General features: G+C 32.6%; 49 protein-coding genes, 3 tRNA genes and 1 pseudogene (2 of these 53 only partly in view). 30 read left to right on the forward strand and 23 right to left on the reverse strand.

Annotated features, from left to right (window positions below):
* The 11 genes from J0383_RS06100 to J0383_RS06150 form a co-directional block, all read left to right on the forward strand.
* Positions 1–478, forward strand: the 3' portion of a protein-coding gene (locus J0383_RS06100; RefSeq protein WP_207297540.1) for a LemA family protein. Its footprint begins 107 nt before the window's first position; the window shows 478 of its 585 coding nt (coding positions 108–585); the start codon falls outside the window, past its left edge; the stop codon is at positions 476–478.
* Between the two features lie 59 nt (positions 479–537).
* Complete coding sequence (locus tag J0383_RS06105; RefSeq protein WP_207297541.1) at positions 538–975, forward strand: TPM domain-containing protein; 438 nt, start codon at positions 538–540, stop codon at positions 973–975.
* A 3-nt stretch (positions 976–978) separates the two neighbouring features.
* Positions 979–1794 (forward strand): TPM domain-containing protein, encoded by an 816-nt coding sequence (locus J0383_RS06110; RefSeq protein WP_207297542.1) that lies wholly within the window; start codon positions 979–981, stop codon positions 1792–1794.
* Positions 1795–1911: 117 nt separating this feature from the next.
* Positions 1912–2325: an RrF2 family transcriptional regulator gene (locus J0383_RS06115; RefSeq protein ID WP_207297543.1), complete on the forward strand. Its 414-nt coding sequence runs from the start codon at positions 1912–1914 to the stop codon at positions 2323–2325.
* Between the two features lie 246 nt (positions 2326–2571).
* A complete protein-coding gene (locus tag J0383_RS06120) occupies positions 2572–5118 on the forward strand; it encodes a TonB-dependent receptor (protein ID WP_207297544.1) in 2547 nt (848 codons plus the stop codon).
* A 291-nt stretch (positions 5119–5409) separates the two neighbouring features.
* On the forward strand, positions 5410–6168 hold the full coding sequence (locus J0383_RS06125) for a DUF1266 domain-containing protein (protein WP_207297545.1): 759 nt from the start codon (positions 5410–5412) through the stop codon (positions 6166–6168).
* Between the two features lie 42 nt (positions 6169–6210).
* Positions 6211–6831, forward strand: a complete 621-nt coding sequence (locus J0383_RS06130; RefSeq protein ID WP_207297546.1) for a phospholipid scramblase-related protein — start codon at positions 6211–6213, stop codon at positions 6829–6831.
* Between the two features lie 14 nt (positions 6832–6845).
* The gene (locus tag J0383_RS06135) at positions 6846–7763 is read left to right on the forward strand and encodes a DUF1266 domain-containing protein (protein WP_207297547.1); all 918 of its coding nucleotides are present in this window, start codon (positions 6846–6848) and stop codon (positions 7761–7763) included.
* 144 nt (positions 7764–7907) lie between these two features.
* On the forward strand, positions 7908–9461 hold the full coding sequence (locus J0383_RS06140) for a DUF3137 domain-containing protein (RefSeq protein WP_207297548.1): 1554 nt from the start codon (positions 7908–7910) through the stop codon (positions 9459–9461).
* Positions 9462–9480: 19 nt separating this feature from the next.
* Positions 9481–10038: a LemA family protein gene (locus J0383_RS06145; protein ID WP_207297549.1), complete on the forward strand. Its 558-nt coding sequence runs from the start codon at positions 9481–9483 to the stop codon at positions 10036–10038.
* A gap of 161 nt (positions 10039–10199) precedes the next feature.
* Positions 10200–10937, forward strand: coding sequence for a DUF2490 domain-containing protein (locus J0383_RS06150; RefSeq protein WP_207297550.1), 738 nt, complete (start codon positions 10200–10202; stop codon positions 10935–10937).
* A 203-nt stretch (positions 10938–11140) separates the two neighbouring features.
* On the opposite strand, the gene J0383_RS06155 is transcribed toward J0383_RS06150, so the two are convergent.
* Positions 11141–13903, reverse strand: a complete 2763-nt coding sequence (locus J0383_RS06155) for an outer membrane beta-barrel protein (RefSeq protein WP_207297551.1) — start codon at positions 13901–13903, stop codon at positions 11141–11143.
* 343 nt (positions 13904–14246) lie between these two features.
* Here J0383_RS06155 and J0383_RS06160 point away from each other — a divergent pair, with 343 nt between their 5' ends.
* Positions 14247–16115 (forward strand): transthyretin-like family protein, encoded by a 1869-nt coding sequence (locus J0383_RS06160; RefSeq protein ID WP_207297552.1) that lies wholly within the window; start codon positions 14247–14249, stop codon positions 16113–16115.
* A 78-nt stretch (positions 16116–16193) separates the two neighbouring features.
* Here the strand turns inward: J0383_RS06160 and der are convergent, their stop codons facing one another.
* Positions 16194–17507, reverse strand: a complete 1314-nt coding sequence (gene der / locus J0383_RS06165; RefSeq protein ID WP_207297553.1) for a ribosome biogenesis GTPase Der — start codon at positions 17505–17507, stop codon at positions 16194–16196.
* A gap of 321 nt (positions 17508–17828) precedes the next feature.
* Complete coding sequence (gene era, locus J0383_RS06170) at positions 17829–18710, reverse strand: GTPase Era (protein ID WP_207297554.1); 882 nt, start codon at positions 18708–18710, stop codon at positions 17829–17831.
* A 116-nt stretch (positions 18711–18826) separates the two neighbouring features.
* Here era and J0383_RS06175 point away from each other — a divergent pair.
* The 6 genes from J0383_RS06175 (at position 18827) to J0383_RS06200 (ending at position 24078) form a co-directional block, all read left to right on the forward strand.
* Positions 18827–18899: transfer RNA gene (locus J0383_RS06175), tRNA-Met, on the forward strand.
* Positions 18900–19087: 188 nt separating this feature from the next.
* Positions 19088–19993 carry an AraC family transcriptional regulator gene (locus tag J0383_RS06180; protein ID WP_207297555.1) on the forward strand — a complete coding sequence of 302 codons (906 nt, stop codon included), beginning with the start codon at positions 19088–19090 and terminating at the stop codon, positions 19991–19993.
* Between the two features lie 68 nt (positions 19994–20061).
* The gene (locus J0383_RS06185) at positions 20062–21069 is read left to right on the forward strand and encodes a zinc-dependent alcohol dehydrogenase family protein (RefSeq protein ID WP_207297556.1); all 1008 of its coding nucleotides are present in this window, start codon (positions 20062–20064) and stop codon (positions 21067–21069) included.
* A gap of 4 nt (positions 21070–21073) precedes the next feature.
* A complete protein-coding gene (locus tag J0383_RS06190; protein ID WP_207297557.1) occupies positions 21074–21841 on the forward strand; it encodes an NHL repeat-containing protein in 768 nt (255 codons plus the stop codon).
* Entirely contained in the window at positions 21768–22658 is an 891-nt protein-coding gene (budA, locus tag J0383_RS06195) for an acetolactate decarboxylase (protein ID WP_239023252.1), read from the forward strand. Before J0383_RS06190 ends, budA begins: the two co-directional genes overlap by 74 nt.
* A gap of 325 nt (positions 22659–22983) precedes the next feature.
* Positions 22984–24078: a Ppx/GppA phosphatase family protein gene (locus J0383_RS06200; RefSeq protein WP_207297558.1), complete on the forward strand. Its 1095-nt coding sequence runs from the start codon at positions 22984–22986 to the stop codon at positions 24076–24078.
* A gap of 89 nt (positions 24079–24167) precedes the next feature.
* On the opposite strand, the gene J0383_RS06205 is transcribed toward J0383_RS06200, so the two are convergent.
* Positions 24168–24416: a hypothetical protein gene (locus J0383_RS06205; RefSeq protein WP_207297559.1), complete on the reverse strand. Its 249-nt coding sequence runs from the start codon at positions 24414–24416 to the stop codon at positions 24168–24170.
* A 185-nt stretch (positions 24417–24601) separates the two neighbouring features.
* Between J0383_RS06205 and J0383_RS06210 the strand changes: the two genes are divergently transcribed.
* Positions 24602–24928, forward strand: a complete 327-nt coding sequence (locus J0383_RS06210) for a hypothetical protein (RefSeq protein ID WP_207297560.1) — start codon at positions 24602–24604, stop codon at positions 24926–24928.
* A gap of 55 nt (positions 24929–24983) precedes the next feature.
* Here the strand turns inward: J0383_RS06210 and J0383_RS06215 are convergent, their stop codons facing one another.
* The 3 genes from J0383_RS06215 to J0383_RS06225 form a co-directional block, all read right to left on the reverse strand.
* Positions 24984–25694: a leucine-rich repeat domain-containing protein gene (locus J0383_RS06215; protein ID WP_207297561.1), complete on the reverse strand. Its 711-nt coding sequence runs from the start codon at positions 25692–25694 to the stop codon at positions 24984–24986.
* A gap of 199 nt (positions 25695–25893) precedes the next feature.
* Positions 25894–30021: a DUF6443 domain-containing protein gene (locus tag J0383_RS06220; protein WP_239023254.1), complete on the reverse strand. Its 4128-nt coding sequence runs from the start codon at positions 30019–30021 to the stop codon at positions 25894–25896.
* A gap of 7 nt (positions 30022–30028) precedes the next feature.
* Complete coding sequence (locus J0383_RS06225) at positions 30029–33451, reverse strand: hypothetical protein (protein ID WP_207297562.1); 3423 nt, start codon at positions 33449–33451, stop codon at positions 30029–30031.
* A gap of 478 nt (positions 33452–33929) precedes the next feature.
* Between J0383_RS06225 and J0383_RS06230 the strand changes: the two genes are divergently transcribed.
* From J0383_RS06230 to J0383_RS06245, 4 genes are all read left to right on the forward strand, one after another.
* Positions 33930–34478: a DUF4494 domain-containing protein gene (locus J0383_RS06230; protein ID WP_207297563.1), complete on the forward strand. Its 549-nt coding sequence runs from the start codon at positions 33930–33932 to the stop codon at positions 34476–34478.
* Positions 34479–34590: 112 nt separating this feature from the next.
* The gene (locus tag J0383_RS06235; protein WP_207297564.1) at positions 34591–36102 is read left to right on the forward strand and encodes an ArnT family glycosyltransferase; all 1512 of its coding nucleotides are present in this window, start codon (positions 34591–34593) and stop codon (positions 36100–36102) included.
* 1 nt (position 36103) lies between these two features.
* Positions 36104–36628: a DUF4269 domain-containing protein gene (locus J0383_RS06240; protein ID WP_207297565.1), complete on the forward strand. Its 525-nt coding sequence runs from the start codon at positions 36104–36106 to the stop codon at positions 36626–36628.
* A gap of 127 nt (positions 36629–36755) precedes the next feature.
* Positions 36756–36828 (forward strand) — tRNA-Met (locus J0383_RS06245).
* 148 nt (positions 36829–36976) lie between these two features.
* On the opposite strand, the gene J0383_RS06250 is transcribed toward J0383_RS06245, so the two are convergent.
* From J0383_RS06250 to J0383_RS06260, 3 genes and pseudogenes are all read right to left on the reverse strand, one after another.
* Complete coding sequence (locus J0383_RS06250) at positions 36977–37435, reverse strand: RNA methyltransferase (protein WP_207297566.1); 459 nt, start codon at positions 37433–37435, stop codon at positions 36977–36979.
* A 159-nt stretch (positions 37436–37594) separates the two neighbouring features.
* Entirely contained in the window at positions 37595–37969 is a 375-nt protein-coding gene (locus J0383_RS06255; RefSeq protein WP_207297567.1) for a topoisomerase DNA-binding C4 zinc finger domain-containing protein, read from the reverse strand.
* A 12-nt stretch (positions 37970–37981) separates the two neighbouring features.
* Positions 37982–38329, reverse strand: a pseudogene (locus tag J0383_RS06260) (nuclease-related domain-containing protein); the annotation flags it as partial.
* 232 nt (positions 38330–38561) lie between these two features.
* Here J0383_RS06260 and J0383_RS06265 point away from each other — a divergent pair.
* Complete coding sequence (locus J0383_RS06265) at positions 38562–38969, forward strand: helix-turn-helix domain-containing protein (protein WP_207297569.1); 408 nt, start codon at positions 38562–38564, stop codon at positions 38967–38969.
* 360 nt (positions 38970–39329) lie between these two features.
* Positions 39330–39401 (forward strand) — tRNA-Glu (locus tag J0383_RS06270).
* Between the two features lie 144 nt (positions 39402–39545).
* Here the strand turns inward: J0383_RS06270 and yiaA are convergent.
* On the reverse strand, positions 39546–40019 hold the full coding sequence (gene yiaA / locus J0383_RS06275; RefSeq protein ID WP_207297570.1) for an inner membrane protein YiaA: 474 nt from the start codon (positions 40017–40019) through the stop codon (positions 39546–39548).
* A gap of 126 nt (positions 40020–40145) precedes the next feature.
* On the opposite strand from yiaA, the gene J0383_RS06280 reads away from it, so the two are divergent.
* Positions 40146–41687 (forward strand): tetratricopeptide repeat protein, encoded by a 1542-nt coding sequence (locus J0383_RS06280; RefSeq protein ID WP_207297571.1) that lies wholly within the window; start codon positions 40146–40148, stop codon positions 41685–41687.
* Between the two features lie 57 nt (positions 41688–41744).
* On the opposite strand, the gene J0383_RS06285 is transcribed toward J0383_RS06280, so the two are convergent.
* From J0383_RS06285 to J0383_RS06295, 3 genes are all read right to left on the reverse strand, one after another.
* On the reverse strand, positions 41745–42173 hold the full coding sequence (locus J0383_RS06285; protein ID WP_207297572.1) for a hypothetical protein: 429 nt from the start codon (positions 42171–42173) through the stop codon (positions 41745–41747).
* A 131-nt stretch (positions 42174–42304) separates the two neighbouring features.
* Positions 42305–42610: a hypothetical protein gene (locus J0383_RS06290; protein WP_207297573.1), complete on the reverse strand. Its 306-nt coding sequence runs from the start codon at positions 42608–42610 to the stop codon at positions 42305–42307.
* A gap of 139 nt (positions 42611–42749) precedes the next feature.
* A complete protein-coding gene (locus J0383_RS06295; protein WP_207297574.1) occupies positions 42750–43001 on the reverse strand; it encodes a leucine-rich repeat domain-containing protein in 252 nt (83 codons plus the stop codon).
* Positions 43002–43111: 110 nt separating this feature from the next.
* Between J0383_RS06295 and J0383_RS06300 the strand changes: the two genes are divergently transcribed.
* Positions 43112–43600, forward strand: coding sequence for a DUF1761 domain-containing protein (locus J0383_RS06300; RefSeq protein ID WP_207297575.1), 489 nt, complete (start codon positions 43112–43114; stop codon positions 43598–43600).
* 115 nt (positions 43601–43715) lie between these two features.
* Complete coding sequence (locus tag J0383_RS06305) at positions 43716–44861, forward strand: GNAT family protein (protein WP_207297576.1); 1146 nt, start codon at positions 43716–43718, stop codon at positions 44859–44861.
* A gap of 225 nt (positions 44862–45086) precedes the next feature.
* On the opposite strand, the gene J0383_RS06310 is transcribed toward J0383_RS06305, so the two are convergent.
* Positions 45087–45956: a diacylglycerol/lipid kinase family protein gene (locus J0383_RS06310; RefSeq protein WP_207297577.1), complete on the reverse strand. Its 870-nt coding sequence runs from the start codon at positions 45954–45956 to the stop codon at positions 45087–45089.
* Between the two features lie 61 nt (positions 45957–46017).
* Between J0383_RS06310 and J0383_RS06315 the strand changes: the two genes are divergently transcribed.
* Complete coding sequence (locus tag J0383_RS06315) at positions 46018–46977, forward strand: App1 family protein (protein ID WP_207297578.1); 960 nt, start codon at positions 46018–46020, stop codon at positions 46975–46977.
* Between the two features lie 252 nt (positions 46978–47229).
* Here J0383_RS06315 and J0383_RS06320 read toward each other — a convergent pair whose 3' ends face one another.
* Positions 47230–49149, reverse strand: coding sequence for an ABC-F family ATP-binding cassette domain-containing protein (locus J0383_RS06320; protein ID WP_207297579.1), 1920 nt, complete (start codon positions 49147–49149; stop codon positions 47230–47232).
* Between the two features lie 65 nt (positions 49150–49214).
* Here J0383_RS06320 and J0383_RS06325 point away from each other — a divergent pair, with 65 nt between their 5' ends.
* A complete protein-coding gene (locus tag J0383_RS06325; protein ID WP_207297580.1) occupies positions 49215–49598 on the forward strand; it encodes a DUF983 domain-containing protein in 384 nt (127 codons plus the stop codon).
* On the opposite strand, the gene J0383_RS06330 is transcribed toward J0383_RS06325, so the two are convergent.
* The 7 genes from J0383_RS06330 to J0383_RS06360 form a co-directional block, all read right to left on the reverse strand.
* Positions 49579–50652 carry an NAD(P)/FAD-dependent oxidoreductase gene (locus J0383_RS06330; protein ID WP_207297581.1) on the reverse strand — a complete coding sequence of 358 codons (1074 nt, stop codon included), beginning with the start codon at positions 50650–50652 and terminating at the stop codon, positions 49579–49581. The genes J0383_RS06325 and J0383_RS06330 overlap by 20 nt on opposite strands.
* A 75-nt stretch (positions 50653–50727) precedes the next feature.
* Entirely contained in the window at positions 50728–51717 is a 990-nt protein-coding gene (porN, locus tag J0383_RS06335; RefSeq protein ID WP_207297582.1) for a type IX secretion system ring subunit PorN/GldN, read from the reverse strand.
* A 189-nt stretch (positions 51718–51906) separates the two neighbouring features.
* Positions 51907–52896, reverse strand: a complete 990-nt coding sequence (gene porN, locus J0383_RS06340; RefSeq protein WP_207297583.1) for a type IX secretion system ring subunit PorN/GldN — start codon at positions 52894–52896, stop codon at positions 51907–51909.
* Between the two features lie 45 nt (positions 52897–52941).
* On the reverse strand, positions 52942–54483 hold the full coding sequence (gene porM / locus J0383_RS06345; protein WP_207297584.1) for a type IX secretion system motor protein PorM/GldM: 1542 nt from the start codon (positions 54481–54483) through the stop codon (positions 52942–52944).
* Between the two features lie 52 nt (positions 54484–54535).
* Positions 54536–55183: a type IX secretion system motor protein PorL/GldL gene (porL, locus tag J0383_RS06350; protein ID WP_207297585.1), complete on the reverse strand. Its 648-nt coding sequence runs from the start codon at positions 55181–55183 to the stop codon at positions 54536–54538.
* A gap of 70 nt (positions 55184–55253) precedes the next feature.
* Positions 55254–56657, reverse strand: coding sequence for a T9SS ring complex lipoprotein PorK/GldK (gene porK / locus J0383_RS06355; RefSeq protein ID WP_207297586.1), 1404 nt, complete (start codon positions 56655–56657; stop codon positions 55254–55256).
* Between the two features lie 263 nt (positions 56658–56920).
* Positions 56921–57671, reverse strand: the 3' portion of a protein-coding gene (locus J0383_RS06360) for a formimidoylglutamase (protein WP_207297587.1). 401 nt of this gene lie beyond the right edge of the window; the window shows 751 of its 1152 coding nt (coding positions 402–1152); the start codon falls outside the window, past its right edge — the gene reads right to left on this strand; it ends in the stop codon at positions 56921–56923.

Genomic DNA, 57671 nt, shown 5'->3' on the forward strand with positions numbered 1-57671 from the left:
AAATAAAGAATGGGGAAATGTACAAACAGCTTACCAAAGACGTAATGATCTTATTGGGAACTTAGTAAACACTGTAAAAGGTGCTGCTGACTTTGAAAAATCAACTTTAACAGCTGTAATTGAAGCCCGTGCGAAAGCGACATCTGTAACTATTGATCCAAGTAATGTTACTCCAGAGCAATTAGCTCAATTTAATCAGGCTCAAAGCGGGGTTAGTTCTTCATTATCAAAATTATTAGTTTCAGTTGAGCAATATCCGACGCTTAAAGCAAATGAAAATTTCTTAAAGCTACAAGATGAGCTTGCAAGTACTGAAAATCAAATTTTAACAGCAAGAACTCGTTTCAATGAATCGGTACAAGTTTACAATGGTTATGTTTTAAAAATTCCTAACAACTGGTTCTTAAGCGAATACAAGGAAAAACCATACTTTGAAGCTTCTACTGGAGCAGATAAACCTGTTGAAGTAAAATTCTAAAAGAATTAATATTTTAGACAAAATCTAAAATCAACAATCTAAACTCTAAAATCATTTTTATGTCGAAAGTAGAAGATTTTTTAACCAAAGAAGAAGAGCACGAAATTGTTGAAGCTATTCGTATGGCTGAAAAAAACACTTCCGGCGAAATTAGAGTACACATAGAAAAAACATCTTCTAAAGCTCATTACGAAAGAGCTTTAGAAGTTTTTCATGAATTACGAATGGATGAAACCAAATTGCAGAATGGAGTATTGCTTTATTTTGCCGTAGAAGATAAAAACTTCGTGATTTGTGGCGATAAAGGAATTAACGATTTGGTATCTGATGATTTTTGGGATTGCACCAAAGATGTCATGACCAATCATTTTAAATCTGGCAATTTTAAACAAGGTATTGTAGACGGTATCCTCAATGCCGGCGAGCAGTTAAAAAAACACTTTCCTTCATTAGAAGACGATATTGACGAATTATCTAACGAAATCTCAAAAGGATAAATGATGAAAAATTCCAAAAATAAAATTCTAAATTTCAATAGAATTTTTCAAGTTACCCTTTTGTTGATTGCATTTTTTACTGGCAACAGTATTTTTGCTCAATTTGACATTCCTAAAAAGCCTGATTTTCAAACTTCTGTTTACGACTATGCCAATGTTTTAAGTGCATCTGAAAAAGCGCAGTTAGAAGAAAAATTAATTCGTTACTCAGATTCCACCTCAACTCAAATTGTGGTTATTACTATCGAAAGCTTAAAAGGCGAAGATATTGGTATTCTTACTCCAAAATGGGCACATGCATGGGGAATTGGACAGACCAAAGAAGATAATGGCGTATTAATTCTTTTAGCTAAAACTGAAAGAAAAATATGGATTTCACCAGGTTATGGACTCGAGGATCGTTTAACCGCTGGAATTGGAGGAGAAATAGTTAGAAATATTATTATTCCTGAATTTAAAGCAGGTAGTTACTATAACGGACTTGACAAAGGTGCTGACGCCTTATTTGATGTTTTTAAAGGAAAATATAAAGGTGAGCGTAAGCAAAACAAATCAAAAGATTTTCCAATACTTCCGTTTATTGTGATCGTTGTAATTGTCTTAATTTTACTATCTCGCGGTAAAAAAGGAGGAGGAAATTCGGGAAGCAGCGGTGGAGGCCCAAGCCTTTTAGACGTTATCATTCTAAGTAATCTTGGAAGAAGCGGAGGCGGCGGATTTGGAGGTTTCGGCGGTGGATCATCAGGCGGAGGTGGAGGCTTCGGTGGTGGATTTGGCGGCGGCGGATTCTCAGGAGGAGGTTCTGGCGGAAGCTGGTAAATTAAATTTTGTTTCATGTTTTAAGTTTTGTTTAAAGTTTCAAGTTATCTTTGATGATATTTTAGTTTCAAAATTTAATTCATAATTTACAATTCATAATTCATAATTAAAAAATAGATGTTATCACATAAAGCAAAATACGCCCTTAAGGCCTTACTTTATTTAGCAGAACAAGACGAAAATCACATTTCCAGAACAGTGGAAATTGCTGAAGGAGCTAATATTCCTAAAAAGTTTTTAGAACAGATTTTACTGGATCTAAAAAGAGGACGTTTTGTGAGCAGTAAACAGGGAAAATTTGGTGGATATTATCTGATAAAATCAAAAAATGACATCACTTTGGCAGAAATTCACCGATTATTTGACGGTGCAATTGCACTTTTGCCATGCGCTTCTTTAAACTTTTACGAACCTTGTTCGGATTGCAAAACCGAGTCAGAATGCAACCTACGCCATGGTTTAATGCTTATTCGCGACAAAACTTTGAAGGCAATGGAAGGCATCACAATCGCTTCATTAGTAAATAAATAAAAAAATATTTTTTAATTCCTAGTAAATCGATAGAATTTATGTATATATTTGCCAAAAATATTTAACAAACCATTTACAAAATTTTAACCCATGAAAGAACAATTTAGTCCCTCAGGTGTCACAAATCTTTTGCAAAAACAAAATAGGCAGTTCACAGCTGTAAAGAATACTTCATCTATGATGTGTATGTGTTGGTAAAAAAAATTTAATATTAAATTCTACTAATCATATATACTTAATATAAAAATGAAAACATCAATACAAAATATTTTTACAATTCTATTCTTTTTAACCTTCTCTATTTCATTCGCTCAAAACGTAGAAGGTGTTGTTACAACAAATGAAAATATCCCTTTAGAGGCTGCTAACGTGGTAATAAAAGGAACTACTTCTAGTGCTACTACAGATAACAGCGGAAAATTTATTATCGATACAAAAGGAAGACTTCCTTTAACTTTACTGGTTCAATATGTTGGTTATGTAACCGCAGAAATTGAAGTTTCGGCTATACCAGTAAATCCTATTCAAATTGCATTGAAAGAAGAAAATGAACTTATTGAAGTAGTCGTATCTTCAAGACGTCGTATCGAAAAAGTACAGGATGTGCCAATTGCGATATCTGTTATTACAGGAAAACAAGCTGAACAAACTGGAGCTTTCAACGTAAATCGTATTAAAGAATTAGTACCTTCTGTACAATTATATTCTTCAAACCCTAGAAATACTGGAATTAACATCCGTAGTTTAGGTTCTCCATTCGGATTGACAAATGACGGAATTGATCCTGGAGTTGGTTTTTATGTAGACGGAGTTTATTATGCACGTCCAGCTGCTACAACTCTTGACTTTATCGACGTAGAACAAATTGAGGTTTTGCGTGGTCCTCAAGGTTCTCTGTTTGGAAAAAACACTACATCAGGAGCGTTTAACATTACAACACGTAAACCAAGTTTTACTTCGGGCGCTGATTTTGAAGTAAGTTATGGAAATTATTCTTTCTTACAAGCTAAAGCTTCTCTTACTGGTGCATTGGGTAAAAAAGTAGCCGGAAGATTATCTTTCTCAGGAACTCAACGTGATGGTCTAATTGATAATGTGGTAACAGGAAGACCAACTAATACTTTGAACAATCAAGGAATCAGAGGTCAGTTACTTTGGACACCAACTGTAAATACGAATGTTATCTTTGCTGCTGACATTACAACACAGCGTCCGGATGGATATGCACAAGTTGTTGCAGGAGTAGCTCCAACTCAAAGAGCAGCTTATCGTCAGTTCAATGCTATTATCGCTGATTTAAATTACCAATTACCAAGTCAAAATGCTTTTGATCGTAAAATTGATCAAGACACACCTTGGCGTTCTAACCAAGACATGGGAGGTTTCTCTTTAAATATTGATACTAAAATTGGTGGTGGAACCCTTACTTCAACAACAGCTTGGCGTTTTTGGAACTGGGATCCATCAAACGACAGAGATTTTACAGGATTACAAGTATTGGCAAAATCTCAAAATCCAACAAGACAAACTCAAATTACTCAAGAAGTTCGTTATGCAGGTCAGTTAACTTCTAGATTAAGTGGTGTTGCAGGTGTATTCTTTATTGATCAAACTTCTCAAACAGACGGAACTGAAGAATCAGGAAATGCGCAATGGAGATTCTCTCAAAGTACTACAAGTAACTTATGGAAAACACCCGGATTATTTGAAGGTTACGGAATTAAAACTGATGCTAGAATTAGAGCTTCGAGTGCTGCGGTATTTGGTCAGCTTGACTGGGCAATTACAGATCGTTTACACGTTTTACCAGGTTTACGATATAATTTCGACAAAAAAGATGCACACTACGCGCGTACAACATACGGAGGATTACAAACAAATGATCCACAATTATTGGCTTTGAAAAAATTGGTTTATTCAGATCAGGCTTTTGATTCGAGTACAGACAACACCGATTTTTCAGGAAACATTACTGTAAATTTTAAAGCAACAGATAAAATCAATGCTTACGGAACTTTCGCTAAAAGTTACAAACCAGTTGGGGTAAACGTAGCAGGACTTCCAACAAATTCAGCTGGTCAGCCATTATTAGATCTTGCTGTTATCAAACCTGAAAAAGTATACCATTATGAAGTAGGAGTAAAAACTTCTCCATTCAAAAATTCAATTTTTAATTTGGCTTTCTTCAATACTGATATTAAAGATTTCCAAACCAACGTTCAAGCAGCCGAATTGGGTGTAAACCGTGGTTATCTTGCTAATGCTGATAAAGTTCGCGTAAGAGGTGTTGAATTGGATGCAAGTTTTTTCATAAGTGACCATTTAACGATAAATGGTGCTGCAACGTATACAGATGGTAAATATGTTAAATTTACAAACGCACCACTTCCGTTAGAAGAAACTGGAGCTCCTGTATCTTTTAAAGATGTTTCGGGAACTGACTTACCAGGAGCTTCAAGATGGGCAGGATCTTTAGGAGGAGAACTTTCTGATCGTGCAAGATTCTTTGGAAATGCAGGAAAAATATTCCTTGCTGTTGATTCGTATGCACGTTCTGAATTTTCATCAAGCCCTTCCGCTTCAAAATATTTAGTAGTTCAGGGGTATGCGATTTTTAATGCGCGTTTAGGTTTCCGTGCATCGCAAGGTTTATCAGTTCACTTTTGGGGACGTAACTTACTGAATAAAGATTATTATGAACAACTATTACCGGCAGGAGGTAATGCAGGACAATATGCTGGTGTTCTTGGCGATCAAAGAACATACGGAATTACATTAAAATATTCTTTATAAAGAAGATTCATCATAATTAAAATAGTAACCGGGACAAGTATTTAACTTGTCCCGGTTTTTTTTTGCCGTGTTTTTAAAATTCAGAAAAACTATGTTCAGTTGTCTTCACATATAATTTTTGTCTTATTCTGTTATTTTAAAACCTTCTACGGTAACATTTTATGTTGGTAATAAAGTTCTTTTGCAGACTTAATTATACCTCTGTTCATAAAACAGGAAGTCAACAAATCCATCTTGGCATTTAATAACTATTTATTTGTCAAACATTTAAAAAACTAAATTTTATTAAACATGAAAAAAATGAAACCTTTCTTTTATTTAAGTACAACACTTTTATTAGCAATTAGCTTTTTAGTATCTAGTTGCGGAAAAGGTAATGCCTCATCCGAAACAATTCAGTTTATAAATGGTACATATGCTATAATGACTCTACAAAATCAGGGAGATTACAATTTAGTTGGAGGACAACCAAAAGATGCTTCAACACAGGAAGGTATAAAAGAAATGCTTCAAAATTGGTGGAAAATATCTGATTTAAAATCAGGAATGGCACAAGTAGCCGAACTAACATCAGAAAAAGGTATGGACAGTAAAGATTTTATCAGCGAAGTTAAAGAACTAGGTATTGATAAAATGTCTAAAGAAGAATTCAATAGCCAGCTTTCAAAACTGACAGATCCTGAACACAAAATTCATTTCCAATTATTATATGATGCATACAAAGATCTTGGATATAATGCTGTTGTGGGTTGGGATTTAGGAAGAGCAAATTTCTTGTTGACAAGCTTCTATGTAGCTGATTTTACAGATGAAAGTACAGCTTTAAACAATTCACTTGAAGTTACAAAACGTATTCAAAAAACCTTTAAATCATGGGATGAATACAATAGAAGCTATTTATACGGTTACTTGTATTGGAGTAACGAAGATCCAAAAGATCAATCATCAAAATATGTTCAGCGCCAAGGTTTTGTAACAGAATTAAACAAAGACTCAAAAAGCCCTTTCCAGTTAAAATGGGATACAAAACTAGAGAAAGATTGGAAATAAGCCTGTTGACCTAACAAAGCAACTTATCTAAAAAATTAAAAAATGGAAAAAACAGAATCAAGAATTCCGGACCTATTAAAAAGAGACGTTTACGTTATTGCAGAAAAAGCCAAATTCGTAAAATTTGGAAACACCTATAATATACTGGACGAAAACGGAAATAATATTGGTGTAATAGATCAAAAAGTGCCTGGCTGGCAAAAATTATTATCGCTTGCCTTAAGCAAAGAATCGTTCCCTTATACGTATACTATTGCAGATAATAGCGGAAATGTAGCGGCAACGATTAAAAGAGGATGGACATTCTTTATGTCAAAAATTGAAATCTATGATGCCAATAACAACAAAATTGGGGTAATGAAGGAGAAGATGAAGCTAATGCATAATTCATTCGAAATTGAAAATCCTGAAGGAAAAGTAATTGCTTCTATAAAATCAACCTCAGCAGGTTTAACAGACTTTAGCATTACTGGAGTTTCTGATGAAAAAATTGGTACTATAGAACGACAATGGAAAAATGGTGTAAAAGAAATAGCTGCACAGGCACTATTTCCAGGAACTGATAAATATTGTGTAACTATTGATCCAAAGTACACGAACGATCCTTTAAAAACAATTGCAATTGCAGGTTCAATTGTAGTTGATATGTCATTTAGAAATTAACAACAAACAGTATTATGAGTAATACAATACACGGTGTAAACCTTGCAGATTATGCTGCCGCAACAGGAGCATTAGCAAATCAATCATTAAGCTTTGATGCCATATTAAACGCTTTGAATATTAATTCTGATCAATGGACAGAAGTATGTGCAGAATATCAATTTGCCGCAATGACTGACATGGGAACCTATATGCAATATTATGGTAACCCTGGATTAAGTCCTAAATTCAGCAATCTGCTAACAAGCACAGAAAATAATGCCAATGCGGGAGCAAATTCAATTTACTCTCAATTAATGGGTAATATGTCAAATCTTTTTGGAGGTGCAGACGACGACGATGACGATGATGACTTTGAGATTGAACCAGTACCTAGTGATAAGAAAGGATTACTTGCTTTTGGTTCTATAATTTTATGCCAGCATCCTACAGATACTTTTGAGATCTATGGTTACAAAAGCGATTTAAAAGACATGCTTGAAAATTCATGGGAAATTATAAATCAAGAAGGAGCAATTGAAACTCTTGAATGGTTAAAAGAAGAGGGACATAGAAACCAACAAGCAGAAATTGATGAAGATACAATAGAAGAAATCAAAGAATATCAAGAAGCTTTATCACCAAAAGTTAAACTTAATATTGATGAAAACGGTAATCCTACAGATATTGACGCTTGGGATATTGAGCGTATAGGTTCTGTTGCACGTTATTGCTATGCTGCTGGTTATATAGATCAGCAAACTTGTCTGCAATATTTAGAAATCGCCAGTAAAATGGCCAAAGGAAACTACCAAAATTGGTCTGAATATGCAGCATCATTCATGACAGGACGCTTATTTATGTATGGAGGCAGTCCAGCTAATTTTGCAGCTGCAATATTAGAAATGTTAAACAATCCTAGCAGTTTGTGGAATACATATCCATTGAAATAATATAATTTTTAAAAAGATATTTTTCAAAGGGGCCTATTACTGGCCCCTATTTTCAATATACAAATGCTTTTAAACAACGAGAAATAAAAAGTTACAACCATATTTAATATAGCAGTTGTATAATCAACAATAAAAAAATATAAAATGAACAATAATAACATACAAGAAATTCTTTTACAAGAACATAATCGTGATAAAAAACTAACCTTTTACGCTTTTGCTTTTTATGCTGTAATTGGCGTTTTGGTTATAATTGCTTTGTTCAGGATGCTTTTATCTAATTTTACTGGAACCACTCCTACTTATTACAAATTGATTGGACCTGTTATCATTATTGGTTTTGGAATTGTAGTATTCAAAAAAATTAAAGCACTTAACACTCGTCATTTATTAATAGAACAGCTATTTAATAATTTAAATAATGGGAAAAAGGCTTCTTCGATAACACAATACATTGATTATAAAGTAATATTGCCATTAGGAAGAATGAAAATCAAATTGCTTCCTGTAAACTTCCTTACTTTTTCTTTAGCCAATCAACAATATATTTTACCTGTACCGGTGGGTATCGAATCAGATTTTAAAGTTTTACTTAGTGGTGTAAACATCAATCATGTTAATACGCTAAAAGAGAATCTTTATAATGATTCAAAAATTGAAAGCTCACAGCCTGTTGCTTTGAAATCCATTGCAGAATTTAAAGATTATGCCAATCAGGAACTGACTCCAATATTGGAAAAAATGGAAAAAAGTCGAAAAAAAGGATTGAGTTTTTCAATCATAGCAATTCTTTTTTCTCTTTTAGTTGTTGTTGGATTTTTGGTACTTAATTACACAGCCGTATCCAATGCAGCAAATACTACAACTGAAACATATGGGAATTCTATATTCATGTATTATATTATAGGTTTTGGGATATTATTTGCGCTTATTTACTTGGTGTACATGCCAATGATGAAGAAAAAATACCAACAAGTGGGAGATTCTGGAGAAAATTATACCTCGTTTAAAGAGCGTATCTTAAAGCAGATGATTTCCTTCATCAATCCTTCTTTTCAATACGTAGAGCATGGTTACATTGGAAAAAAAGAACTACAGGAAATAGCTATACTTAAAGATAAAAATTATGACATTACAGGAAATGACCAGATTCTTGGCAGTCATAATGGTGTACCTTTTCAGTATTGCGATTTGCATATCACTTACATGCCTAGTATACGTTTAGAACACCAATCAGCTGAAGAAATTTTTTCTGGGCAATTCTTTATGGCAAAATTCAACAAAACATTTAATACGCAAATTGTAGTTTCTCCAAAAACTGGAGTCTCAGGATTTATCACCAGCAATTCTTTTTCTGCGAATATTATCCAGCCTTCAAACAAAATAATGCTTGAAGATCCTGAATTTACAAAAATGTTCGATGTGTATGCTGATGATCAAATAGAAGCACGTTATGTTTTAACACCAAGCACTATGCAGAATATTAAAGACATAGCTGTAAAAGCAAAAGGAAATCTTTTCTTGTTTTTTACCAATAACAAAATAATAGTTGCCAATAATAATCGTGAAAATAAATTTGAAACTGGTGTTACAACCAAATTGAAACCTGAATTATTGACCTCTTTTTACCAAGACTTATACAAACAATTTTCAATTATTGATGATCTTAAACTGAATATCAATATTTGGAAACAGTAGTTAATTAAACATTCAAATTATGACAGGACTAATTTCTTTAATTATAGCTATAATAGTCATAGCCATAATAGTATCCATCATCTCGGTTTATAATTCATTGAATATGCGACGCAATCAAATTCAAAATGCGTTCTCATCTTTAGATGCTTTATTTATCAAACGTAGTGATCTTATTCCAAACCTTGTAACCGTTGTAAAACAATACACCAATTACGAAAAAGAAGTATTGGAAAAAATAACACAATTACGTCAATCAAAATCAGATACAACTGAGTATACTGCAGACAGTGAAGTCAGCCAGATGATGAAACAAATCATGATCCAAGTAGAAAATTATCCTGATTTAAAAGCCAGCAGTCAATTTAATAATTTACAATACAGCTGGAATGAATCAGAGGAACAAATAGCCGCCAGTCGTCGTTATTTAAGTGCTTCTATTACTGATTACAATAATGGACTTAGCACTTTTCCTGGAAATGTAATTGGTGCTAATTTTGGATTTAAAAAACAGGAATGGCAAATGGCTACAGAGACACAGCGCCAAAATGTAAATGCTGAAGATTTGTTTAATAAATAATAAATTTAAACTGTAAATTTTCAATCAAAAGCGAGATATACCTAAAAATATATCTCGCTTTTTTGAATTCCGAAATCACAAAATAGCATTTAAAACAAATTTTAATCCTGCTTTTAATTAATTCTGGTTGTCTATATTCGCAGCTTGAATGTATCGACTAGATGAAGATTTTCAGGTTAGTACTTATTTTAGGCATTATAAGTACTTTTGCATCGGCGCAAAACATAAAGAAAACAGATCAGCAGACACTGATCTGGATTCGCTATTATAATATTTTTCCGCTGTCTGAAAAATGGGCAATTCATTCTGAAATTGACAATCGAAGTTTTGTAAATCCCATTCATCAAAATTTATTTGTAATCAGAGCTCAAGGACGATATCGTGCTTCAAAACTAATTGATTTAGGAAGTGGTTTTGCTTTTTTTAATGTCAATACACAAAACCCAAACGTTGATCCAGATTATTCTGTTCCAGAATATCGTGCACAACAAGATATTACCTTAATCAACGATATTGCCAAGATTAGTTTTCATAATCGATTTCAGCTAGAAGAGCGTTTTATTCAAAAAGCAGACAAAACAGCATTACTGAATGATTTCTCATTTTCATTTCGCTTTCGTTATAGAGTACAATCAACATTTGATCTTTGGAAAAAAGAAAGCAGAAGCATAAAAGGAACTATTTCTGATGAAGTGATGTTCAATTTTGGAAAAGACAACAAAAGAAATACTTTTGATCAAAACCGTTTGTACGCTGCGTTACGATATCATTTTACTCCCAATATTGGATTGGAATTAGGATATATAAAAAACTTTCAGAGAAGATTAAGCGGAGTTGATTTCTATGATCGGGATATTATTCGATTTACTTTATATCATCGCATTGATCGTAAGTTTTAATTTTAGATTTTAGATTTTAGATTTTAGATTTTAGATTTTAGATTTTAGATTTTAGATTTTAGATTTTAGATTTTAGATTTTAGATTTTAGATTTTAGATTTTAGATTTTACAAAAAACCCGTTCAAATTTTCAATTTGAACGGGTTTTTTGTAAGCTTTGTCCCTTTGAGCCTCTGCCCTTTGAACCTTTATTGGAAAAAAACCTAATCTCTAGATCTTCTCTTTCCTCCTTTTTCAGAACCTGTAAAGTTTCCTATTTTATAAGCTAAAGAAAACATTACATATCGTCTTAAAACCGTATTTTCTTCATCGCGGATTGAGGTTGCTGAGATTGTTCTTGTGGCACTTAAATTCTGATTTAAAACATCATACACTTTTACTTTTGCGTACAGTTTTTTATCTAAAAATCCATAAGACAAACTGGTATTCCATAGATAGAAATCTTTTTTGAATCCATCAGAAATATTCGAATTGTAGGTATAACCAAAATCATTTCCGAAAATTAAATTTTCTGGCCAGTACATTGTCGTTTGTAAATTGATTCTGTGCACCACGTTAGACGTTGCATCTCTTGAATAATTTTCATACTTCGACTGATTGTATGATAAGTTGTACGACGGCGCAATAGTCAATATTTCTCCGTAATCATACGACATGTATATTTTTGGAGTGATTCCAGTTGATTTTGCATTGTATAAAACAGCATTTGTAAATCCTTTATCAAAAGTATAATTTCCGCTGATTCCTAAACCATAACGAAGTGTATGGGCACCACTTTTAACTGACTGATTCCAGTTTGCTCCCAACGAGATATTATAAACTCCAGAAATATTTAAGTACGTTGTGGTTCTTTTTCCACTATCATCATACACCGAAGTCGACACAATATCATTGTCATAATAATCTCCTTTTAAATTTACACTGTAACCTGAACGAGATCTGAAATCGTAATTTCTAAAATTAAAATTGACACTGCTCTTTTCTATTGGATTCAAATCAGGATTTCCCACAATGGTATTCAACGGGTTACTTAAATTAACCACTGGCATTAACTGAGCTGCAGATGGCAATGTATTCGAATAGTCGTATTTAAATGATAAATTTTTAGAACGGCTGAATTTATATCGAAGTAACGCAGTCGCAAAAGGTAATGCATATTTTTTATTTAAATCTGAAGCATTATTAAGGTATAAAGAATGATTATCGAAATTCACAATCGAAGTACGGCTGTCTAAATTAACTGTAAATTTATTTTTCTGCAAAGTAACGCCAACTTTTGGTGTAACTGAGTTTTGAGTTGAACTAGTATAATTACTTAGAGCCTGATTGTAATCGGTATAGGCTTGCGTATCAGCATCAAAATTAAAAGTACGTTCGTCGTTGCTGGTACTTTTCCAATCGAAATCTGATCCAATTCTAATTCGTAATGAGTCCGTAATTGGCTCTGTATATTCGATATCTGCCGAATAAGAATCACTTGTACTTTTCTTTCTTGTTTTCTGATTTCTTTCATCATTTGGTTTGTTATCCTGATAAAAGATAGTTTCGGAAATATTCAAGGCATCAGAATCACTGTTGGTATTATTATTCGTGAAAACAACACTCAGATTACGCGATTTTCTTTCAAAAGCTTTATTGAAATTGATTGTATTCGCAAAATTGGTATTATTACTTTCAGAATAAGAACTTCCAGTACTTTCATTTAAAGGATTTCCGTTTTCATCTTCAGAAGAGCTTGAAGAAATAGCATTACTATTTGTTCGCGATTGGCTCACTTTGGGTGCTACCACAATTCGAGTTTTCGGGTCAATTTTGTATTCCAGCTCAAAGTTGGCGTTGTTTCCTGTACTTTCGTTTCTTGTTTTTGATTCGGATTCAGTGATAATATTTCCTGTTGGCAGAAAACTTAACTGATTCGCTTTACTGTCATTTTTATTCACTGTATTGGAGAAATTATAACTTCCCATTGCCAGCAAATCTTTTGTCCAATCATCAGAGTAATTAATTCCCACTAGATTTGACTGTGTGATTCCTTTTCCGCTTGAGCCAGAATTTGAGTTCCCTCCTCTTCCACTGCTATTTCGTCCGCCGCTCATATTGTCAAACACATCGTCCATAGAAAATCCTGTAGAATTAATGTTGTTTGAAGAAGCAAGCAGACTTATTTTTTGTTTATTATTGAAAAAGTTCAAATTGACATTGGCTTCATAACGATCATCTGTACCATAGCCACCCATTACTTTTCCAAAATACCCTTTGTTTTTCTTTTCATCAATAGTAATATTAATACTTGAAAAATCAGAAGTAGATTCTTGTTTTGATAATTCTTCTTTTTTGGTTTTAAAGTCCGAAACTTGAACTTTTTTGATAATATCGGCTGGAAGGTTTTTAATGGCAATAGCGCCATCTTTGTCAAAAAACGTTTTTCCATTTACTAAAACCTGATTGACTTCCCTTCCGTTTACAGTAATTTTCCCGTCGTTATCAACATCAAATCCAGGCAGTTGTTTCAGTAAAGTTTCAACATTAGAATCTGGGCGGACTTTATAAGATGCCGCATTAAACTCTAAAGTATCTTTTTTGATGGTAATTGGCGCTGCTTCCGTCTTAATTACAACATCATTAAGCGCATTTACATTTTCTATAAGGTATACTTTTCCAAAATCTTTACTTTCTGTAAGTCCTTTGTATTCTTCATAATACGTTTGATATCCCATGTAATTTACTTTTAAGAATACAGGTTTATCAAATTTTTTAATATTCATTCGAAAAGCACCGTTTTTGTCGGTTGTGGCATATTCGATTACAGTAGAATCTTTTACGGTGGTAAAATAAACAGTGGCAAGTTCTAATGGCAGTTGTGTGTTTACATCTAGAACTGTTCCTTTAACAGTGATATCGTTTTGTGCATTTGCAGCAAAAACAAAAAAGAAAAAAAGCGATAAAAATGAAATTAATTTGGTCATAAAAATAGGTTGGTGAGTTTAGTTAGACTATAAAAAAACCAAAAGGTTTAATTGTAGATTTTACATTTATTCAAATAACGTGCCATTAAAATTCATATTAGACAATGCATATAAGATCACTTCCTAATTAAATTTATTGCAAAATATTGGATTTCAAAAATTTACACCAATAAAAAAGGGTGATTTTCCCCTTATAAAAACCGTTTTTAACCTTGCTCCTGCTTCTAAAAAAATCAAAAACTTTGCGACAACAAATTAAAGGAGCAATCAGAAAATCCTAAAAAAGAGTATGACAGAAAAGTCGAAAACTGATTAGAGTAGGCATTTTTAAAACCAAATTATCATGAGAAATATTTTTAAAGGTTCCTTAAAAGGATATGTGTGTGAGGATTGTCGTGAAGAAATATCTGAAGTTGAAATTTTAATTTATCATCCATACAAAAGAACGAACACTGCCGCTCAAGCAGCTACCAATGAAAAAGACGATTTTCGTTTTGTTTCAAAAGATGAAATAAAGCAAAGAGCAGAATTACTCGTTTACAAAGCAAAAACGGATGCAAAAGGTAATTTTGCGATCGAAATTGATGAAAGATATCTTGATGCTAGTTTTGATGTTGATTTTGTATGCGGTTCTGTTCCCCCTAAACATCCAAAACCAAAAAAAAATGAAATTGTACAGCTTCATATAGCTACGATATCAATACGTGAAGAATTGGCAAAGCAGGCAAAAGACCAAAATTATCGTTGGGAATATGCTATTGCGTATAAATGGTGGTGTTACATTCGCGGACATTTTTTTGACGCTTGGACAATCTGTGGTCATTTAATGAACTGCAGAACCAATACTCCAATTGCCAATGCAAAAGTGACAGCAATGGATGCCGATTTTTTAACCGATGATAATCTAGGAACTGCTACAACTGATTCTAACGGACATTTTAGAATTGATTATACTTCTGCCGACTTCAAAAAAACTTTTCTTTCCCCATGGATTAATGTAGAAACTGATCCTAATTTTCTTTCTTTTCAAAGCGGACCTGATGTCTATTTTAAAGCCGAATTAGCAGGAACACAATTAATTGACGAAACCAAAGCCAATGCACGCAAAAATGTGGGGTATTGTTTATGTGTGAATTTATGCTCTGATGTAAATGTCGTAAATCCTGACGATCCTAATTTCCCAAGTGCATGGACAGGAATTGGAAATGCTTTCAGTTCATCTTATGGATCAAGCAGTTACGATTTTGATGCCGATGGTTATGCTGGATCTGGCAAACATGTTATCTATTCGATTATTAGATTAACGGGACAGGCGGCGTTAAAATCAGCTTCGGGGAATCCAATTGAATATCGTTTTAGAATCAGTGATACTACAGCACCAAATAATACAGCTAGTTTAGCCGAATCTAATTTCACCAAAATTGTGGGTGTTACGCCAGGATTATTTTATCCAAGCATAGTTTCAAAATTAACCCGAAAAGTATATTCGTTCATTCTTAATGACATTTTTGTATACAGCGATCAGAGTGATTTTGATGCCGAAGGCTGGTTTGACGTAAATCATGCTATTGAAAGAACTTTAACTGCAGTAGGATTGACACCTGCCGATTTAGCTCTTTATAATATTATTGAAGAAGATACGCTGATTTCATTAAATACAACAGCACTGACAACAGCACCAAATGTTCCTGGCGGTATTAAAGCAGGGCAGAATATTCCAGCAGCTAATAAAATTGGATTAGAAAAATTTGCCATCCGATTTGAGATTAGAGAAGTAATCAACAAAGCAGCCAACATTTTTGGCGTTATTGGCGGAAACGGAAAAACACTTAATTCTGTTATCATGAATAACAATCCAATATACAGACAATTATCTTTTAAAGAATTGGACGAAACCAGTCTTTGCAGTCCAATAAGCGGCACTATACATGCGAGATATACCGTTTATCATCCGTATTTATCAGGTTGCAGCCTGCATTTAAATAATAACAGTCATTCGGTAGAAAGAGATATTTCAGATGGGGTAATAAATACTCTTCCGGCAGTTGACGAAAGAACCAATAACAGTTCACAGCTCAACAATCCGCCGGCCGATATGACTCGTTGTACGTATACTTTAAAATTGTATTCGTCTACCAGAAAACACAATGGTGATTATGGGGATTCTGATGGCGGCACACCATTGGAACAAATTTTCTTCTACGAAGCGTAGATTAAAGTTTTAAACCAAAAAAGCAGTATTTCGACATTGAAATACTGCTTTTTATTTATCATAAAGATTTTTAAAATCTTATTTTTCTCTAATGTAAATATCGATTGGCACTCCTGCAAAATCCCAATTATCACGAATTTTATTTTCTAAATAACGTTTGTATGGTTCTTTTACGTATTGTGGTAAGTTTGCAAAAAACACAAACTGCGGCGTTGCAGTTGGTAACTGCATACAATACTTGATTTTCACATATTTCCCTTTCATAGCCGGCGGCGGATAAGCTTCAATTACTTTCAACATATATTCGTTGAATTTAGAAGTTGGAATTCTTTGTTTTCTATTTTCGAAAACCTGAACTGTAGCTTCAAGCGCTTTCAATAAACGCTGCTTGGTTAAAGCAGAAACGAATAAAATGGGCACATCTGTAAAAGGCATTAATTCTTTCTTGATTTTCTCTTCGTAATCACGAGTAGACATGGTATCTTTTTCTACCAAATCCCATTTGTTTACTAAGATTACAACACCTTTACGGTTTTTTTCAGCCAACCAGAAAATACTCTGATCCTGACCTTCAAATCCACGTGTTGCGTCGATAACCAATATACAAATATCTGCATGCTCAATTGCTCTTACAGAACGCATTACAGAATAAAATTCTAAATCTTCTTTAACTTTTGCTTTACGGCGAATTCCAGCAGTATCAACCAAATTAAATTCAAAACCAAAACGATCAAATTTTGTATCAATAGCGTCGCGAGTTGTTCCAGCAATATCGGTAACAATATAACGATCTTTACCAATCAAAGCGTTGATGAAACTAGATTTTCCAGCGTTTGGACGACCTACAACTGCAAAGCGAGGCAATTCAACTTCTGGTGTAACTGGCTCTGGTTTTTCTGGGAAAGCTTCAATTAAAGCATCTAATAAATCTCCTGTGCCACTTCCAGAAATACTGGCGAAAGTATAATATTCGCCTAAACCAAGATTATAAAATTCAACAGCGTCTTTTTCGCGCATTGCGTTATCAACCTTATTTACAGCCAATAAAACTGGTTTTGTTACTTTACGCAGCAATTTTGCAACCGTTTCATCCATTGGTGTGATTCCTTCTTCAACATCCACCACAAAAATAATAACATCGGCTTCGTCGATAGCAAGCTCAACTTGTTTGCGGATTTCACCTTCGAAAACGTCATCAGACCCTCGAACATATCCACCTGTATCAATGACAGAAAACTCTTTTCCGTTCCACTCGCTTTTACCATAGTTTCTATCACGGGTAACCCCAGATACTGAATCTACAATAGCTTCTCTTCTTTGTATCAGCCTATTAAACAGGGTCGATTTCCCCACATTAGGTCTTCCTACTATCGCAACAATGTTATTACTCATTTTTGTAAATTTTAGATTTTAGATTTCAGATCCTAGACTTTTAATTCCTTTAAAAACCTAATCACTTGTAATCCAAAATACTTTGTTTAAATTTTTTGCAAAGGTACATAAAAAAGTTGCTAAGATGCTAAGTTTCTAAGTACCTAAGTTTTTATTGTTTTTTTGTATAATTTTTAGGAGCTAATCCAGCTATCCGCTATATCTTTTCCTGGCTAAAGAAGCCAGAAAAAGGATATCGCTCCTATCTGGGCTAGGACATTTTCCAAAAGAACTTTCATTTTTACGATTAAACAAATCAATGATTAACCGATTAAATAAACACTATTGATTATATCCGAATCTCTTCAGCATATTCGCATTGCTTCTCCAGTTTTTATTCACTTTTACATAAAGTTCAAGATGAATTTGTTTTCCGAAGAATTTCTCTAAGTCAGTACGGGCATCTGTTCCTACTTTTTTCAAAGCGGCACCTTTATGTCCAATGATGATTCCTTTTTGTGTATCGCGTTCCACCATAATTACAGAACGAATTCTGATAATAGCATCTGTTTCATGAAACTCTTCTGTTACAATTTCAACTGCATATGGAATTTCTTTACTGTAATTCAATAAGATTTTTTCACGAATGGTTTCATTCACAAAGAAACGTTCCGGTTTATCGGTTAATTGATCTTTTGGGTAATAAGGAGGTGATTCTGGTAATAATTCGATAATTCTACCGAAAACTTCCGGTACATTAAAATTCTGAAGCGCTGAGATTGGGAAAATTTCAGCATTTGGCACTTTTTCTTTCCAAAAAGCAACTTGTTCTTCTAATTGTTCTTGATTTGAATTATCAATTTTGTTTAAAAGTAGTAAAACAGGGATTTTAGCATGATAGATTTTCTTGAAGAAATCTTCATCTTTTAAGTTCTGCTCCCCTATTTCAACCATATATATTAAAATGTCAGCATCTTCAAAAGCCGATTTGACGAAGTTCATCATCGACTCCTGCATTTCGTAAGCTGGTTTTATAATTCCGGGAGTGTCTGATAATACCAATTGAAAATCTTCTCCGTTCACAATTCCGAGAATTCTATGACGTGTTGTTTGTGCTTTTGAGGTAATGATTGATAATCTTTCTCCAACGAAGGCATTCATTAGAGTTGATTTTCCAACATTTGGATTTCCGATGATATTTACGAAACCTGCTTTATGTGACATTTGCATAATATTTAATTTGCAAAGGTAGGAATATCAACTCAATACAGAAAATAAAAGATTTTTTAAAATTTTCGTTGGAATTCTCAAAAATGGGCGTATCTTTGCACCCGAAACATCGCGGGATAGAGCAGTAGGCAGCTCGTCGGGCTCATAACCCGAAGGTCACAGGTTCGAGTCCTGTTCCCGCTACTACCAAAAACACCACTTCTAACAAGTGGTGTTTTTTTTTTATTAATTTTATATCTATGAAAGAATTTGTTGTTTACATTCTTTATTCTCGAAAATTCGATAAAAGCCAAAAGCCTTATTATTTACTTCTAATCTAATTGAGATTCAAACTACACCAACTTCTTTGTTTGATTTTCATAACTTAAAAGATGAAACAAAAAGAAACAATTAGAGAATTTTACACCAATCACGGGCAAGAATATCCCAAAACAGGACAATTCAATGTATACCGTAGAGAGGAATTTGCTTGCGATAATACGTCTTTACCACCTAACCGTAGAGATTTTTATAAAATCTCACTTGTTACAAAAGGTACAGGAATTATGAGTTATGCAGATAAATCAATAAATATTGACAAACCCGCGATTACGTTTCTTAATCCGCTTATTCCCTATTCATGGCAGCCAACTTCTGAAAATCAAACAGGTTTTTTCTGTCTTTTCACTGAAGATTTTGTAAACTCCTCATTAAAAAACGAAAACCTTTCGCAGTCAGCATTATTCAAAGTAGGCGGCAATCATATATTCTTTCTCAATGAAGAAAGTTTAAAACTTTTGGAAGGCATTTTTGAAAATATGACTCAGGAAATCTGTTCCGTATATACCAATAAATATGATTTATTGAGAAGTTATGTGCAAATTATCATGCACGAAGCTATGAAAATGCAATCACCAGAAACTTTTTACCAACCTACCAATGCTGCAGAACGTATTAGCATGATGTTTTTGGAATTATTAGAAAGACAATTTCCTATTGATTCCCCAAGTCAAACATTGAAACTTAAAACAGCTAATGAATTTGCTGCACAACTCAATTTACATACCAATACTCTAAACAGAGCATTAAAAGAAAGTACAGGCAAAACCACTTCTGAATGGATTGCAGAAACACTGCTTAAAGAAGCAAAAGCATTATTAAAATTCAGCAGTTGGGATATAGCAGAAATAGCATATAGTTTAGGCTTTGAACACTCATCTAATTTTATTATTTTCTTCAAAAAACAAACCAACGAAACTCCTAATCAATTTAGAAAAACAAGCGTTTCTATTTCATAACAACTTGTTTGATTAGCATAATTTAAAGCAAACATCAGACTATAATTTTGCTTCATAAAATTTACATTATGAAAGCAATACAATTAAACAGTTATGGCATCGAACATTTAAAAACAGTAGAAGTTCCAACGCCAGAAATAAACGAAAATGAAGTATTAGTAAGAACTACAGCAGTTTCATTGCAATACTTGGACTTACTTACAGTTGAAAACAGTTTCGGCTTTAACATTCCTCTACCATTTATTCCTGTTTCGGAAGGTGTGGGTGTTGTAGAAACCGTAGGAAAGAATGTTACACGCTGGAAGAAAGGCGACCGTGTTCTTATTCCATTTATTACACGTTGGGAAGCAGGGAAAATCACTTCCTATCATAATGCTTTAAGAACAGGTATGCAGACTTCTGGAACTTTAGCAGAATTTACTGTACAACCCGAAAACACATTAGTTCGTACTCCTCAAAATCTTACGGATGAAGAAGCCACTTCCCTATCTATTGCAGGATTGACTGCTTGGGCAATGCTAGTAACTCAAGCCAATATAAAAGCCGGACAAACGATCCTAATACAAGGAAGTGGCGGTGTTTCTTTGTTTGCTTTACAAATTGCAAAAATGTCGGGATTGAAAGTTATTGCTACCACAGGAAGCAAGGAAAAAGAGCATAAACTAAAAGCATTAGGAGCTGATGAAGTTATTAATTATAACGACTTTCTCGAATGGAGCAATGAAGTAAAACGTTTAAACAACAATACTGGTGTGGATATTACTCTTGATGTAGCTGGAAACAAAACAATCGAGCAAAGTATTCTTTCTGTTAAAGAGCATGGTTTTGTAGGCTTAGTGGGATTTATGTCTGGCAGCAAACTTACTTTTGACGTCTTCCCCTTAATTATAAACTATATCCGTTTGCAGGGCTATTCTGTAGGGAATGCACAGGAATTAGAAGAGTTGGTCAATGCTATTGAAAAAAACAACATTAAACCTGTCATAGATAGCATTTATTCCATAGAACAAACACAAGAAGCATTTTTAAAATTGAAATCAGGGAATGCTTTCGGAAAAATAGTCATCAAATTTTAAAGAAATGAAAATAAGAAATATAGTCTTGATAATCTTTGTATGCATCAAATTTAACGGTTACCCGCAACAGATTATCAACGGTTTTGCAATGCCTGAAAGCGTAACATCAGATGGCAAACGCTATTTTGTTTCCAATCAAGGACAAGATGTTTTCAGCAAAGATGGAGATGGTTTTATAAGTGAAATATCGGAAGACGGAAAACTAATCAAACTGAAGTTTTTACCACAAAAAGGGGTTTTAAATGCCCCTAAAGGGTTAACAATAGCAAACAACATATTATACGTTGCAGATATGGAGCGCATTGTTGGCTTTGATATCAATACAAGAAAAACAGTATTTGAACTCACTATACCAGATGCAATAGTTTTAAATGATATTTGTAGGTTAGAAAATGATTTTATTGGTGTTACAGAAACGATTTCAGGCAATATCTACAAGATAAACACTAAAGACAAATCAGTTGAAATAATTGGTAATTTATCTGCTGCAAACGGAATAAACTACAACAAAAAAACGAAACAATTAGTGGTTTGCACCAATGGTAAAAACTATGGAGAAGGTTCGGTTTACATTAAAACAGGAAATGGAATATTTAAAGAGTTACCTAATATTGCTAATGGATTTTTTGACGGTATAGAATGGATAGATGACAACCATTTGTTAATTTCAGATTGGGTAACATTTCCCGTAAAAGACTTTGGAAAATTATGGATTTACGATTTATTTAGACCAGACAAGCCAAACATACTTTACAGGCGAAAGTATTGCTGATATTTATTACAATTCTGCTACTAAAAAAATCTATATGCCTCAAATGTTTCACAATAGGGTGATAATCGAGGAAAAAGACAAGATAACATCAACTGAACAATCAAAAAACAATATATTATATAATTATGGTATTATCGACGCTTTTATCGGAGGACTTTACAAAGGCTCATTACCTATCAAAGAATTAAAACTGAAAGGAGATTTTGGTATTGCAGCTCCAGATATGCTAGATGGCGAATTAACTATGCTTAATGGAAAAGTTTACCAGACAAAAGCCACAGGCGAAGTAAATGTAGTAGACAACGAATACAAAACACCTTTATCAACAGTTACTTTTTTCGAGGCAAATATGACATTCTATGTAAACAATGCTACAGAACAAAAGGATTTATTGGAAACTATTGAAAACCGATTAACAAATAAAAATGTAATGTATGCTGTAAAGATTACAGGCGATTTTAGCAATATGAGAACTAGGGCGTTTCCACCAGTAAAGGAAGAACCTTTTCCTGCGCTTTCCACAATTTTAGATAGGCAGCAATTTTTCAACATCCAAAATACCAAAGGAACATTGGTTGGCTATCATCTACCAGAATATTTGAATGGAATACAAATGAGCGGTTTCCATTTTCATTTTCTTTCAGCAGACACCAAAAAAGGAGGACACGTTTTAGATTTTAAGGGCATGAATTTAAAAATCGAAATTGCCGAACTAAAAAGTTTTGAATTTGAAACACCAACAACCAATGATTTTCAAAATTTCCAATTCAGAAAAAAACATAATGAAGACTTGGAACGTATTGAGCAGGGGAAGTAAAGTTATTGGACATAATACGTAATATTCTTAAACACTTCTTACTTTATACTTTAAAAAAATAAGAATTAAAATTTGACGTTTTCCTTGAATTATCATCTTTTGGCAATTCTTTATAAAAAGAAAAAATCACAAATTACCAAGCATTAAAACAAAGCTTAATAATTAAATAATATCTTTTCTCAATAACTGAGTTTATTTTCTTGAATGTTTTTATAAATTTGCAATTTTTTATTGAAACCCATTTTTTTCAATACAAAATTGCGATTTTCATATAAATACCACACAAAACCTGCATTCAAAAACAAATCATATTTAATTAAATACAATGCTTAAAAAAAACAAACCCCACGTTCTATTTTTCATTCTTTTAAATTTATTTTTTAGTATCACATTATTCTCTCAAAAAAGCATTTATGCGGGAATTGAAATTGGTCGCCGAGCTATAAAAGTTTCAGTTATAGACGTAAACAATATTAGAAAGGCCGATTACAAAATTCTTTCTTTCTCAACTGAAAGAATCCCTTTTGCCGATCATATTGCTGCTACGGGAGCACTTCCTCAGGAAGACATCAACAGAGCCAGTGTTGTAGTATCTGACCAATTGAAAAAAATCAGAGCTGATTATAAAATTCTTGAAGAAAATATCTTTATCGTTGCAGCTCCTGTTTTTCAATCTGCACGAAATGCTGAGGCTTTAAAAACTAAAATCGCCACTCTAACCAACAAAGAACTTGAAATCCTTGAGGCTAATGAAGAAGCAAAAACATTAGTTAAAGGTGCCATGCCTCCCGTTGATTATGCTAGTGCTTTTCTTCTTGATATTGGAGCTCAAACTACTAAAGGCGGTTACATTGATGAACTTAAAGATAACAAACTAGAATTTGTTCCGCTAGAATTGGATTTTGGAACAATGACTTTAACTGATGCTGTTCAGAAAACCGTTTTAAATCAAAGTCAGGCAAATGATATGTTGACTTATCAAGAAAAGTCATTTGACTACAATACTATTCTACGTAAGAAAACAAAAGAGCTTTTTGATGCAAATCCTCCTTTGACAAAAAAGAATAAAATTTATTTATCTGGTGGTGCTGTATGGGCATTTTCAACACTATTTTACAATGAAAACGTTAAAGAACATTATATTACTTTAACCCTGCAAGATGTAATTGATTATGATGCGATTTTGAAAAACAATTTCACCAAATTTACGACCCTAGCCAAAACCAATTCAGAAGCGGCAAGAGTTTTAAGCACTTACGATCAAAAATATCTTATTTCTGCGAACAACATTTTGCTGACTTGTTTAGAAAGTATTCCAGAATTGGAGTCTAAAAAAGTGTATTTTGTAAAAGAAGGACAAGTAACATGGCTTATCTCATTTATTGCAGATCGTTCTAAAAAAGTAAATACTAATTTTTAAGATTCTTAAAAATTACCTCAACAAAAAAAGCTTCAGAAAAATCTGAAGCTTTTTTTGTTGGATTTTTACTCGTCTTTCTATCGATAGAATTATCTATCAAAACCTATTGCACCTCTTTTTGGCGCATACAACTGCTTTAAATCAAGATAATATTGATCATATTCTTTTCTCGAAATTGCTTCAACATTTAAAAGCCATTTCAAATCATTCAATTGAGTTTCATAATTCAAATTCGGATCTAAATTGGCATATTTTTCACGTAAAAAATTATCTCGCTCTTGAAACAATGTTTCAATAAATTTATCGACTTCTCTTTCATTTGGTCTTTTTTTAAACAAATAAAGATATCCATTTCTATGAGTTCTAAAGCTTCAAAACCTGCAAAATCCGACGAAGAAATCGTTGACCACATGGAATTTTAAACCGCAAACGAGGAATAAAATCAAAAGCTTCAGATTTCTTTCGTGAAAGCATATTTTCTCTCGAAAAATTATCCAAAGTACTGGAAGGAGAAAGCATTCACATGATACTAAGAAAAAGTGGAGAAGGACAGCTTTATGGAATAACCTACGTTAACCATAAAACTAGATCCGTTTTCAACGGAAGCAGTCTGGGAAAAGAATACAGTGCAAAAGGAATTCAGGAGAGCTGTGCAATGAATATTCTTAAAATTGAAAAAAAGTACAATCTTTTGGTTTCAACTGACGGTGCTAATTTTCAAAATGCTGAATTAAAAGAGTATGTGAAAGAAAATATGGTGAATATACTGCTACGTGTAGAAAAAGTAAATGACTATGTCTCAAAGGAGTTTAATAAAAGGAATAAAAGAAAATTGAGAAAAGGAATTTAATAAAAAGGGTGCAATAATGCACCCTTAAATTTGTTCGGTTTTTCTTAGCAAGCCACTAATTTGATACTTTAATACTCTGCATAGGTTTAATCATGCTCTGTTTTTCTGATTTTAATAAATTAACTCCATTATCAATGTAGAGTGTTTTCAATAGAGGATTGTTAGAAATATCTAGTTTTTCAATTTTAGTAGAATTAAGATAGAGCTGAACAAGTTCAACATTTTTTTCAACATTTATCATCTTTAAATTACCATTTTCAGATAACTGCAAAGTTTTTAGCTTAGGAAGTTTATCCAAGATAATTTTTTCAAATATATTTCCTTGTAGATACAACGACTCGATATTAGAAGTATTAATTAAAACCAGTTCACTTAAGCCATTTCTAAAAGCATAAAGCCCCCGTAATTTTGGCATATTTTTTAATATGAGTTTTTTTCCCAGATTGTTCTCACCGATATATATTTCTTCGATATTGGAATTGTTAAAAAAGACATCGATATTTCTTATTTGATTATTCATTGCATTAAAAGCTTTCAGACTCTTAAAATGTACTAAATCATCTAACATTTTAATGTTCTTTTTAGTTATTTTTAATTTAATAACAGTATCAATTTCTGATACCTCTATTTCGTTATCTTTATTAAAATCGTAACCTTGTTCAATCAAACTTATCTTAAGATTCTCATCTTTAAACTTAATTTTTTGCGCAATTAAATTTTGCGAAATAACAATTGTAATAAATATTACAGCACAGTTTAATTTCATAATTTATTTATTTCTTTTTATAAAAAACGATATAATAGCCATTATAATTATACCAATTATCAAAAGTAAAAGTCTATAATATTTTGAATTATAATATTGATTAATTTCACTATCGTTTGGTTTCTTTTTAAAGTCAACAAGTGTATAAATTGCAAAAGCAACAGCTATTATGAAAAATATATATTCCATTTTTTAATATTTAGTCTTTCTTTTTTGCCTGATCTATAGATCTATCTAATAGATTAAATACATTATCATTAGCTATTTGTTCGGTTGGACCAAAAGCACTTGAGCCTCCAATCTTACTAGAAAGTGTACTCACTGTTAATTTTGTAGCTGCTTTGGTGAAAGAAAAATTACCTTCGAAAGCGTCATTTCCTATTTCTAAAACTGTACCGATTTTTGATATTGTTCCTCCTACTGTTCCCATTGCTCCTGCTAATGGAACACCAATTCCTGTTGCAGCGACTGGCAAAGCTGCTAAAGTTAAAGAATCACCAACGTCTTGCAATATTCCTGGGACACCATCTCCTAGAGCATCCACGACCCCTTTATTTTTTGATATAAAAGTTCCATTTTCTGTCGTTACACTAGTGTCATCGATATCTGTTTTTGAACCATTATTTACAACAAAGTTACCATCTTTCGCAAACTCAACAATTGTACTATAGTCTTCTGTATGAGCAGTCCCAGATTCAAAAACTTGTTTTACATTTCCGTAGCCTTTTGCCTCTGCTTGCTCTACAGTTTTTACATCTTTATCGTAAGTTATATGTTGCTGGCCATTTGTTCCAATCCAATTGATCCAATCAGTAGGAGCCATACCATCAGGATCAATAAATCTTATAGGATTATCAAAAGCATAGTTATATGGACTATGTCTTCTCATTTTTTCAGCCAGTGGATCAATGTTCATCCAACGACCAATTGCAGGGTCATAATTTCTTGCTCCATAGTCGTAAAAGTTAAGCCCCAGCTCGTCTTGGAGCTCCTTTCCATTGTACTTATACTTTAAACCATCATTTGTAGAATTTTTCAGAATATTATACCCCTCTTGTTTTAATCCAAAAGGATAATAGTTATTTTCTTCCTTTATTACAAGATTTTTATCATAACTCAAACGAATGTTACCCAAATGATCTTTATACTGGTATATATATTTAAAAGAACTTGCGGCAACTGCTTCAACATAGCCTTCAACAGTTGGAAAGAACTTAAGTGCTGTATTTGTGTACTGGTAACCTCCTAAATAATCTGTTGTTGTAACATTTGCAGGTGAAGTGGTTGTTACTATCTTTTGTACCTTCTGTCCCGCAGCATTATAAAGATATACAATATTTCCTATTGTTGAAAAAGTTATTTGCGTTGGCAGATTAAGATTGTTATATACTATGCTAGTTATGTTTTTGTTATTGTCCTTGATCAAGTTTCCATTAGCATCATAACTATAATCATCTAGAGTATTGGCAGCACTGTCTACAAAACCGTATATTTTATTTGCGGCAAGAGCATTGTCAACTACTTTGGTTAGTTGATTGGTTTGGTTACCTGCTCCATAACTATATGCCAAATTATCTATTTGAGTCGCTGTTGTTTCATTATTGCCATTACGTGTTAAGGATAAAATGTTTCCATTTTTATCGTATGTAAGGCTTTCATTATAAACACCGCTCACTGTGGTTGCTCTTTGAAAAACAGCATCTTTTAGTCGGTTTAGGTTATCGTATTTATAACCATAAGAACGAATAACAGGTGTAGTTTCAGAGGCACTGGTCCAATAGGTTTCAGATATATTTCCATTGTATAAAGCTTTTACACCAGAAATACTGCTGGAAAGAGTGTTATAACTTATTTTAAAGGCAAATTGATCTCTAGGATCCGTACCTTTTGTTAATGAATTAACGTCGTTAATATTCGTCATCCATCCGCGAATATTATACGTATAATTGATATTCTGTGTTGGAGCAGCAGTAGTATTTCCTACTTTTTTAGAAATCAGTTGTCCTAGTTCATCATAAGTATTACTTGCAATAAGTTCTATAGTACCGCTGTTAATTTGATGTGTCTGTGTCAATACACGATCCTGGTCAGAATAAGTAAAAACATCTTTAGTCATTAATTCAGTATCTGTGTTAAGCCTTTTATGTCTTACAATGCTGTACTGCAGCTGGCCTGAAAACGCATTTAGCTTACTATCAGTATAAGTGTAACCGCCCAAGAAATTTTGCATGTAAGAACGAATTGGTCTTGCTTTAGCATCATAAAGTGTATATGACAATTCATTTCTATAAGTTGTACTATTTTCTAAAATTCTTATCCAGCTTCCCGTAGCTAATCCAATAGGTTTCGTTGTAGTATTATAAAATACATTTTGCGTTTCAACAGAAGTTGGAATTGTTGGTGCATTTGGATAATTGTAATCATCAAAATAACTGACTGTCAACACATGATACCCTGTAGTTGGCCACGCAGCAGTAGTATATCTGAATGATACTCCATTTATAGTTGTATTTGTCGCAGTTGCAATTTTGGTTTCGCTAAAATTGGCAGTATATCCGTTTTGAGTATCCTGTAATGTTTTTCTATCTGCACTAGTAATTGTACCAGGCAGCCATGCTGTAATTATAGGTCGGTTTAAAGCATCATATTTAGTTACACTCCATCCAGCAGTAGTGATATCGGTAAACGGAGATAAACTCGGGCCAGTCGCTACAGATCTATCTAATTTGTCATAAACAATAAATTCCCATTGTTTGCCGGGTAATTTTTTCTCTACAAGTCGATTTCGATAATCGTATTTATATTGATAGCACAAATTGTCTAAAATTCCCTGATTATTTACAATTGTAGCACTGAATATACTTCCTGAAACGGCATTAAAGCCCGGTAACAATCTGATTGAATTTGTTGCTGTCAATTGCAAAGAACTTCCTGAATTAATTACAGCTGTTGACGTTACATCATTTTGTGCTGCTACAGATGTAATTAAATCAGCTGCTTTTGGAGGTATTACATATGTTAAATTACCATACGAATCATATACATAATATGTGTCATGTTTTACTCCTGCTTCATATGTGCGCTTTAAGATTAACTGTCCTTCTTTGTTTTTAAACTCTACAGTTGAGCCGTTTGTTTCTGTTGGAGACGCAATTGTATTTTCATCATAGGTTATGGTTTTATAAAGCTGATTGGCAGGATAAAAACCATTGCCAGTCCCATAATTCAACGATATGTCATATACGCCTAGACTTGAATTCCATGCTGCATATGCTAAATATAATTTTACTTCATTACCAACATTGGTCTGATAATCCATCTTGATCGTGTGATTATTTGCCAAAGCCCAGTCATTTCCTGGGGCAGCTTGCTGCAATACACGTCCTAGAGGTGAAGCTTCCAATTCTTTTTCACTAAATGGATTATTGTTTACCGCACCGTAATTTGTTTGATACTGCGAAATTAAATTAGGAACCAATGTTGATGGATCTATATAACTTAGATTATTTTGTGACGATGCAAATGGTAGATATTCCTTAATTTCTCTTCCAAAATCATCATATTCAACAGGTGTAACAATATCTTTCCCTGTAGCTGACAATTGGTATGAATTTTTTTGTATAGGCCTTCCAAGTCCGTCAAAATAGGTTACATTTTGATTGGCCTGAAGAATAGTTGGAGAAGTAATACTTGTGGCAGTTTCCATTTTGTAAGTTACGTTTTTTATCGAATTACGATTCTGTAAAACTGGTATTAAACTATTACAATTTGCATTTGTCCCTGGAATTGTCGGACAATTATCCGTATTATCCAAAACATAGTTACCATTAGGCTTTGTACATTGTCCTGCAATAAAATTTAATGGATCTCCTAAACCATCTAAATCATCATCTAGATACCAAGTCTGTGCGTTTGAGCAAGCAAAATTTTTAACAAAATTAAGATAACATCCATTCCAGCTGGTTGGTGAATTCAATAGATAAAATACCAAGGCATTGTTTTCAATTTTTGCTGCATAGTTTGCCAACGGACTTCCCGGTGCAGATGATAACTGCCCTAATTCCATATTAGGCAATGCTGGAGAAATTGTTAAAGTTGCAACAGTCCCAATTTTTAAATAACTTGGGTTAGCCCAGGTAGCAGAAAGACTAATAGTTAATATATCGTTGTTTATAGATATTGTGCCGCCTCCGGTACCGCTTTGTCCACTATTATTTAGATTAGGAACTGTAATGTTTTGTGTGTAATTAGGATAAATTCCAGCCTGAATTTGACCAAAAAACATCAATAAAACGAAGACTAAGTAATAATTGTATTTTTTCATCATTTTCTAATTAATTTTGGTACTGGTATTTATTTTCAGATAAAATATTGTTGTCTTTGTCTTTTACATTTTGCAATCTAGAAAATGAATCATATGTATATGTGATTTTATCTCCTTTTGAATCTGTTATTGTATTTACGCCTACTAACGGTATATGAGTATAAGTACTAATTGGGCTATTTATTAAACTGCTATTGCTTCTAAGACTATTTATAGCCGTTAAATTACTTTCATTATAACCATCCAGAACTGTAGTAGTTATTCCTAAAGCGGCTGCGACTTGTGAATAAGTAGCATTTTCAATTTTTGCAATAGGAAGCGTTTTTCCATAACCCCAAAGGATAGTTACACTTGTACCATTTTCCAAAGTATATTGCTGTGTATTACCTTTTACATCATATCTATCTATAGTAACCTTTTTTTCAGGAGCTGGATAACTTAAACTATTAATTCCTTTCACTGCAAAAACGTATTTAGGTAAAATTAAATTTGAAGTCGTAGCATCTTTTGCATACTGTGTATTTTGTCTTGATAATAACTCTGTATTCTTGCGATTCTCGGTTACCAAGGGAATCCCTGTCATCTGGGCATTAGTCATTATAGCTTCAATTGGTAAAAGTTCCGGATTATCATTGGCATAATAATATGTTGTTGATAATTCATCACCATTACTATTTGTACTTGCAGATTTTCTTATTTTTCCTTGGGCATTATATGTCAAAGTTTCTGTTGTAGCAACTGCGTTTCCATTAAAATACTGCTTAGAAATTGTGCTGCTTGGCATATACCAAATTGCAGTAAGAGGATATACATCATATTGATATTGAACGCCATTTAAAGGACTGTCGTTGAAATAAGCACTAATAGTACCTCCGGCATAATAATCAGTTCCGCAAGGTATCCCATAACTACCGAAAGATTTTAAAACAGGTTTTATCCCGAAAAAGTTTATTACAGGTTTTATCGGATCATAAGTATAGGATTTATCTGTTAGCAATGTTCCTGTGCTATTATAAGTTTCCTCTTTACTAATCAACCCGTTTAATAGATTGGGAATACTTGGCAAACCTGTTTTAGTTTTATTTGGAGTGTTGTTATAATAAAAAGTTTTCTTTCCAATATTATTAGTTTCAGTATCTTTTATATCTATTTCTTCAACTTTATCATAACCTATAGGATTTCCACCACCAATACCAAAGTCATCAGAAGACAAACCTATTTTTTTATGAAAACCAATATATTCATAGGCATTACCACCACTAACTCCACCTCCTGTTTTATTGCTATATCTAAGCATCGTCAGTGGTTCAAATTTGTTAAGAAGTTTACCTCCGTAATATTTAAATTGTTTATTTGAAGTTAATACGCCAAAAGTCGAATAATTTTTGATTGATTTAATTCTCATTCCACCTTGATTACTGACAGATTTATCGACACCAATATCATCGTAATAGTAAAATCTGGAATTAACAGATGAAGAATGATTAAAATTTTCTGCATAATTCAAAGCGTCAGGCATAAATACTTTTACAGCATAAGTCACACTTGGATCTGGATCGTAAGGAATTACCATTGTTTCGTCCCATTGCTTGCCTTGATTGTTGTTAAATAAAGTACTATTTTCAGTTGATAAATCCCATCTTTTTATTATAGTAGTTGTTGGTGTTCCACTTATTGTCTTAGTTTTTGTAAATTCAATATATGACCCATACATTTCTGCATATGTCCAGGCAGCACGGTTTACATTGTATGCGCTTATTATATTTGAAAAAACAATTGTTACTTCTCTGGACAACTCAAAACTTTTAAACACAGTATTTCCTGAACCATTATTATCTAAAAGATAAATATTTTTGTAAGCAGATTCATTTTTATAAAACTCAGGTATAAATTGATTTGAAAAAGAATTAGGTTCATATTCAAATTGAGTAAAACCACCAGTTGGATAAGTAATTTTGTTAAGCATATATGCTCCAGAATATATATTATCAGTATATCTGTTGGCTGAATTATTGCTAAACTTAAAATATGGTTTTTGAACAGTACTAAAAGTTTCATCCAGATCATAATGAAAATAATCTAAATTGGGAATGTAACTAGTATTGTTCTTACCATTATAATATCCCCAAAAATCTACTGCAAATGAATTTTTTTGTGGTAATAAAACATCGGTTTTATAATTGAATTTATAATCCGGTTTACTAGTATCTTGTGTACCATTGGTGTTGTATCCAATCTCCTTCACAGAGTCAAGCTTTAATCTTTTATTAAGCTCACCGTAAGTTGAACTTCCATTAAAACCTATAGTATTGTTAGCAAAATAACTATATCCAAAATTATAAGATTTGATTTTTGTACCGCTTACAGTTGATATAATATCTATTGATTTTAGTCTTTTAATTTTTGTTGTTGAAGTTGAATTAATATCATCTCTATCTTCTAAATTAAAATTAATAGTAGTAGTAGGACTTTCGATTTTTGTCAATGTTTTTTTATTGCAATTGATAAATGAAAAATGTTTTTCTAAAACAGAAGTTTGTCCCGTTTGTGATGATGGACCTTGAAAGTCTATTGATTCAGTATAAAAATAATTTATTGTTTGTTCGTTAATATAAGTATAGTTTATTGTTTTCCCAGTAGCCAATACAATTTGGCTAAGTTTAAAAGTATATCCAGATATATCAAACATATTATTAGCATGCGAATCTTCCAAAACATTAAAATAAAAAATATTTCCATCAATTGTTCTCGCAGTAATACTAGTAGAAGTTACCTGAAATGTAATATCCTCTCCTTTATTATCTAGTATTACAATTTGATTCGTATCAGGGTTTATATAAAATCTTCCAGAATGTCCATTAAAATTATACGAAAAGATATCAGGCTGCCGCTTTCCTCCAATTAAATCATTCATCGCACAATAGGGATCCCAATAACCATGATTTCCATCCTCAAGACATGGTGAACTTGTAGCCATTGATCTTCCTATTTCATTCAACGAATAATAATCTCCTGTATAAAGAAATCTATTTTTAAATGTATTTGTATCTGCATCTGTTGCACAGGTATACTGTTGATTTCTTTGAATATCTACTTCTCCTCGTATTTCGATAGATATTGTTCCTTCAGGGCTTAAATCCCAACCCAAACCAACCCATGTTGCTTCGTCAGCGACCTTAATTCCGGAACTATGGTAACCTAAACTTAATGGTATTTCAATACCATCTTCTTTTATAGAATATAATGGAATAGAAATATTAGCTATTCCAGTATAATAACCTACCGGAATCTCTCCAAATCTCCCTAATAACGCTGCTTCTGGGGAAGAAGGGATACTAAGCTTTGGTGAATATGTAGAAATATTTTGTGAATATAAAAATGTATTAAATGAGAATAAAAAAAACAATGTGAAAACATTGCTTTTTTGTTTCATCAAGTAATTAATAACATATTGCAATTTGTTTTGATGGATAAGGGTCATATAATTAGATAGATTATTATAAACTTTAACAAAATGTATTTAATAGACAATATTAGACCATTTTTGAATGTTAATTTTTATTTTTTTTAACAAGATTAACCCTCTTGGAAAATTAATTTTGTTAAATATATGACAATAAATACATTAATATAATTTTGATTAGTTTTTGTAAGGGTTAAAACTTTAATTTATATTTAATTTTAAGTTTATCCTTATCCAATTTTTACTTCAACTTATGTTGAATACGAGTATTGTTTTGAGACATAAAGCATAGAGGCTTTTAATAAATTAATTTCTGCTAAAAATCTTAATCACAAACCATTCAACACTTTACATAAAACCAAATCAAATTGTGAATATCTATTTCTAAAATTCTCACGATATTTTGACAGCAAAAATTATCTTTGGCATCCTTAAAAAAACAAAGAAGATGAGCGCAATTTGGTACGAATGCAAAGTAAAATATAGAAAAACAGACGAAACTGGCGGACAAAAAGTGGTTACAGAACCCTATTTGGTAGATGCTATATCGTATACAGAAGCTGAAAAAAGAATTAATGAAGAAATGGTGGCTTATGTAAGTGAAGAATTTAAAATCACGAATATAAAAGTTGCCAATTTTGCTGAAATTCATCCTTTTGAAAATGCAGACCGTTGGTTTAAGTCTAAAGTTTCTTTGATTGCTTATGACGAAGAAAGCGGAAAAGAAAGAAAATCAAACATGTACATGCTGGTTCAGGCAAATGATGTACGAGAAGCTTTTGACAATACGATTCATGTAATGAAAAATACGATGGGCGAATATTCGATTCCGGCAATTTCAGAATCACCAATTATGGATGTTTTTCCATATTTCAGCGGTGAAGAAGAAGAAACTGAAATGCTGGAAAGATTCAACGCTCTTAAAGCTTCAAAATCTGCAAAAGCCGACGAAGAAATCGTTGACCACATGGAATTTGAAACCGCAAACGAGGAATAAAATCAAAAGCTTCAGAGAAATCTGGAGCTTTTTTATTTTAAAACCTACAATCAAAATAAATCCTATATTAGCTGTACTAAAACCAAACCACCACTCCAAAAACTAAATTTTCATGAATAAAAAAACGATTGTATTAATTGGGTTTATCATTTTAAAATTTGTTTTACAATATACTTTAATCAGTCCCGAATATGATTTACAGCGTGATGAATACCTTCATCTCGACCAAGCGCATCATTTAGCTTGGGGATATCTGTCTGTCCCGCCTGTGACTTCCTGGTTTTCGTACGTTATTTTTTTATTAGGAAATTCTGTTTTCTGGGTAAAGTTCTTCCCTGCCCTTTTTGGCGCTTTAACGCTTTTAATGGTTTGGAAAACTATCGAGCTTTTAAAAGGCAATTGGTATGCTTTAATTTTAGGAGCATTATGTATTGTGTTTTCAGCATTGTTACGAATTAACATGCTGTATCAGCCAAACTCTGTAGATGTTTTATCTTGGACAGCTTTTTATTATGTGGTAATTCAATATATTTCTTCAGAAAAACCTAAATGGTTTTATATCGGAGCTGTTGTTTTTGCATTTGGATTCCTAAACAAATACAATATTCTTTTCCTCTTAATCGGACTTTTTCCAGCGCTCTTACTTTCAAAACAACGTAAAATATTGGCTGAGAAAAAATTATATTTTGCGTTGATTTTAGGAATTCTTTTGATTTTACCCAATCTATTGTGGCAGTACAACAATAATTTTCCTATTGTACATCACATGAAAGAACTAGCAGAAACGCAACTGGTAAACGTAGACCGTATCGATTTTTTAAAAGAGCAGATTCTATATTTTATTGGAGGTTTATTCGTAATTCTTTCCTCTTTTTATGCTTTAGTATTTTACAAACCTTTCGAAAAATTCAAATTCTTTTTTACATCGATCATTTTCACGCTGCTTGTTTTTCTTTATTTCAAAGCCAAAGCCTATTATGCCATTGGTTTGTATCCAATTTACATAGCATTTGGAGCTGTTTACCTTGAAGATGTTTTACAATCAGGATGGAAACGCTATTTAAAACCTGTATTTATTTTACTTCCGTTATTGTTTTTTATTCCGATGTACCAGCTTGCCTTTCCTAATAAAAGTCCAGAATACATTGTAAAAAACAAACTTGGAACACATCGCTGGGAAGATGGAAAAGAACATAACCTTTCTCAAGATTTTGCTGATATGCTGGGTTGGAAAGAACTAGCCCGAAAAACAGATTCTGTTTATGCTTTGTTTCCAAAATCTGAAAATACTTTAGTGCTTTGTGATAATTACGGACAAGCCGGAGCTATTAATTATTACACTAAAAAAGGCATTAAAGCCGTTTCTTTCAATGCTGATTACGTGAATTGGTTCAATTTGAATGTGCATTATACGAATCTAATAAGGGTGAAAGAATTTGAAGAAAACAGTACTGAATTTAAAGAAACCAGTCCGTTTTTTGAGTCTGCACGCATTGGCGGAAGCATAACCAATCAGTACGCCAGAGAATACCAAACAACAATTTTCGTTTTCACTAAAGCTAAAGTCGACATTAACAACAGACTCAAACAGGAAATCGAAGAAGAGAAAAATTACGACAATTAAAATGATTCATTTCGATACAATAGATTATTTAAAAGATGGAAATCCCAGACAAATCAAGGCTTATAAAACACTTACCCAAAATAAGGTTTTAGAAAATCTGTCTGAATTTGATCCTATTTTAGCGGGAACTATTCCAATAAATATTGATATTGAAAACAGCGATCTCGATATTATTTGTTATTGGCAGAACAAAACTCATTACATCGAAATCATCACTACTCTATTTCAATCTAAAACTGATTTTAAAATTTCAGAAGTTATTGTAAATGAACAACTTTCTATAATTGCAAGTTTTAAATTAGAAGATTTTGAAATTGAAATTTTCGGTCAAGATATTCCAACCAAAAACCAAAACGGTTACCGACACATGATTATAGAACATGAAATTCTGCAATCGCGAGATGAGAATTTCCGTTTAGAGATTATAAAACTCAAACAAAACGGCTATAAAACCGAGCCTGCTTTTGGCAAATTATTGGGTTTAAAAAACGATCCTTACGCAGAATTATTGACTTATAAAATATAAACTCTTTAAGCATTAAAAAATAATCACCTAAATATCAACAAATTACACTAAAACACCTTTTCTAGAAAATATTTCAAGAATTTCTTTGGATAAACGTATTTAGTATGTATCTTTGCACCCGAAACATCGCGGGATAGAGCAGTAGGCAGCTCGTCGGGCTCATAACCCGAAGGTCACAGGTTCGAGTCCTGTTCCCGCTACTAAGACAAAAAGCTTCAGAGAAATCTGAAGCTTTTTTGTTTCTGATTCCTTTTGCGGGCACAGATTACAAATCTGCGCTATCGCTGTCTACATATCGGAGCGATCGAGTTTGAAAAGTTTAAAAAAACTATTTTGAAAAGCTTTGCCTCAAGAACGTGGTTTAGGCAAATTTCTATCATACATAATAATAGTTCCTGCCACGGCCACATTTAGGCTTTTTTCCGATTTAAATTTCACTAAATTATGACATTTACTCATCGCATTTTTAGATAAACCGTGATCTTCTGCTCCCAATAAATAAACGCATCTTCTTGGATGCTCAAAAGTTTCTAAATCAGAGGCTTTGTCGGTCAGTTCTACACCAACTAATCGTGCTCCTTTAGGCAAATTTTCATAGAAAGCTTCAAAAGTCTCGTAATGAAAATAAGGAATCGCTTTTACAGCATCATGAGTATCACACGCTTGTTTCGCATATCGATTACCAATGGTAAATATAAAAGTAGCACCCATGTTTTGAGCCGAACGCCACAAAACTCCCAAATTTTCAGGCGTTTTACCATTTTGTATTCCTATGCCAAAGTATTCATTTATAAAATTATCATTCATAAAGGCAAAAATACAAACTTTAAATATCAATTTACAGCACTTGGCGCAAAACACTTTTTCTTAATTCTACTATAATTCTTCTTAGCGCTACTCAAAGTTTTTTTATTTGAAAACTATAAACACTCATACTAGCAAAGATTTTTAAACAAGATTACCATCCTATTTTTGCGTGAATTTACATTTTGGATATGATTTACACCCTAAAAAACTTCCAAATTCCCCTCTTCTTTCAACCAAATTATTACCACATCTTGGACATTTATTTGCTTGAATTGTTTTCTCTCGATCATTAATTCTTCTTTTAATCGAATTAATATGTTCATGTTGATTAAAAGAACTTTTCAAATTAGAAGCATTAATTTTTTGAAAAATATTATCCTTATCAATTTCGGAGAGATGTATAGTTGAGTATTTTTTAATTGTTCTTAAAAGCCGATGCATGTTAATGACATCAACACTAGTATCTATTTTTATTTCGGCTTTTTCAGAAAAAACAATAATAGATATGTATTCGATATTATTATATCCCTTCAAACAAGCTCTTAAAGCTCTTATATGCCCAGCATTTTGGAAAATAGGATTATAAAATTTAGTTTTGTAGTTATATATTACTTGAGTCCAATATTTTGAGTTTTCATATCCAACAATTCATCCTTTATAATTTTTGGTTTCAATAACAAATATTCCAAAACTTGAAATTATTACATGATCAATTTGAGTGGTTACTTCTCCCGTTTTTAAGACGACATTATTGATAATTTTATACTCTGATTTATCTAAAAAATGTAATATTGAAGAAACCGTTTTTTCTCCAATTATTCCTTTAATTTTTGACTTATAAAAACCAAAAATTAAAATCAACGAAAAAATTACAATTAGTAAAATTAGATTCATGTTTGCATTTTATCTGTGCTAATATACCAAATAAGACATTACAAGCTATATATCAGCATTTTAAAATTAAACCGCACAAACGCTTTTTTCTTTTATAAGATGATACTCAAATCAGAATTAGGATATAATATCTGACAAAAAGAATATTTTACGGGATATTTTTTATCTTTGAAATCAGACTTTTTAATTGAGATAGCTTTATATTTGAGCCTTCAGAAAATCAGAAATTATTATGGAACAGAAAATTCATCAGGGAAGAAATGTAAAACGCTTCAGAGAAATGCTTGGCATCAAACAGGAAGCTCTTGCTTATGATTTGGGTGAAGATTGGAATCAGAAAAAAATCTCTATTCTGGAACAGAAGGATGTAATCGAAGATAATCTGCTTAAACAAATCTCTACTTCTTTGAAAATTCCTGTTGAAGCTTTTAAAAATTTTGATGAAGAACAAGCCATAAATATTATATCCAATACTTTTAATGATCAATCCAATGGATACAATTACTATCCAACTTTCAATGTAAATCCAATTGAAAAATGGCTTGAAGCTTTAGAAGAAATCAAACGATTAAATCTGGAACTTTTAAAAGCCAAAGAAGAACAAATTAAGGTTTTAGAAAAATTATTAAAAAAGGAATAAACTTTTTATAAATGTATAATTCAAAAAAGAGGCTTTCGAGCCTCTTTTTCATTTTAAAAATATTGAAGAACAAACAAAAGCTCTTTAAAACATATAAGAATATTACTTCAAATCAAATAAATCTCAATTTTTCTTATTTTTTTTCATTTTAATAAAAGAAGAAAAAAGTATTGTATTTTATTTTCTACACACAAAACAATCAATTATCTATCAAACAAATACAGTACACTTAACTTAATTATTTTATAACTAAACATTCCTAAACAGGCTGTTTTCTTAAAATTCTTCAAAAAGTTTTTTCGATTTTGTGTTTGGTTATTCCAAAATTAATTGCATTTTTGCACCCGCAATAGCAAAACAGGTCCGTTCGTCTATCGGTTAGGACGCCAGGTTTTCATCCTGGTAAGGGGGGTTCGATTCCCCCACGGACTACAAAAAAAGCTTCAGAGAAATCTGAAGCTTTTTTCTTTTAAAATAACTCTCAATTAAAGAAAACCCCCATTTTCTACAGAGAGTTAAAATTAGAAAACCTCAAAACTGCACAATTTGTGACCGTAATGAGGCTCCGCTAAAATATTATATAGCCGATGATTCAAATTGTTTAAGGTCTCGGGTGTTTTTTTGCACAGCAAGCGCAGAAAACAGTCCTAATACAAACGACATCCCAAAGAAACCTTTTTCACTTAGCAGTAAATTGGCGTTCCACAAACCAATTATAAGCAATACTATCGAGGCAATGGTACTAAACCAGCTTATGCTGTAATACAAGTCTGTAACCGGAATACCTTCTAATCTGTCACGCACACTTTTTTGCACTGATATTACAGAGAAAAGACCAAAAAGAAGAATTGTAAAATAATATCCTTTTTCGTTGTACGCCATATCCGAATTATAAAGTCCGATACAATACGAGGTCATCCCAATAATTAACGTCATCCACGAAGCGCCTATAAAGGCAGCACTAGGTTTTAATGGACTAAATCCATTATTTAATCTTGCATTTTTTAATTCTGAATTGTTGTTTGATTCATTTGATTTTAGCGGTTCCATAATTTTATGTTTTATAATTATGAAGCAAATTTCAGCATGAAACCGGAGTTATGAAAATCAATTTACGAATAAAACTGACGATATAAAAACTAGTTTTTATTATTTTTACATTCATAAATCTAAACTATGAATGCACTTCAGGAAATATCCAACATGATGAATGAAAGAGAAAAAAAGGCATTCATACAACATTTATCCAAAAAGAACAAACGTAAAGACGTTGGAAATATTGAACTATTCAATTCTTTAAAAACTGACGATATAAAATTAAAAAAGTCAGATATAAAAAATCAAAAAAGCAGCGATGCTTATCATGCATTACGAAAAAGGCTTTATGATAACATGGTGGAATTCATGGCGACTCGAAGTTTTGAGAATGACACTTCAGAAGAAAATACAATTCTTCGCCTTATTGTGGTAAGCCGTTTGTTTTTTGAACATAAACTTGAAAAAACGGCTTTTAAATGTTTGGCAAAAGCGGAAAATATTGCAACGAACATTGAACATTTCCGTCTTCTTAATGAAATATATTTGATGCAAATACAATTTGCGCATTTCAATCTTTCTCAGCCAATTGAAAAAGTAATACAAAAGTTTAAAGCCAATAAAAAACAGCTTGAATACGAAGAGCAGCTTAATCTTGGTTATGCGGTTTTACGCCGCGAACTTGCCGCGATTTATCATGAAGGTCGTATTGTAGATTTTCAGGCGGTTATAAAAAACACCATCGAAACACACGGAATATCATTGAAACAAGGATTGACTTTTAAATCCTTGTACCAAATTTTATTTATTGCCAACGAATACGCTTCTATAAACAACAATTACCTGCCTATTCAGCCTTTTGTGATGACAAGCTACAAATTCATCAGCAAAAAAGCAGATTTGACTAATAAGCATTTATACTATCATATTTACATATTGTATTTTATTGCTAATTTTCATTTTCGCAACGGTCAGTTTTCTGAGTCTTTGAATTATCTTAATTCGATGTTTACCGAACTTCAGAAACAGTCTGGTAAATATTACCATCGTTTCTGTTTGAGATATTTTCTTTTGTTGGCTTTCAACGAAAACTATCTAGGAAATTGGCAAAAAGCAATTGAAATTGCCGAAAAAGCTTTAACTCTAAACAAAAAAACAGATCCTAATGATAGCAACGATGTCCGTTTAATGCTTATCGTTTTTCATATTCAGCAAAACGCGGGACGAAGTGCTGTAAAAGAAATGGCAAAATTAAGCCATACCGACAGCTGGTACGAGAAAAAAATGGGTATGGACTGGACTATCAAAAAATGTCTGATGGAAATAATGCTTCACACACAGCAGGAAAACACAGAACTCGCAATTTCCCGAATCAAAAGCTTTAAACGACGTTATAAAAAATACCTGTTAACGGTAAACGAAGAGCGCGTTGTGCAATATCTTTCGCTTATAGAGCAATATGTAATGAAACCTGAAATCATAAAAAATGAAAAGTTTCAAACCACAATAGAAAATTTTATAATTAAATCACAAAACGGACCTAAAGACATTTTCATCATGAGCTTTCTGGCTTGGTTACTTGCAAAAGTGAGACAGAAACCAATTTATGAGACAACCTTAAATCTTCTTGAATCTTATTTTAAAGGCTTTATGTTTTATGAAAACCATTTAATTAATTTCTAGGCATGAGCATATAATAAGATAAAAGATTACTCATAAGGGAGCGATATACAATAAAACTTATTGACTTTTGACAACTCTAAAATAAAATTTTAATTGATTTTCCAGTTGTTTATTATTTTTATATTCTGTGATCTCCAAAAGCTTAGAAAGAAAACTCAAACTATTTTTTTTATCTAAATAATAATTTTGTTTTTTATTAATTGAAACATGAATAAGAGAAGAGCTTTCTCTCTTTTTAATATTATGTTTTCGTATTTCTTTTTTAAATTCCAGATAAGATTTATAGTTCAATTCATAATTATAATCAAACATTCTAAAATTTTCTTCACCCTTATCAAAAAAAATTAAAGCAGGCAAAGGCTTATCTATAATACCTACATAACATATTTTTATATTAATTTGTTTTCTTTCTTCATTTCTTTTAGAGTTATTATTACATGAAAGAAAAAGCAATAAAATTAACTTAATATATATTAAACTTTTCATATATTTTTTTAACCATTTATAAATGTTAAGATATGGAATTGATTGTAAAAGCTGCATGTTACATTAACATTTATTGTTAAACAAAAAAACCGCTCATCTCTGAACGGTTTTCTAAATTATTTTCCAAATAATTAAGCTCTGAATAAAGCGTATTTATTATAGTTAAACAAAACTCTATCGTATGGAACATAAAGAGAAACAATTTTCTCTGATGATTCGTCGAATTTAATTCCGTTGTGTTTTCTGAATAAGTAAATCTCTTTTAAACAATTCGAAAGACTTTGGTGAATTTCACTTGTAAATGTTGGAAGTTTTTTATCGCCAACTAAAAGATCAATTTGGTAGTTTGAACTGCTTTTAGATAAGTTGTTACCAATAATTCTAATGGTAAATGTTGTTGATTTTCCGTATTGTTCGCCCTGATATTGTAGTGTCATAATTTTATCTTTTTAAAGGTTGTACTTTTTGTTTTCGTAATTAATAAGGTGGAAATAAATCCAATTTTAAAGTTATAAAAAAAATCGAAACCGGCCTGCAAACTTAAATTAAATTTGTGGTTAAAATCAATTCAAGATGTTATTTTCTGATTTCTTTTCTTCGGTTAAATCCAATAAAAACGGTTTCCCATTCCGATGGAATTGTTCCAGACAAATTGTTTTTAGAAAGCTCTAAATCTTTCAAATTCTTCAACTTACAAATTGTTTCAGGAATTGATCCTGAGAATTGATTACTAGAAAAACTAAAAACTTCCAGCTTTTTTAAATTACCAATTAAATTGGGAATATTTCCTTGCAGATTGTTTTTATGACAATCTATTACAAGATACAAAGCGCCTTATGTCGATAAAGTATTAATAAATAAAAAGGTATTATTTTTCTTGTTTTTAGCAATACTATTTTGAGTATTTTTGAAACAACTAATTACAAAAACCTCATATTATGGAAATTAACTTTTACGCATTTCTAGTTTCTGCGATCGTAACACTTGTCGTAGGCTTCATCTGGTACAATCCAAAAGTCTTTGGAACGATTTGGATGAAAGAAAATAATCTGACTCAAGAAGAACTGAGAAAAGGAAGTATGCTCAAAATTTTCGGACTTACTTACATTTTTTCTTTGATGATTTCGATGACTTTAATGTCGTTGACCATTCATCAATCAGGCGCAGTTGGAATGGTTGGCGGCCCACCTTTAATTGCTTCTGCAAAACCATCTTTTTCTGCTTTCATGGCAGATTATGGAACAGCTTACAGAACATTTAAACACGGCGCTCTGCATGGTTTCTTATCTGGATTATTTTTTGCTTTCCCTGTAATTGGAATCAATGGTTTGTTTGAAAGAAAATCTTGGAAATACATTTTTATACATGCTGGTTTCTGGATAATAACACTTACGTTAATGGGCGGTATCATCTGCGCATTTGCTTAACTCAAAATACAAAACCTGTTTGAAATCAAAGTTCAAACGGGTTTTCTTAATAATAACTTAAAGGAATTGAGTTATTGTAAATATTCTCTAATTTTGACGAAATTAGTCTACTCATTTGAATACAACCTATTCTTTCCAGATTTACAAAAGCACTTCCTTACTGCCTTTAGAATGGAATTCGCTTGCTGCTGATAATATTTTTTTGACACGGGAATATCTCGAAGTACTGGAAAATTCTTGCCCAGTAAACATGACTTGTCATTTTATTGGACTTTTTGAAGAGAAAAAACTAATTGGAATTGTTCTGACCCAATTTTTATTTGCCGAAAAACTCGAATCGTTTGGAGAACGTGACAAGTGTTTAAAAACATCTGTCCGTAATTTTGCTTTAAAAAACTTTGCTTCGCACGTGTTATTTGTTGGCAACAATATGCTTACGGGACAAAATGCTTTTATCTTTAAAGAAAATGTTAAGCAATCTAAAGCGATAAAAACACTTCATAAAGCGATAAATCAGCTAAAAAAGGATTTGAAAGAAAGCGGAAAGAAAGTCCACATTACAAGCATAAAGGATTTTACTGCAAAAGAAATCGAACCACTTCAGGCTGAATTTAAAAACAATTATACGTTTTCGACACAGCCGAATATGGTTTTCGAAATCAGAGAAAACTGGAAAACCGAACAGGATTATATCGATGCTTTATCTAAAAAATACCGCGATCAATACAAACGTGCCCGAAAAAAATCTGAAGGAATCATAAAACAAAAAATGACTCTTGCCGATATTAAAAAATACGAAGATGTAATTTATGATTTGTATTTTCATGTGGCCAAAAATGCTCCTTTCAATACTTTCTTTCTAGCCAGAAATCATTTTAGTTTTTTCAAAGAAATTATGGGAGATAACTTTTTATTATATGGTTATTTTTTAGACGAAAAACTTATCGGATTCAATACTTTGATTAAAAACGGCGCAGTAATGGACACTTATTTCTTAGGATACGACGAAAGTGTACAACGCGAAAAAATGCTGTATCTGAACATGTTGTACGATATGATCGCCTACTCTATTAAACAAGGTTTTAAGGAAATCGTTTTTGCTCGGACTGCACTTGAAATCAAAAGTTCTGTTGGCGCCAAACCAGTAAAAATGTATGGTTTGATAACACACAGCAACTCGTTGATTAATCACAATATTTCACGATTTTTCAATTATCTGGAACCCAAAACGGAATGGCAGGAACGCAATCCTTTTAAATAAAATACTCCCTTTCAAAGCTTATTTTTTTTAGAAAATATCATGTCGCTCCGATGGAGCTTTTGAACTTTAGTGATAAACAATTTCTATAAATATTTCGCTCATAACGGAGCTTTTTTCGCTCTGGAAGAGCGAAATATTTATAGAAAATAATATCGGCGGTATAAAAAGCTCCAAGCGACAAAATTCAAGATTAACAATATTCCTTCAACAAAAAATCAATCACAATCAAGGAACTGCCAATTTCATTTGTTTGTGCAGAATATGAATTTCTAAAGAAGTCTGCGCTCCGCAATATTCACCATCAATTTGAAAATGAACTGGATAATCCGTTTCGATAGTCGCTTTATCTGTTGAAATGATCACAATGTCATCAGAATCAATTGGCATATTTCCGGTGATAATTTTTCCAATTAAAAGTAAATCAAGACTTTTCAGAATCACCAATTCAAACTTTCCATCATTCATCGTTCCGTTTGGATTAATAATTACGCCTGTTCCATATTTCTGCGAATTGGCAATTACAATCATTCGGGCCACATGCTGAACCGTTTTATTATTAGCTGAAATTGTAGCTACAAACGGCGCATCTGATTCTGTTAATGTTGTAAAAGCCTGCAGCGCATATCCCCAAAAGCCACGAACATCGCTTTGCTCGTAGTTTTTTACCAGATTAGCATTTAATCCGAGATCGCTTAAATGAATGCTTTTTTTGCCGTTGATGCAAATCATATCCATTTCGATATAATGATGCAGAAAGGCAATTTTTAGGTTCTCCTCGATTCCAGCAGGGAGATTTAGATCAACAGAAAGTCCGTTTGCTGATCCAGCTGGCAGAATTCCAATAATTACATCGTGTTCTTCCATGGCTTCGGCTACCATTTTGATTGTTCCATCTCCGCCCGCAACAACGATTCGTTCTGGATTATATTGATCGTATATTTTTTGAATTTCTTTTAAATCATTTTTTCCAGTTGTTTCATAAACTTCTAAATCAAAATGATTTGTCGCTGCAAATTCTTGAACAGCTTCTATTAAATCGGATTTATCGAGATCTCCAGAGATGGGATTTACGACAAAGAGTATATTCTTTTTCAAAATTTTATTTTTAAAACCAATTATATTAAGTAAATTACAGTTACATAAATATACGCAATTAATGAAACCAATTTTACAATTATATCGAGGTTATGCAAATGAGCAAGAATTAATTGTGATGGGGCATGTCTTAAGAAGAGAACACAACTACGATTTTGAAAAAAGAAAGCTAAAAAACGCCACCTCGATTCTAAAGTTATTCCGAATAAAAACCATTAAAAATTTTGATGTTTATCTCCATTATAATAATGAAGTGATTCATACCAAAACTTTAGACGATGGTTTTTTTAATTTTTGCATTCCGCTGGAAAAGGAAACTCATTTTGGCTGGATGCCATATGAAGTCAGTCTGAAATATCAAGATAAAACGGTTCACTGCAAGGGTAGTTTTATTCGGCCGCATAAAGGAAAACTGGGCATTATATCCGATATTGATGATACATTTTTGATTTCGCATACTAAGAATTTATTTCTCAAAATATATATTTTGCTTTTCAAAAATGTAAACGACCGTAGAGTATTCAAAGATGTTGTGGCACATTATCAAGCATTGAGCCAGGCTGGAAGAAATAATCCTGAAGAAGGAAATGCATTCTTTTATATTTCAAGCAGCGAATGGAATTTATACCGATTTATTGCCAAATTTACCCGCATTAATAAACTTCCAAAAGCGGTTTTTCTGCTGAAAGATATCAAAAGAGGAATCACCGATTTTTTTATGAGCGGAAGAGGGAATCACGATCACAAATATGAAAAGATAAAACATGTGGTTGAGTTTTACCCAAATTTAAAATATGTTTTATTAGGAGATGATTCTCAGCATGATCCTATGTTGTACGAACGAATCTGTAAAATTTTTCCAGTTACCGTAATTGCTGTTTATATTAGGCAGACTGGAAAATCTCAAAAAACAGAAGTTAAAAAAATACTCCACAATTTAGAAACACTTGATGTTGCAGTGTGTTATTTTAAAGACAGCAGTGAGGCTATTGAGCATTCTAAGTCTATTGGGATTATTTAGTTTGAGTTTCAGTCTCAGTTTTCAGTCTCAGTTTTCAGTCTCAGTTTTCAGTCTCAGTTTACAGTCTCAGTTTACAGTCTCAGTTTACAGTCTCAGTTTACAGTCTCAGTTTACAGTCTCAGTTTACAGTCTCAGTTTACAGTTTGCGCATAATCTTAATTAAAAAACCTTTTTCAAAGTTTAGAACTTTGAAAAAGGTTTTTTAATATTTTACTGAGACTGAAAACTGAGACTGTAAACTGCGACTTATAACTATGCATTAAAACTATCAATCTCTTCTTGAACAGTTTCCCAGTCGATTAATAACTGATCTAAATCTGATTTCTTTTTGTTGTAAGCGGTAAAGAATGAAGCGTCTTCGATGTGTTTGTCATAATTCGTTTCAAGCGCTTTATCGTCGTGCTGAATATCTTTTTCTAATTGCTGAATCTGACTTTCGATTTTACTTAATCTATTCTGAAGCGCTTTTGTTTTTTTCTGATCTTCGTAAGACACTTTGCTGACTTCTTTTTCTTTTGGAGTATCTTTTTTTACGATATCTTTTTTCTCTACTTCACGCATATTTTCAAGATTGCGCTGTTCTAAGAAGAAATTGATATCACCTAGATATTCTTTGATTTTTTGATCTTTGAATTCATAAACGATATTCGACATTCCTTGAAGAAAATCCCTGTCGTGAGAAACCAACAACAAAGTACCGCCAAATTTCTGAAGTGCCGCTTTTAATACGTTTTTAGATTTAATATCCAAGTGGTTCGTAGGCTCATCCATCAGCAATACGTTGATTGGCTGTAGTAACAATTTACAAAGTGCCAAACGGTTACGCTCACCTCCTGAAAGTACTTTTACTTTTTTCTCAACATCATCTCCACGAAAAAGAAAAGAACCTAACATATCGCGAACTTTCATACGGTTTGTATCGGTTGCAGCATCTTCCATAGTTTGAAGCAACGTAATTTCTCCGTCTAAATATTCGGCTTGATTTTGAGCAAAATATCCCAATTGTACATTATGCCCTAATTTGATATTTCCTTCGTATTCAAATTCGTTTACCAGCGCTTTAATAAAAGTAGATTTACCTTGTCCGTTTTGCCCAACAAATGCAATTTTACTTCCTCTTTCAACCAATAAACTAATATCTTTTAGAATCGTTTTTTCACCGTACGCTTTTGTTACATGTTCAGCTTCAATAACTACTTTTCCTGGTTCCTTAGAAACTGGAAACGAGATATTCATAACTGAATTATCGTCTTCGTCAACTTCAATTCTTTCTACTTTATCTAATTTTTTAATCAACGATTGCGCCATCGAAGCTTTAGAAGCTTTGGCACGGAATTTCTCGATTAGTTTTTCGGTTTCTTCAATCTTTTTCTGCTGATTCTTTTGCGTCGCTAATTGTTTCTCACGAATTTCATGACGCAATTCTAGATATTGAGAATAGGGTTTATTGAAATCGTATGCTTTTCCTAAAGAGATTTCGATTGTTCTATTGGTAACATTATCTAAGAACATTTTATCGTGCGATACAATTACCACAACTCCAGGATAATTTCTAAGGAAACTTTCCAGCCAAATAATACTTTCGATATCTAAGTGGTTGGTTGGCTCATCCAGAAGCAATACATCGTTTGATTGCAGCAAAAGCTTTGCAAGCTCAATACGCATTCTCCAACCTCCAGAAAATGTTTCGGTTTGATTATTAAAAACCTCTCTTTTGAAACCAAGACCTAAAAGAATTTTCTCTGTATCACCTACATAATTATAACCTCCAAGAAGTTCAAAACGATGTGTGTAATCCGATAAATCTTCTATGATTTGTCCGTATTCTTCGCTTTCATAATCAGTTCTAGTAACCAATTGATGATTGATTTCTTCTAGTTTTTTCTCTACAGCTTTAATTTCAGTAAAAGCCTCATATGCTTCTTCTAAAACAGTTCTTCCTTGTTCGAAGTCAATATCTTGACGCAGGAATCCCATTCTAATATCCTTCTCTTGAGAAATAACTCCTGAATCTGGTTTAAAATCTCCAGCCAGCATTTTAAGCATGGTTGATTTACCAGCTCCGTTTTTACCAACAAGACCTACACGGTCGCCAGCGCCTAAACGAAAAGTAACTTCTTCAAATAAATAGGTTCCACCAAAAGAAACAGAAAGATTGTGTATATTAAGCATAATTTGTGACTATAATTACCAGCAGTAAAGGTTCAAAAATGTACCTTTGTTTAAATTTTTTGCAAATGTTAAAAAAAGGATCCAAACTAAATAGTATTTTAACAGGAAGTTGTCCAAAATGCCAAAAAGAAAGCATGTATTCAGACAAAAATCCGCTTCATTTGAATAACGTTCTCAAAATGAATGATCACTGCAGCCACTGTGGACTAAAATATCAAATTGAGCCTTCCTTTTTTTACGGAGCAATGTATGTGAGTTATGCTTTGAATGTTGCTGTTGGAATCGCTGCCTTTATTGTTTCTTTCGTCTTTTTTGGAGCAAGTATTAGTCAATCGTTCATCGCTATTATAATAACTCTTGTTCTTTTATTTCCTTTTGTATTACGACTTTCGAGAAACTTATACATCAACATGTTTGTTTCATACGATCCTAAAGCCGGTCAGGAGTAAGAGATTTTAAATATCTTTTATGGAATCGTTTTATATCAGCTTCTTTATCGATTGGAATTCCGTATTCGATATGATCAAATAACATTTTGGCCAAAGCTGGTCCAAGCATCACTCCGCGCGTTCCTAATCCGTTAAGAAGATGAACTGCTTGATAAGCTTCGTGAGTTCCAATAATCGGTCTTCTGTCAGCAACTGTGGGGCGAACACCTGCAAAATGCTTTACAATCTCAAAATCGCAGGTAATAATTTCTTTAATTCGATCTAAAAGTTCTTTTTTACCTTCTTCAGTTGGAAGATCTGTTTTGTCATGCCAATTGTACGTTGCACCCACTTTAAACAAATTACCGCCAATTGGCAGGATAAAAACACTGGTGTTAACAATAACATCCAATTTTAAATTCGGCGCTTTTATTAAAAACAACTCTCCTTTTGTTCCATCCAAAGGCAGATAATTAAAATAAGGATTCTTGTGCAGTCCAAAACCCTCTGCAAATATAATATGGCGTGCTTTAATATTTTTATATTGAATCCCTGAATCAGGAAAATCGAGAAAAGAGCTATGAAAAGATTCTTCTAGAAGTAGTTTATTGTCTTTTAAATACTCTCTGTAACTTTCTAATAATTGTCCCGTTTTAACATAGCCTGTATGCAAAACTTCTCCATAATCGTAAGGTGAATCAATTCCTTGATATTTTTTAGTAATCAGTTTTGTAGATAAGAAAGGGGCTAAATTAATTTTATCAGAAGCAGCAAACCAATTATTCTGTTCTTCAATCGAAAAGAACTTTCTGAGAATTGGCATTTTAAAATTGAATTTTTCATGCAGTTTACTTTCCACTTGATCATAAAATTCATTCATTAAAACCAAATGATCTTTTGCATTCCATACTTCACTGAAGCGTTTTAAAATTACAGGATTATATAATCCTCCGGCGATTCTGGAAGAATTTTGTGATTTGTCATCAATAACCAAAATAGACTTATTGTTTTTTAGGGCAACTTCGGCAAAAGAAATTCCAGCCAATCCAGATCCAACGATTAAATAATCAAGCATTTTGCAGTGTATATAAAATAAAAAAACTCTTACTGCAAAGTTAGTAAGAGTTTTTCTTATTATAAATTAAGTGGATTAGTAATTCCACATATCTTCTTCAAAATTGCGGATTTTCTCTTTTACTCTTTCAGATTCCAACAATTGGTTTTGAGCATTATCCTTCATATAATCTTTGATTTCACGGTCTCCATACACATTCTCTTCTTTATAGATAATCGCATTAAATCTTCTCGAATTTAGAATCTGGTCAAATGAAATAGGCAATGCCGAGTTCTTATCATTAAAAGCTTTTGCTTCATGCAATACTTCACGGGCATCAGGAAAGAAAACCCAGAATAGCTCAATATAATCCTTTTCATCACTGTTCATAGTATAAACGTCTGGGGTTACCGGACAAATTCCTAACAAACGATATTTTAATTCACTCTGTCTTTTGTCAAAATACCAGTATCCTTTTATTTTATACTGCTCCACATCTGCAGCTGTAAGATCTTGTTTTAATATGTATTCTGCAGGAACTGTTCTTGTTGGTCCAACTGTCTGCTCTACATAATTTACTTTTTTATTTTTTCCGGTACCGGTAACTACTTTTTTCTTTACAACTCGTGATTTAAAATCATCTGGATATTGATTGATAAGTTCTCTACCTGCATCCGTAGTATCAATACGTGATAAAGATCCTTGAATGTCTTTTAAAGATTTCTTCGTATTGAAATAACTGTCCGTATAAACTTCTGTAATTTTTCCCTGCCTGATGGCTTTTGTTAAAACATCATAAAGGGAACGTCGTTCTGGACCAATATTAACTGTATCTACAGGAAAATATAATGGGAAATTTATTTTTTCATTTAAATCTATAATTTCCCAAACTGTTTTCCCCATCAAAACGTCTCTGTCATCGACATAACCATATGCTAAAGGTTTGTCATTATCAGAAATAAGCTGTGCAGGGGTTTTGAGCCCAATCTCTGAAGGCTTTTTCGCATTCAATAAATTCGACTGTGCAATAGAACTAAAGTTTACAACTAAAGCAATAAAAACTGCTAAAAATAATTTTACTTTCATAATGATATATATTATTAAGAAGTTAAACGTAATTCATTTAAAAATATTGCAATTTTTCTTACATAATTAAAATCATTTTAGAGTTGTCAATCACAAATGGAATATAAAATATTCAAAATGAGATATAAACAAAAAAAAACTCTTACTACAAATGTAGTAAGAGTTTTTTAAATATTGTATTTCAGATACTTAGTAATTCCACATATCCTGCTCGAAATTACGGATTTTCTCTTTTACTCTTTCAGATTCTAACAACTGATTCTGAGCATTGTCTTTCATGTAATCTTTGATCTCACGATCTCCGTACAAGTTTTCTTCTTTATAGATTACCGCATTAAATCTTCTTGAATTTAATATCTGATCAAAAGAAATTGGCAAAGCAGAGTTGTTATCGTTGAAAGCTTTAGCTTCATGCAGCGCTTCACGTGCATTTGGGAAGAAAACCCAGAATAACTCGATATAATCCTTTTCGTCACTATTCATAGTATAAACGTCAGGAGTTACAGGGCAAAGTCCAAGTAAACGATATTTCAATTCACTTTGACGTTTGTCAAAATACCAGTATCCTTTAATTTTATATTGAGATACATCAGCAGAAGTAAGATCTTGTTTTAAGATGTACTCAGCAGGAACTGTTCTTGTTGGTCCAACTGTTTCTTCAACATAGTTTACTTTCTTATTTTTACCAGTACCAGTAACTACTTTTTTCTTCACTACACGTGATTTGTAATCATCTGGATATTGGTTGATAAGCTCTCTACCAGCATCTGTTGTATCAATACGAGATAATGATCCTTCGATGTCTTTCATAGATTTTTTAGTATTGAAATAGCTATCAGTATAAACCTCAGTTATTTTACCTTTTTTGATAGCTTTCGTCAAGACGTCATAAAGAGAACGTCTATCAGGTCCAATATTAGCCGTATCTACAGGAAAGTACATTGGAAAGTTGATTTTTTCATTTAAATCAATGATTTCCCAAGTAGTTTTTCCCATCAAAATATCTCTATCATCTACATAACCATAAGCTAGAGGCTTATCATTATCAGAGATAAGTTGCGCAGGAGTTTTAAGTCCTATTTGAGCAGGTGTTTTCGCGTTTAGCAAATTAGATTGTGCATTAGAAGCAAAACCTCCAGCGATAGAAACAACAGCTAATAAAAAATTTCTTACTTTCATCGTGGTATTATTATATGATATTGAACGTAGTTTTAAGCTACTTTATTATTGTATTTCATAAATTACCGGAGCAGTTCTTGGTAATAAATAACTACCAGCTCCAACAAGTTTAGTTTTAATTTCAGAAATAGTAACCTGATCTCCTTTACCTGCTCTTGAAAGTACTTGTTTACATTGTGCATTCATTTTATTACCAGTAACAACAACTGTAGGCTGTCCAGCAATCTTCATGTTGAATCCAACAACATCTAAACCAACTTCAAAGTCGAAATCAAGTAATTTAGCTCCAATAGTAGCAATCTCTAAGTTCGATTTAGGACCTTTAACAACTCCCATTTCTCCTCTGATTGTTCCTGTTGGTCCAGGAATACCTTTAATTCTGAATGTTTTCTTATCAGTAACTTTGTCACCGTTTGGTAATGTTCCTGTAACAGAAATCGTAGCTTCTGTACCTGAACCAGGGCTCATGTTATATTTTCCAGGCTTACCAGCTGAAGATAATCCAGGAGCACTAGCAACGATTTTGTTTGCATCAACACCTGCGAATGATACAGAGATTGGGTTAACAACTCCTCTATATACAACATTCATTTTATCAGCAGAAATAGTAGCTGAATTTGGTCTTGGTACTACAACATATTTTCCAGAGAATTTAAGTGGAATGTTTTTACCATCCTCTAAGAACGTAAATTGTCCGTTGATATCCTGTTCTCCAACTCCACCTGCAGTTAAAGAGATAACCGCTTGTCCGTTTACGATTTGTCCAGGACCTTGGAAAGATGTTGGTTTAGTGTTTTCGTCATAACGACCTAAAACTACTTTACCAGTTACTTTCTCTCCTTGGAAATAAGCATTTTTGTCTAATACAACAATTGCTTGGTAATTACTGTAAGATGCAGCAGCAACCGCAGCTTTTCCTAAAGCGCTGTTGTAAACGTCTGCTTCAGTTTTCTTAACGTCATTTTGCCAAGCTGAAAGTTTAGCAGCTGATGCAATTGCAGGAAAACCTTTAAAGTGATAAGCTAAGTATTTTTCTTTTATACCTTCTTTGTTTTTTACGTCAGAAACATCAAATTTTTTCTCAACCTCAGAAATAATACCAGCATATTTTTTATCTGTTCCTAGAGCAGTTTTAATATCTGATTTATATTTCTCAATTTTAGCGATAATTTCGTTACCTTTTTTAGTGTAACCGTCTCCTGTAAACCAGTCGTCGATATTATCACCTCTGTCCATTGCCTCGTAAGGTAATTTTCCAGTTTCTTTATCAATTTCAAATCCTTTGATTGACTGCGCTTTTAAACCAGCGATATAGTCATAGAATTCTTTAGATACTGCTTGAACTTTGTGAGCTGTTTCAGCAGCTTTAGCAAATTCTCCTTTTGCTTCAGCAGCTTTTTGATCTAAAGACGTTAATAAACTTTCGTTTGTTGCAACAGAAGCAGTGTTTGCCGCTTCAAATTTTTCATTCATCAAACCAAAAGCAGAAATAACTTCTTTTGATACGTTCATTGCCAACATCGCGATGAAAACCAGATACATCAGGTTGATCATCTTCTGTCTAGGGGTTAATTTTCCTCCTGCCATTTTTTTCTAATTAGTTCTTATTAATAAATATACTATAATAGTTAAAAACTAATTATCCTTTGTTACTCATTGCAGAAAGCATACCACCGTAAACATTGTTTAAAGAAGCAATGTTAGCAGTCATAGATTGCATTTGCTCTTTTAATTTAGATGCATTTTCAGCGATTTCTTTATTAGCTTCAGCATTTCTAGAAGCACTTTCTAATTGTACTTTATATAAACTGTTTAATGATTCCATTTGAGCAGCAGCAAGAGATAATTCTTCTCCGTATTTTTTAGTAGATGCAATAGAATCTACAGTTGGAGCAATTCCTTTAGCAGCTGATTCGAAGTTTTTGATGCTGTTTCCTAAGCTTGACATTAATTCACCGTCAATTTTAGCCTCTTTTAATAATGAATCTAATTTTTGAGATAATAATCCTTGTGCTTCAGTTGGATTTTCAGCTTTAGCCTCTTTTTTTCTAGCCTGTCCGTTAGCTAATTCTGGGTAAACAAGAGTCCAATCTAGTTCATCTTCAACCGGTTCAAAAGCAGATAACGCGAAGATTAATGCTTCAGTAAGAAGACCAACTGAAAGCATAACTGTTCCTGTTAATGGCCCAATTTCAAAGTGAGTAATTTTGAATAAAGCTCCAACGATTACTACTGCCGCTCCCATACCATAAGCGAAATTCATTGCTTTTTTACTTAATAATGCCATAATAATTTTTTTTTAGGTTTTAATTTAAAATAGATTCGATTTGGTTATTATAATTGATTTAATAATTCACTTATTTCTTTTTGCCAGTTCCGTTTCCAGTTACTTGTGTTCCCATGTAATCTTGTACAGTTCTGAAACCAATATAACTTCTAGCAGAATCAGCATATTCGTGATCACGAGTACTTACCTGTAAGAAGTAAGCAACATCTTTCCATGATCCTCCACGAACAACTTTTCTTTGGTTGTTTCCATCAATTACGTTAGGGTTCATTGTAGAAACGTATTCGTATGCATTTGGATTATAAGCAGAATCTGTCCACTCAGAAACGTTTCCTGCCATATTGTATAATCCGTAACCATTTGGCTCGTATGATTTAGCTTCAACTGTGTATAAAGCTTCATCAGCAGCGTAATCTCCTCTATTTGGTTTGAAGTTTGCAAGGAAACAACCTCTATCACTCTTCGTGTAAGGTCCTCCCCAAGGGTATGTAGCAGACTCCAGACCACCTCTTGCAGCATATTCCCACTCAGCCTCTGTTGGAAGTCTGAATGCGTTAACTAAGTCACGTCCTTTTTTCTTAGATTTAATATAACTGTTTTTGTTTAATGTTCTCCAAGCACAGAAAGCTTTAGCTTGTTTCCAAGTCACACCTACTACAGGATAATCTCCATAAGCTTTGTGCCAGAAATAATCATTGTGCATTGGTTCATTATATGAATAAGCGAAATCTTTAATCCAAACTGTTGTATCAGGATACACATTTACTTGCTCCGTTTTTACGAAGTCTTTTCTTTTTCCAACTTTTGCTTTAGCAGCAGCCTGAATATCCATCCAAGAATAACGGAATTTCAATTTATTTACATCAATTGTTCTTAAACCATTGTATGATTCTTCAATTGGTAAATACATTGAGTCCATTACTTCAGCATAGTACTCATCTGGATAAGCTTTAGTATCTCTGATTAATTTAACTTTTTTGTTTAATTTTCTACCAGCATACGGATCATCTTTTGTTCCTACACTATAGTAGTTATCATACATATATTTATCATAAGCCGTCATTTTATCTGGCTCAGAATCATTAAATGCATAATCAGCGATGCTTCCGCCTTTTTTACCTTTGTCACCAGTACTTTTTTGACCAGTTTCATCAGCTAAAATAGCAAGACGAACTCTCATTGTAGAGTCTTTTACCCACTCCACGAATTGACGGTATTCACTATTTGTAATCTCAGTTTCGTCCATATAAAAAGAACGAACAGTTACTGATTTAGTTGGAGCGTCTTCCACATTAGCTAAATCAGCATCAGATTTACCCATAATAAAAGATCCACCCGGAACCAAAGTCATTCCATACGGTTTTTCAGGGTGCCATTTCCCTCCTGTAACACCAACTAATTCACCTTTGTCACCTGACTTACCACAGCCGATTACTAGTGTTAACATTGCTGTAAATGCAATAAACTTCTTCATATAAATTTGGATTATCTATTCATTATTAAAAGTCCGTAAACGTATTTATTATTTATCTAAAAAACAATAGCTATTTGCGAATTTTATTTTACCGTTCAAAAATAATGTTAAATAAAATAAAAAAAAAATATTTCATCGACAAACTGATTAAAAAAATCGACGTAAAACGTTAATTTTTATGCATTATAAAACTTATCTTACTAATATTTTTAACTTAATTTCTATAGTTTTACAAAAAATAAGATTTTTATTTAATTTTTCTTTTACAAAGCATTTTTTCGTTGTGCTTTCCACCATCTTTCTGGCAATTCTTGATTGCAAGCACTCAAATATTCGTCGTAAGAACACGGTAATAACGTATTTCTTTTCAATTTATTGCTGCCATTTGTTTCGTATGGAATTTCAATCCACCACCTCTCGGTTTTGTCACTTTTATAGAATACCAATTCTTCTTCTTCAAGCGGAACAATATATTTTAAATAATTGGTTCGGCTTCCAAAAGGATATTCTTTAGAACGATAGTGATACCCTTCAATAAAATACCATACAATTTGAGCCATAATTGGTGATTCTGAGACTGTACTGTTGTGATTAAAAATCCCAAAAGACGATACTTTATCACTGATTCCTGCATATCGGGCAAGAGCGCAAATTTCTTTTCCGTTAAACCCATTTGGCTCAAAAGAAACCATATTCCCTGAGGCTGAGGATTTTACTGAATTCAAATCAATACTCACTAAATCAGCATCTCTAAAAACGGGTTCAGCTAGAGTAATTTGATTCGAAATCTCTCCTAAACGATACGCATCAAAGAACAATTTTTCTATTAAATCGATCTCTTCCTGAGAGTTATAATAGGTTTGATATCCTATATTACAATAATTAAAAAGATTATTTGGTTCGTTGATTATAATTTGTGTAAGGTATGAATTTGCTGAAACTGTTTCATTTTCTTTTCCAAAATCAAATCTATTATCTACCGCAACCAAATTTACCATTTGCTCTAAATCATCG

It is taken from the genome of Flavobacterium endoglycinae (assembly GCF_017352115.1).
Lineage (GTDB): Bacteria > Bacteroidota > Bacteroidia > Flavobacteriales > Flavobacteriaceae > Flavobacterium > Flavobacterium endoglycinae.

Excerpts from the sequence above, each read along its gene's own strand:
- J0383_RS06200 (WP_207297558.1), top strand. The coding sequence starts at position 22,984 with ATGCTTAAAAAAAACAAACCCCACGTTCTATTTTTCATTCTTTTAAAT.
- J0383_RS06110 (WP_207297542.1), top strand. The coding sequence starts at position 979 with ATGAAAAATTCCAAAAATAAAATTCTAAATTTCAATAGAATTTTTCAA.
- J0383_RS06230 (WP_207297563.1), top strand. The coding sequence starts at position 33,930 with ATGAGCGCAATTTGGTACGAATGCAAAGTAAAATATAGAAAAACAGAC.
- J0383_RS06280 (WP_207297571.1), top strand. The coding sequence starts at position 40,146 with ATGAATGCACTTCAGGAAATATCCAACATGATGAATGAAAGAGAAAAA.
- J0383_RS06145 (WP_207297549.1), top strand. The coding sequence starts at position 9,481 with ATGACAGGACTAATTTCTTTAATTATAGCTATAATAGTCATAGCCATA.
- J0383_RS06140 (WP_207297548.1), top strand. The coding sequence starts at position 7,908 with ATGAACAATAATAACATACAAGAAATTCTTTTACAAGAACATAATCGT.
- J0383_RS06190 (WP_207297557.1), top strand. The coding sequence starts at position 21,074 with ATGAAAATAAGAAATATAGTCTTGATAATCTTTGTATGCATCAAATTT.
- J0383_RS06325 (WP_207297580.1), top strand. The coding sequence starts at position 49,215 with ATGTTAAAAAAAGGATCCAAACTAAATAGTATTTTAACAGGAAGTTGT.
- J0383_RS06150 (WP_207297550.1), top strand. The coding sequence starts at position 10,200 with ATGAAGATTTTCAGGTTAGTACTTATTTTAGGCATTATAAGTACTTTT.
- J0383_RS06210 (WP_207297560.1), top strand. The coding sequence starts at position 24,602 with ATGATACTAAGAAAAAGTGGAGAAGGACAGCTTTATGGAATAACCTAC.
- yiaA (WP_207297570.1), bottom strand. The coding sequence starts at position 40,019 with ATGGAACCGCTAAAATCAAATGAATCAAACAACAATTCAGAATTAAAA.
- J0383_RS06180 (WP_207297555.1), top strand. The coding sequence starts at position 19,088 with ATGAAACAAAAAGAAACAATTAGAGAATTTTACACCAATCACGGGCAA.
- J0383_RS06105 (WP_207297541.1), top strand. The coding sequence starts at position 538 with ATGTCGAAAGTAGAAGATTTTTTAACCAAAGAAGAAGAGCACGAAATT.
- porM (WP_207297584.1), bottom strand. The coding sequence starts at position 54,483 with ATGGCAGGAGGAAAATTAACCCCTAGACAGAAGATGATCAACCTGATG.
- J0383_RS06120 (WP_207297544.1), top strand. The coding sequence starts at position 2,572 with ATGAAAACATCAATACAAAATATTTTTACAATTCTATTCTTTTTAACC.
- J0383_RS06135 (WP_207297547.1), top strand. The coding sequence starts at position 6,846 with ATGAGTAATACAATACACGGTGTAAACCTTGCAGATTATGCTGCCGCA.
- porK (WP_207297586.1), bottom strand. The coding sequence starts at position 56,657 with ATGAAGAAGTTTATTGCATTTACAGCAATGTTAACACTAGTAATCGGC.
- J0383_RS06160 (WP_207297552.1), top strand. The coding sequence starts at position 14,247 with ATGAGAAATATTTTTAAAGGTTCCTTAAAAGGATATGTGTGTGAGGAT.
- J0383_RS06185 (WP_207297556.1), top strand. The coding sequence starts at position 20,062 with ATGAAAGCAATACAATTAAACAGTTATGGCATCGAACATTTAAAAACA.
- J0383_RS06130 (WP_207297546.1), top strand. The coding sequence starts at position 6,211 with ATGGAAAAAACAGAATCAAGAATTCCGGACCTATTAAAAAGAGACGTT.
- J0383_RS06290 (WP_207297573.1), bottom strand. The coding sequence starts at position 42,610 with ATGACACTACAATATCAGGGCGAACAATACGGAAAATCAACAACATTT.
- era (WP_207297554.1), bottom strand. The coding sequence starts at position 18,710 with ATGTCACATAAAGCAGGTTTCGTAAATATCATCGGAAATCCAAATGTT.
- J0383_RS06235 (WP_207297564.1), top strand. The coding sequence starts at position 34,591 with ATGAATAAAAAAACGATTGTATTAATTGGGTTTATCATTTTAAAATTT.
- J0383_RS06155 (WP_207297551.1), bottom strand. The coding sequence starts at position 13,903 with ATGACCAAATTAATTTCATTTTTATCGCTTTTTTTCTTTTTTGTTTTT.
- J0383_RS06320 (WP_207297579.1), bottom strand. The coding sequence starts at position 49,149 with ATGCTTAATATACACAATCTTTCTGTTTCTTTTGGTGGAACCTATTTA.
- J0383_RS06330 (WP_207297581.1), bottom strand. The coding sequence starts at position 50,652 with ATGCTTGATTATTTAATCGTTGGATCTGGATTGGCTGGAATTTCTTTT.
- J0383_RS06285 (WP_207297572.1), bottom strand. The coding sequence starts at position 42,173 with ATGAAAAGTTTAATATATATTAAGTTAATTTTATTGCTTTTTCTTTCA.
- J0383_RS06225 (WP_207297562.1), bottom strand. The coding sequence starts at position 33,451 with ATGAAACAAAAAAGCAATGTTTTCACATTGTTTTTTTTATTCTCATTT.
- J0383_RS06250 (WP_207297566.1), bottom strand. The coding sequence starts at position 37,435 with ATGAATGATAATTTTATAAATGAATACTTTGGCATAGGAATACAAAAT.
- porL (WP_207297585.1), bottom strand. The coding sequence starts at position 55,183 with ATGGCATTATTAAGTAAAAAAGCAATGAATTTCGCTTATGGTATGGGA.
- J0383_RS06220 (WP_239023254.1), bottom strand. The coding sequence starts at position 30,021 with ATGATGAAAAAATACAATTATTACTTAGTCTTCGTTTTATTGATGTTT.
- J0383_RS06215 (WP_207297561.1), bottom strand. The coding sequence starts at position 25,694 with ATGAAATTAAACTGTGCTGTAATATTTATTACAATTGTTATTTCGCAA.
- J0383_RS06115 (WP_207297543.1), top strand. The coding sequence starts at position 1,912 with ATGTTATCACATAAAGCAAAATACGCCCTTAAGGCCTTACTTTATTTA.
- porN (WP_207297583.1), bottom strand. The coding sequence starts at position 52,896 with ATGAAAGTAAGAAATTTTTTATTAGCTGTTGTTTCTATCGCTGGAGGT.
- J0383_RS06125 (WP_207297545.1), top strand. The coding sequence starts at position 5,410 with ATGAAAAAAATGAAACCTTTCTTTTATTTAAGTACAACACTTTTATTA.
- der (WP_207297553.1), bottom strand. The coding sequence starts at position 17,507 with ATGAGTAATAACATTGTTGCGATAGTAGGAAGACCTAATGTGGGGAAA.
- J0383_RS06265 (WP_207297569.1), top strand. The coding sequence starts at position 38,562 with ATGGAACAGAAAATTCATCAGGGAAGAAATGTAAAACGCTTCAGAGAA.
- J0383_RS06300 (WP_207297575.1), top strand. The coding sequence starts at position 43,112 with ATGGAAATTAACTTTTACGCATTTCTAGTTTCTGCGATCGTAACACTT.
- J0383_RS06315 (WP_207297578.1), top strand. The coding sequence starts at position 46,018 with ATGAAACCAATTTTACAATTATATCGAGGTTATGCAAATGAGCAAGAA.
- porN (WP_207297582.1), bottom strand. The coding sequence starts at position 51,717 with ATGAAAGTAAAATTATTTTTAGCAGTTTTTATTGCTTTAGTTGTAAAC.
- J0383_RS06240 (WP_207297565.1), top strand. The coding sequence starts at position 36,104 with ATGATTCATTTCGATACAATAGATTATTTAAAAGATGGAAATCCCAGA.